The 56,703-nt window shown below is 70.0% G+C and carries 54 protein-coding genes, 1 tRNA gene and 2 pseudogenes (2 of these 57 running past the window's edge); 21 read left to right on the top strand and 36 right to left on the bottom strand.

What is annotated here, in order from left to right; translation table 11 throughout:
• A protein-coding gene (locus tag FHX53_RS05730) for a response regulator transcription factor (protein ID WP_182490385.1) crosses the window boundary here: on the top strand, nt 1-70 show its 3' end. Its footprint begins 596 nt before the window's first position; only the last 70 of its 666 coding nucleotides appear in the window; its start codon lies off the left edge, out of view; it ends in the stop codon at nt 68-70.
• 15 nt (nt 71-85) lie between these two features.
• On the opposite strand, the gene FHX53_RS05725 is transcribed toward FHX53_RS05730, so the two are convergent.
• Together FHX53_RS05725 and FHX53_RS05720 are read right to left on the bottom strand one after the other, a co-directional pair.
• Complete coding sequence (locus tag FHX53_RS05725; RefSeq protein WP_182490384.1) at nt 86-454, bottom strand: hypothetical protein; 369 nt, start codon at nt 452-454, stop codon at nt 86-88.
• Between the two features lie 134 nt (nt 455-588).
• Complete coding sequence (locus FHX53_RS05720) at nt 589-1,821, bottom strand: phosphotransferase family protein (protein WP_182490383.1); 1,233 nt, start codon at nt 1,819-1,821, stop codon at nt 589-591.
• A gap of 192 nt (nt 1,822-2,013) precedes the next feature.
• Here FHX53_RS05720 and FHX53_RS05715 point away from each other — a divergent pair, with 192 nt between their 5' ends.
• Entirely contained in the window at nt 2,014-2,268 is a 255-nt protein-coding gene (locus FHX53_RS05715; protein ID WP_182490382.1) for a hypothetical protein, read from the top strand.
• A gap of 16 nt (nt 2,269-2,284) precedes the next feature.
• Here the strand turns inward: FHX53_RS05715 and FHX53_RS05710 are convergent, their stop codons facing one another.
• Nucleotides 2,285-3,577 (bottom strand): glycoside hydrolase family 3 N-terminal domain-containing protein, encoded by a 1,293-nt coding sequence (locus FHX53_RS05710; protein WP_182490381.1) that lies wholly within the window; start codon nt 3,575-3,577, stop codon nt 2,285-2,287.
• Between the two features lie 33 nt (nt 3,578-3,610).
• On the opposite strand from FHX53_RS05710, the gene FHX53_RS05705 reads away from it, so the two are divergent.
• From FHX53_RS05705 to FHX53_RS05690, 4 genes are read left to right on the top strand one after another with little or no spacing between them, the layout of a single operon-like run.
• Nucleotides 3,611-4,444, top strand: a complete 834-nt coding sequence (locus tag FHX53_RS05705; RefSeq protein ID WP_182490380.1) for a UbiA family prenyltransferase — start codon at nt 3,611-3,613, stop codon at nt 4,442-4,444.
• Nucleotides 4,445-4,486: 42 nt separating this feature from the next.
• The gene (locus FHX53_RS14010) at nt 4,487-4,996 is read left to right on the top strand and encodes a cation:proton antiporter regulatory subunit (RefSeq protein WP_343050852.1); all 510 of its coding nucleotides are present in this window, start codon (nt 4,487-4,489) and stop codon (nt 4,994-4,996) included.
• Between the two features lie 2 nt (nt 4,997-4,998).
• Nucleotides 4,999-6,249 carry a cation:proton antiporter gene (locus FHX53_RS05695; protein WP_182490379.1) on the top strand — a complete coding sequence of 417 codons (1,251 nt, stop codon included), beginning with the start codon at nt 4,999-5,001 and terminating at the stop codon, nt 6,247-6,249.
• A 35-nt stretch (nt 6,250-6,284) separates the two neighbouring features.
• Nucleotides 6,285-6,650: a rhodanese-like domain-containing protein gene (locus FHX53_RS05690; protein WP_182490378.1), complete on the top strand. Its 366-nt coding sequence runs from the start codon at nt 6,285-6,287 to the stop codon at nt 6,648-6,650.
• An 8-nt stretch (nt 6,651-6,658) separates the two neighbouring features.
• On the opposite strand, the gene FHX53_RS05685 is transcribed toward FHX53_RS05690, so the two are convergent.
• From FHX53_RS05685 to rplU, 13 genes are all read right to left on the bottom strand, one after another.
• A complete protein-coding gene (locus FHX53_RS05685) occupies nt 6,659-7,723 on the bottom strand; it encodes an LLM class flavin-dependent oxidoreductase (protein WP_182490377.1) in 1,065 nt (354 codons plus the stop codon).
• Nucleotides 7,724-7,811: 88 nt separating this feature from the next.
• On the bottom strand, nt 7,812-8,483 hold the full coding sequence (gene pdxH, locus FHX53_RS05680; protein ID WP_182490376.1) for a pyridoxamine 5'-phosphate oxidase: 672 nt from the start codon (nt 8,481-8,483) through the stop codon (nt 7,812-7,814).
• Between the two features lie 73 nt (nt 8,484-8,556).
• A complete protein-coding gene (locus FHX53_RS05675; protein ID WP_182490597.1) occupies nt 8,557-9,915 on the bottom strand; it encodes a pyridoxal phosphate-dependent decarboxylase family protein in 1,359 nt (452 codons plus the stop codon).
• 210 nt (nt 9,916-10,125) lie between these two features.
• A tRNA-Ala gene (locus FHX53_RS05670) sits at nt 10,126-10,198 on the bottom strand.
• A gap of 128 nt (nt 10,199-10,326) precedes the next feature.
• Entirely contained in the window at nt 10,327-10,713 is a 387-nt protein-coding gene (gene rsfS, locus FHX53_RS05665; protein WP_182490375.1) for a ribosome silencing factor, read from the bottom strand.
• A 26-nt stretch (nt 10,714-10,739) separates the two neighbouring features.
• Entirely contained in the window at nt 10,740-12,128 is a 1,389-nt protein-coding gene (locus FHX53_RS05660; RefSeq protein WP_182490374.1) for a hypothetical protein, read from the bottom strand.
• Nucleotides 12,125-12,748, bottom strand: coding sequence for a nicotinate-nucleotide adenylyltransferase (nadD, locus tag FHX53_RS05655; RefSeq protein ID WP_182490596.1), 624 nt, complete (start codon nt 12,746-12,748; stop codon nt 12,125-12,127). Before nadD ends, FHX53_RS05660 begins: the two co-directional genes overlap by 4 nt.
• Nucleotides 12,749-12,761: 13 nt before the next feature.
• Entirely contained in the window at nt 12,762-12,965 is a 204-nt protein-coding gene (locus FHX53_RS05650) for a hypothetical protein (protein ID WP_182490373.1), read from the bottom strand.
• A 48-nt stretch (nt 12,966-13,013) separates the two neighbouring features.
• The gene (locus FHX53_RS05645) at nt 13,014-14,294 is read right to left on the bottom strand and encodes a glutamate-5-semialdehyde dehydrogenase (RefSeq protein WP_182490372.1); all 1,281 of its coding nucleotides are present in this window, start codon (nt 14,292-14,294) and stop codon (nt 13,014-13,016) included.
• Nucleotides 14,295-14,326: 32 nt separating this feature from the next.
• Nucleotides 14,327-15,115 carry a glutamate 5-kinase gene (gene proB / locus FHX53_RS05640; protein ID WP_182490371.1) on the bottom strand — a complete coding sequence of 263 codons (789 nt, stop codon included), beginning with the start codon at nt 15,113-15,115 and terminating at the stop codon, nt 14,327-14,329.
• Nucleotides 15,112-16,620, bottom strand: coding sequence for a GTPase ObgE (obgE, locus tag FHX53_RS05635; RefSeq protein WP_182490370.1), 1,509 nt, complete (start codon nt 16,618-16,620; stop codon nt 15,112-15,114). Before obgE ends, proB begins: the two co-directional genes overlap by 4 nt.
• A gap of 129 nt (nt 16,621-16,749) precedes the next feature.
• Nucleotides 16,750-17,004 (bottom strand): 50S ribosomal protein L27, encoded by a 255-nt coding sequence (rpmA, locus tag FHX53_RS05630; protein ID WP_182490369.1) that lies wholly within the window; start codon nt 17,002-17,004, stop codon nt 16,750-16,752.
• A 15-nt stretch (nt 17,005-17,019) separates the two neighbouring features.
• Nucleotides 17,020-17,328 (bottom strand): 50S ribosomal protein L21, encoded by a 309-nt coding sequence (rplU, locus tag FHX53_RS05625; protein WP_182490368.1) that lies wholly within the window; start codon nt 17,326-17,328, stop codon nt 17,020-17,022.
• 154 nt (nt 17,329-17,482) lie between these two features.
• Here rplU and FHX53_RS05620 point away from each other — a divergent pair, with 154 nt between their 5' ends.
• Nucleotides 17,483-17,755: a DUF4031 domain-containing protein gene (locus FHX53_RS05620; RefSeq protein ID WP_182490367.1), complete on the top strand. Its 273-nt coding sequence runs from the start codon at nt 17,483-17,485 to the stop codon at nt 17,753-17,755.
• Between the two features lie 10 nt (nt 17,756-17,765).
• Here FHX53_RS05620 and FHX53_RS05615 read toward each other — a convergent pair whose 3' ends face one another.
• Genes FHX53_RS05615 through FHX53_RS05600 form a run of 4 tightly spaced genes read right to left on the bottom strand, consistent with a single transcriptional unit; the run spans nt 17,766 to nt 23,911 of the window.
• Entirely contained in the window at nt 17,766-19,277 is a 1,512-nt protein-coding gene (locus FHX53_RS05615) for a hypothetical protein (protein WP_182490366.1), read from the bottom strand.
• Nucleotides 19,258-20,010, bottom strand: a complete 753-nt coding sequence (locus FHX53_RS05610; protein WP_182490365.1) for a TIGR03943 family putative permease subunit — start codon at nt 20,008-20,010, stop codon at nt 19,258-19,260. The genes FHX53_RS05615 and FHX53_RS05610 overlap by 20 nt, the downstream gene beginning before the upstream one ends.
• Nucleotides 20,000-21,043: a permease gene (locus FHX53_RS05605; RefSeq protein WP_182490364.1), complete on the bottom strand. Its 1,044-nt coding sequence runs from the start codon at nt 21,041-21,043 to the stop codon at nt 20,000-20,002. The genes FHX53_RS05610 and FHX53_RS05605 overlap by 11 nt, the downstream gene beginning before the upstream one ends.
• A gap of 6 nt (nt 21,044-21,049) precedes the next feature.
• Entirely contained in the window at nt 21,050-23,911 is a 2,862-nt protein-coding gene (locus tag FHX53_RS05600) for an Rne/Rng family ribonuclease (RefSeq protein WP_182490363.1), read from the bottom strand.
• A gap of 335 nt (nt 23,912-24,246) precedes the next feature.
• Between FHX53_RS05600 and FHX53_RS05595 the strand changes: the two genes are divergently transcribed.
• A complete protein-coding gene (locus tag FHX53_RS05595) occupies nt 24,247-24,873 on the top strand; it encodes a vitamin K epoxide reductase family protein (RefSeq protein ID WP_343050847.1) in 627 nt (208 codons plus the stop codon).
• Nucleotides 24,874-25,127: 254 nt separating this feature from the next.
• On the opposite strand, the gene ndk is transcribed toward FHX53_RS05595, so the two are convergent.
• From ndk to ileS, 4 genes are read right to left on the bottom strand one after another with little or no spacing between them, the layout of a single operon-like run.
• On the bottom strand, nt 25,128-25,550 hold the full coding sequence (gene ndk, locus FHX53_RS05590; protein WP_182490362.1) for a nucleoside-diphosphate kinase: 423 nt from the start codon (nt 25,548-25,550) through the stop codon (nt 25,128-25,130).
• A 44-nt stretch (nt 25,551-25,594) separates the two neighbouring features.
• Nucleotides 25,595-25,990: a DUF4233 domain-containing protein gene (locus FHX53_RS05585; RefSeq protein ID WP_182490361.1), complete on the bottom strand. Its 396-nt coding sequence runs from the start codon at nt 25,988-25,990 to the stop codon at nt 25,595-25,597.
• Nucleotides 25,987-27,369 carry a bifunctional folylpolyglutamate synthase/dihydrofolate synthase gene (locus FHX53_RS05580; protein WP_182490360.1) on the bottom strand — a complete coding sequence of 461 codons (1,383 nt, stop codon included), beginning with the start codon at nt 27,367-27,369 and terminating at the stop codon, nt 25,987-25,989. The genes FHX53_RS05585 and FHX53_RS05580 overlap by 4 nt, the downstream gene beginning before the upstream one ends.
• Nucleotides 27,366-30,641: an isoleucine--tRNA ligase gene (ileS, locus tag FHX53_RS05575; protein WP_182490359.1), complete on the bottom strand. Its 3,276-nt coding sequence runs from the start codon at nt 30,639-30,641 to the stop codon at nt 27,366-27,368. The genes FHX53_RS05580 and ileS overlap by 4 nt, the downstream gene beginning before the upstream one ends.
• A 345-nt stretch (nt 30,642-30,986) precedes the next feature.
• Between ileS and FHX53_RS05570 the strand changes: the two genes are divergently transcribed.
• Entirely contained in the window at nt 30,987-32,321 is a 1,335-nt protein-coding gene (locus FHX53_RS05570) for an MFS transporter (RefSeq protein ID WP_182490358.1), read from the top strand.
• A gap of 99 nt (nt 32,322-32,420) precedes the next feature.
• A complete protein-coding gene (locus tag FHX53_RS05565; protein ID WP_182490357.1) occupies nt 32,421-33,398 on the top strand; it encodes a hypothetical protein in 978 nt (325 codons plus the stop codon).
• Between the two features lie 92 nt (nt 33,399-33,490).
• On the opposite strand, the pseudogene FHX53_RS05560 reads toward FHX53_RS05565, so the two are convergent.
• From FHX53_RS05560 to FHX53_RS05550, 3 genes and pseudogenes are all read right to left on the bottom strand, one after another.
• Nucleotides 33,491-33,721 (bottom strand): annotated as a pseudogene (locus FHX53_RS05560) (integrase core domain-containing protein); the annotation flags it as partial.
• Between the two features lie 83 nt (nt 33,722-33,804).
• Nucleotides 33,805-34,964, bottom strand: a pseudogene (locus tag FHX53_RS05555) (IS3 family transposase).
• Nucleotides 34,965-35,340: 376 nt separating this feature from the next.
• Nucleotides 35,341-36,330, bottom strand: a complete 990-nt coding sequence (locus FHX53_RS05550) for a substrate-binding domain-containing protein (protein WP_182490356.1) — start codon at nt 36,328-36,330, stop codon at nt 35,341-35,343.
• A gap of 138 nt (nt 36,331-36,468) precedes the next feature.
• On the opposite strand from FHX53_RS05550, the gene FHX53_RS05545 reads away from it, so the two are divergent.
• Nucleotides 36,469-37,779 carry an ISL3 family transposase gene (locus FHX53_RS05545; RefSeq protein WP_182490355.1) on the top strand — a complete coding sequence of 437 codons (1,311 nt, stop codon included), beginning with the start codon at nt 36,469-36,471 and terminating at the stop codon, nt 37,777-37,779.
• On the opposite strand, the gene FHX53_RS05540 is transcribed toward FHX53_RS05545, so the two are convergent.
• Both FHX53_RS05540 and FHX53_RS05535 read right to left on the bottom strand, forming a co-directional pair.
• Nucleotides 37,767-38,936 carry an MFS transporter gene (locus tag FHX53_RS05540; RefSeq protein ID WP_182490354.1) on the bottom strand — a complete coding sequence of 390 codons (1,170 nt, stop codon included), beginning with the start codon at nt 38,934-38,936 and terminating at the stop codon, nt 37,767-37,769. The genes FHX53_RS05545 and FHX53_RS05540 overlap by 13 nt on opposite strands.
• Nucleotides 38,933-39,523: a hypothetical protein gene (locus FHX53_RS05535; RefSeq protein WP_182490353.1), complete on the bottom strand. Its 591-nt coding sequence runs from the start codon at nt 39,521-39,523 to the stop codon at nt 38,933-38,935. Before FHX53_RS05535 ends, FHX53_RS05540 begins: the two co-directional genes overlap by 4 nt.
• A gap of 195 nt (nt 39,524-39,718) precedes the next feature.
• On the opposite strand from FHX53_RS05535, the gene FHX53_RS05530 reads away from it, so the two are divergent.
• The 10 genes from FHX53_RS05530 to FHX53_RS05485 all read left to right on the top strand — a co-directional run bounded on the left by FHX53_RS05530 (nt 39,719) and on the right by FHX53_RS05485 (nt 48,790).
• Nucleotides 39,719-41,668, top strand: coding sequence for a hypothetical protein (locus FHX53_RS05530; protein ID WP_182490352.1), 1,950 nt, complete (start codon nt 39,719-39,721; stop codon nt 41,666-41,668).
• 260 nt (nt 41,669-41,928) lie between these two features.
• Complete coding sequence (locus tag FHX53_RS05525; RefSeq protein WP_182490351.1) at nt 41,929-43,323, top strand: ParB/RepB/Spo0J family partition protein; 1,395 nt, start codon at nt 41,929-41,931, stop codon at nt 43,321-43,323.
• A 61-nt stretch (nt 43,324-43,384) separates the two neighbouring features.
• Nucleotides 43,385-43,591 (top strand): hypothetical protein, encoded by a 207-nt coding sequence (locus tag FHX53_RS05520; RefSeq protein ID WP_182490350.1) that lies wholly within the window; start codon nt 43,385-43,387, stop codon nt 43,589-43,591.
• Nucleotides 43,592-43,993: 402 nt separating this feature from the next.
• Complete coding sequence (locus FHX53_RS05515; RefSeq protein WP_182490349.1) at nt 43,994-44,881, top strand: ArdC-like ssDNA-binding domain-containing protein; 888 nt, start codon at nt 43,994-43,996, stop codon at nt 44,879-44,881.
• Nucleotides 44,882-44,899: 18 nt separating this feature from the next.
• Entirely contained in the window at nt 44,900-45,100 is a 201-nt protein-coding gene (locus FHX53_RS05510) for a hypothetical protein (RefSeq protein ID WP_182490348.1), read from the top strand.
• A 268-nt stretch (nt 45,101-45,368) separates the two neighbouring features.
• Nucleotides 45,369-46,001 (top strand): AAA family ATPase, encoded by a 633-nt coding sequence (locus tag FHX53_RS05505; RefSeq protein ID WP_182490347.1) that lies wholly within the window; start codon nt 45,369-45,371, stop codon nt 45,999-46,001.
• Nucleotides 46,001-46,318 (top strand): hypothetical protein, encoded by a 318-nt coding sequence (locus FHX53_RS05500; RefSeq protein WP_182490346.1) that lies wholly within the window; start codon nt 46,001-46,003, stop codon nt 46,316-46,318. The genes FHX53_RS05505 and FHX53_RS05500 overlap by 1 nt, the downstream gene beginning before the upstream one ends.
• A 343-nt stretch (nt 46,319-46,661) precedes the next feature.
• On the top strand, nt 46,662-46,907 hold the full coding sequence (locus FHX53_RS05495; RefSeq protein WP_182490345.1) for a glutaredoxin domain-containing protein: 246 nt from the start codon (nt 46,662-46,664) through the stop codon (nt 46,905-46,907).
• Nucleotides 46,908-46,918: 11 nt separating this feature from the next.
• Complete coding sequence (locus tag FHX53_RS05490; RefSeq protein WP_182490344.1) at nt 46,919-47,683, top strand: DUF4440 domain-containing protein; 765 nt, start codon at nt 46,919-46,921, stop codon at nt 47,681-47,683.
• A gap of 102 nt (nt 47,684-47,785) precedes the next feature.
• Nucleotides 47,786-48,790 carry a GGDEF domain-containing protein gene (locus tag FHX53_RS05485; protein ID WP_182490343.1) on the top strand — a complete coding sequence of 335 codons (1,005 nt, stop codon included), beginning with the start codon at nt 47,786-47,788 and terminating at the stop codon, nt 48,788-48,790.
• 143 nt (nt 48,791-48,933) lie between these two features.
• Here the strand turns inward: FHX53_RS05485 and FHX53_RS05480 are convergent, their stop codons facing one another.
• From FHX53_RS05480 to FHX53_RS05450, 7 genes are all read right to left on the bottom strand, one after another.
• Nucleotides 48,934-50,121 carry an MFS transporter gene (locus tag FHX53_RS05480; protein ID WP_182490342.1) on the bottom strand — a complete coding sequence of 396 codons (1,188 nt, stop codon included), beginning with the start codon at nt 50,119-50,121 and terminating at the stop codon, nt 48,934-48,936.
• Nucleotides 50,118-51,098: an ornithine cyclodeaminase family protein gene (locus FHX53_RS05475; RefSeq protein ID WP_182490341.1), complete on the bottom strand. Its 981-nt coding sequence runs from the start codon at nt 51,096-51,098 to the stop codon at nt 50,118-50,120. Before FHX53_RS05475 ends, FHX53_RS05480 begins: the two co-directional genes overlap by 4 nt.
• Nucleotides 51,099-51,144: 46 nt before the next feature.
• Nucleotides 51,145-52,107, bottom strand: a complete 963-nt coding sequence (locus tag FHX53_RS05470) for a TAXI family TRAP transporter solute-binding subunit (protein ID WP_182490340.1) — start codon at nt 52,105-52,107, stop codon at nt 51,145-51,147.
• Nucleotides 52,104-53,078 carry an ornithine cyclodeaminase family protein gene (locus FHX53_RS05465; protein WP_182490339.1) on the bottom strand — a complete coding sequence of 325 codons (975 nt, stop codon included), beginning with the start codon at nt 53,076-53,078 and terminating at the stop codon, nt 52,104-52,106. The genes FHX53_RS05470 and FHX53_RS05465 overlap by 4 nt, the downstream gene beginning before the upstream one ends.
• A complete protein-coding gene (locus FHX53_RS05460; RefSeq protein ID WP_220476215.1) occupies nt 53,075-54,217 on the bottom strand; it encodes an ATP-binding cassette domain-containing protein in 1,143 nt (380 codons plus the stop codon). Before FHX53_RS05460 ends, FHX53_RS05465 begins: the two co-directional genes overlap by 4 nt.
• Nucleotides 54,218-54,234: 17 nt before the next feature.
• Nucleotides 54,235-55,956 carry an ABC transporter permease subunit gene (locus tag FHX53_RS05455; protein WP_182490338.1) on the bottom strand — a complete coding sequence of 574 codons (1,722 nt, stop codon included), beginning with the start codon at nt 55,954-55,956 and terminating at the stop codon, nt 54,235-54,237.
• A gap of 128 nt (nt 55,957-56,084) precedes the next feature.
• Nucleotides 56,085-56,703: the 3' portion of an ABC transporter substrate-binding protein gene (locus FHX53_RS05450; protein WP_182490337.1), read on the bottom strand. It continues 542 nt past the right edge of the window; the window shows 619 of its 1,161 coding nt (coding positions 543-1,161); its start codon lies beyond the right edge, outside the window; it ends in the stop codon at nt 56,085-56,087.

The raw sequence follows: 56,703 nt of genomic DNA, 5'->3' as shown, positions 1-56,703 counted from the left end.
CTACCTGCGGGGAAAAATCGGTGCCGACCGTATCGAGACGGTGCGCGGCATGGGGTATCGGCTCGTATGAGTCGCGGGCGAGGCGCTAGTCCTCGTCGGAGCCGTCCGGGCTGTCGGGGCCGTCCGGGCCGTCCGGGCTGTCGGGGCTGTCCGGGCTGTCGGGGCTGTCCGGGCTCAATACCGACTCCGCCGGGGCGACAGGCGCGGCCGGAACCGGCGCGGGCGCTGACGACGCGGTCGGGGCGGGGGCGCTGCCCGGCACCGTGACGCGATCATCTCGTGAGCCCGCGAAGAACTTCACGTCGCCCCGGAGATTCGAGATCGGGGCGACGTCGACGCTCTCGCTGGAGTTGGCGAGCGGCATCGCGGTCGCGGCGGTCATGGCGCTCCCGGCGAGCACGCCGAGGCCAAGCGCCGACGCGGCGCCGAGGGCGATCCAACCACTCTGTGACATGGCGATCCTCCCTGGGCGATCGGGCGCTCCGGCGGGTGCACGGCGGGGCGCGCGGGTCGCGCCCTCCTCCATGGTGCCAGGATGCGCGGCCAACGGCCCGGGGATGAGAGAACTCTCACCCGCGGGCACCGCGCTCACCAGACGGCGGAGGTCAGGGGCGCGTCGACGGCGGCGACCACGCGATGCGCGCGCTCGATGAGCACGGCGGCATCGTCGGATCCGGCGGCGGATCGAGCGAGGGCGTGCCCGAGGAGTTGCGTGGCCGCGATCGAGTGGGCCCGATCGGCGAACCCGGCCTCGGGCCACGCGAACCAGCGGCGGCGCCAGCCGTCGGCGAGCACCGAGGCGCGCGAGGCTCGGAGGGTCGCCCGGCTGCCGCCGTCGTGGACGACCGTGGCGATGAGGTGGGCGTAGAGCGCGGCGGCGTCATCCGCCGGGTCGCCCCAGCCGGAGGTGTCGATGTCGAGAACCCCCGTGATCGTCGTGGGTGCGCTCGGATCGACGAGGAGCTGGGCAAGGTGCAGGTCGCCGTGCACCGTGCGGCTCGGCGGCGGAGCGCCGCCCGCCCGGAAGCGCCGGGCGATCGCTCGGGAGGTCGTCTCGATGAGGCCGTCGTAGGCGGGCAGCTGCTCCACCAGGCGCTCCTCGTACCAGTCGAGCCGTCGGACGAGGGACGCGCGCGCGGGCGCGGTCGACGGGACGGCGGCGATGCGCTGCATGAGGCGGACGATCTCGTCGAGCAGGGCATCCGGCCCCGGGACGCGGTCGAGCACGGAGATGAGCTCCGACCCGGCGAGCGCCTCGAGGGCGACGAGCCCCTCCTCGCTCCAGCCGAGGACGGTCGGCACGGGGACGCCCTCGTGGCGCCAGTGGGCGTGCTTGGCCTGCAGCGGCTCGGCGGCGGGCGGGCGGACGACCTTGAGGAAGTAGGCGGTTCGCGCGGTGTCGACGCGCACGACCGCGCGCTTGCCGGGGCGGTATGCCGCGAGGCTCACGCGGAGATCCTCGACCGGCAGGCCGAGCCGGGCGAGGACGATCGACGCCGCCTCGGCGTACACGGCGGTGCGCAGCGCGGGCAGAGAGGGGTCGGCCGGGTAGACCCAGACATCGACACGCTCGCCCGTCTCGGGCTGCGTGAGGGTGAGGACCCCCGTGCGCGTCGTGTCGGGGGGCGAGGTCTCGACGAAAACGGTGTGGTCGGCCGTGCCGCCGGCCTCGTCGCGGAGAGTGACCCGGTACCCGTGCGTGAAACCCTGACCCGTCGGCTCGACCTGCAGCGCGTGCGCCTCGACGAGCGTCGCACCGAGCGAACCGGCGACGGCGTGCAGCACATCACGGTGCAGAACCTGGGACTCGGGGGCACTCATCGCTCTCATCATGGATGATCCCGACGCCGTGCGCGAACGCGCCGCGCGCTCTCGACCGCAACTCACCGCGCCTCCTCGCGCCCGGCGAGCCCGCGACATAGCATGGACGCGAGCGACCGAACCCGAAAAGAGGTCGTCTCTCTGGGCGCGTGCTTGCGCGCTCGAGTTCCTCATACCCGACGAGGAGCACCCATGTGGAGCCTGCTCGCGCGCAGCGGCGCGGCCGCGACGGCGCTGACGAGCGCCGCCCTTCGCACGCCTGCGACCGCGACCGCGAGCGAGAGCTTCCACCGCACGATCGGGCTCGCGCTCGCGGGCCTTGTGCTCGCGAGCGGCGCCGCGATCGGCACGCTCGCCCTCACGGTGGAGCCGCACAGCGCCGAGCGCGGCGTGAGCGAGCGCGGCGACGTGAAGACCGTGCGCGACTTCCAGTTGCCGACGCTCTGACCCCCGGCTGGCCCTCTCAGGCCGTGTCGCGCGCTCGCGGCGATTCGCCGAGGCATTTCGGCCCGCAGTCCCGGTACGGCCCCGATTCGCCGGACGCCGCGCGCCGCAGCGTGAGGACCCGGCGCAGGGAGTCGTCGACATCCGCCTCGTCGACGCGACCGGACGCGACGGCGGCGACCAGGGCATCCACGAGAGCGCCCGCCTCGAATCCGACCGTCGACGGATCGCCAGGGAGGACGTAGAGCAGAAGGTCGTTGCCCGCCGCGAGGGCGCGGACGCCGTTCTCGATCGGGTCGCGGTAGCGCGCGTCGCCGGAGCGCTGAAGCATAAGCAGATCATCGGTGACGATGACTCCGTCGAAGGCGAGTTCGTCGCGAAGGATGCGGATCCACGTCGGAGAGAGCGAGGCCGGCAGCGGACTGACGCTGTCGAAGCGCAGGTGGCCGGTCATCACGAGCGGCGCGCCGGCCTCGATGCCGGCCGCGAAGGGGACGGCGTGCGTGGCGCGCCACTCCGCCAGGGATGCCCCCGAGGTCGGGATGCTCACGTGCGAGTCGTCCGGGCTCGCTCCGTGGCCGGGAAAGTGCTTGAGAGTCGACAGCGCGCGCCCCTTCTCGCCGCGGACCGCGGCCGCGACGCGCTCGGCGGCGGCCTCGGGGGTGGCGCCGAGCGTGCGGGGGCCGATGAAGGAACCCGAGCCGATCTCGATGTCGGCCACGACGCCGAAGTTGACGAGCACACCCGCGCTCGCGACAAGGGCGGAGCGGTCGGCGAAGGCCTCCTCGACGGCCTGAGGATTGGCCCCCTGCAGCGCGCGGCCCGCCGGCCAGCCGTCCCCCGGGAGTCGGCGCACGATCCCCCCCTCCTGGTCGATGGCGGTGAGCAGCGGAAGACCGGTATCGGCTGAGAGCCCGCTCGTGAGCTCGAGGGTGGCGGCCGGGTCGCCCGCCATGTTGTCGCCCATGAGGATCACGCCTCCAAGCTCGTGAGCGTCGATGACAGCGCGGATCGCCGCGGCGTCGGTGCCGGGCACATGCACCATGACGAGCGCGGCGACCTTCTGCTCGGTCGTCATCGAGCCGATGCGCTGCGAGACATGGATCTCTGTCGGATCGGCGGCGGGCGGTGCCGAGACGCCGCGCGTGATCGCCGTCGGCTCCTCCGCCGGCTCGGGGACCGGCCCCAGGTCACAGGCGGCGAACGCCGTCAGCGTCGCGAGGCCGAGCGCGAGTGCGACGATGCCGCGATGGATGCCCGGGCGCGCGTCGGGCGCGCGTCCTGCGGCGAGCGTCGGCGGGGGTCGGCGCATCCCTCCAGAGTAGACCGCGCCTAGCATGACCCCATGGTCCTCCGGCTCCGCGCTCTCGTCGTCGCGGCACACGGCGGGCCCACCCTCGTCGTGTCGATCGTGACCCTCGCTCTCGGGCTCGCCTCCGGTCTCGAGCCGGCGCGATCGGGTCTGCTGGCGGTCACGATCCTGCTGCAGCAGCTGTCGATCGGCTGGTCGAACGACGCGATCGACGCCGCGCGCGACACCGTCGACGGGCGCGCCGATAAACCGATCGCCCGCGGCGACCTCGACGCGAGCCTCGTGCTCGGGCTCGCGATCGCCGCGGCGCTCGGCGCGGTCGCGCTGTCCCTCCTCCTCGGGCCGGGTGCGGCGATCGCGCACGCCGTGTTCCTCATCTCGGGCTGGGCGTACAACGTCGGACTCAAGCGCGGTCTGCTCGCGACCGCCTGCTACGCCGTCGGGTTCGGCGCGCTCCCGCTCATCGTGACGCTCGCCGGCCCCGACCCTCGCGGCGCGCAGTGGTGGGCGATCGCGACGGGCGCACTGCTCGGCATCGCCGCGCACTTCGCGAACGTGCTGCCCGACCTGGAGGACGACGCTCGGCACGGGATCCGGGCCCTCCCGCATCGGGTCGGCGCGCGGGCGTCGGGGCTCGTGGCGCTCGGCAGCCTGGCCGTCGCGGCGGTGCTCGGCGTCCTCGGACCCGGGATGCTGAGCCCGCTCAGCGTCGTCGGCGCCGCCGCGGGCCTCGTGCTGCTCGTGCTCGGCGCGATGGTCGTGGCGCGCGCGCCGCGGTCGCGGGCGCTGTTCCGGATCATCATGGGCGCGGCTCTCGCCGCCGTCGTGAGCCTGGCCGGGGCCGGAGCCCTCATCGCACTGCCCTGACCGGTCGCCGCCGAGTCGGCGGCGCCCGCATCCGCTGATACCGTGAGCGACGTGGGAGTGCGCATCGAGAAAGTGGACCTTCCCGGCATCGGGACCCGTCACGACATCGTGACCGAGAACGGCCGACGCATCGGCATCGTGTCGCACCGCTCGGGCGAACGGGAGCTCGCGGTTTTCGACGACATCGACCCGGATGCCTGCCGTGAGCGCGTGAGGCTCTCGGAGGACGAGGCGCTCGCCCTCGCCGACGTCCTCGGAGCCTCGGTCATGCTGGGGCAGCTCGCGGGGATCCGCGAGCAGGCCGCGGGCCTCTTCACCGAGCAGCTCCTCCTCCCCGCGTCCTCCCCCTTCGTCGGGGGCCGCCTGGGCGACACGCGCGCCCGCACGCTCACGAGCACCTCGATCGTCGCGATCGTGCGCGATGCCGAGATCATCCCCTCCCCCACGCCCACGACCGAGCTCCGCGCCGGCGACACCCTGATCGTCGTGGGCACCCGCCCGGGCCTGGAGTCGCTCGCGCGTCTGCTCGCCGACGGCTCGCTGCCAAGCTGACGATGCACGGGTCGACGCTCCTCCTCATCGAGGTCGGCGCCCTTCTGCTCGTCCTCGGCCTGCTCTCCCGTCTCGCAGACCGCTTCGGGGTCTCGCCCATCCCGCTCTTCCTCATCGTGGGCCTCCTCATCGGCGAGGGCGGGCTCATCCCGATCGAGGAGAGCGAGGAGTTCTTCGCGATCGGCAGCGAGATCGGCGTCATCCTCCTGCTGCTGATGCTGGGCCTGGAGTACACGGCGACCGAGCTCGTCGACAGCATGAAGCGCTCACGGCGGGCGGGCCTCATCGACGCGCTCCTCAACGCGGTGCCGGGCGCCGCCATGGCGCTCATCCTCGGCTGGGGGCCGGTGGCGGCGGTCGCGCTCGCCGGCATCACCTGGATCTCCTCCTCGGGCGTCGTCGCGAAGGTGCTGCGCGACCTCGGCCGTCTGTCGAACCGCGAGACGCCGACGATCCTCTCGATCCTCGTGATCGAGGATCTCGCGATGGCGTTCTACCTCCCCCTTCTCTCCGCTCTCGTCATCGGCGCAGGGCTCCTCGCGGGGGCGACGGCGCTCGTCATCGCCGTGCTCGTCGCGATCCTCATCCTGTACCTGGCGCTCCGGCATGGCCGGATCGTCTCCGCGCTGTTCTCGCCGCACCACGCCGAGTCGCTCGTGCTCGGGGTGCTCGGGCTGACGATGCTCGTGGCGGGCATCGCGCAGCAGGTCAACGTCTCAGCGGCGGTCGGCGCCTTCCTCGTCGGCATCGCGATCTCGGGGCAGGTCGCTCGCTCGGCCGAGACGGTGCTGTCTCCGCTGCGCGACCTCTTCGCGGCCGTCTTCTTCGTCTTCTTCGGGATCGCGACCGACCCTGCTGACATCGTGCCCGTGCTCGTCCCGGCGATCATTCTCGCGATCGTGACGATGGCCACGAAGGTCGCGTCGGGCTGGCTCGCGGCGCGCGAGGCGGGCATCGCACTGCCCGGTCGGTGGCGCACGGGGCTCACGCTCACTCCGCGAGGAGAGTTCTCCATCGTCATCGCCGGCCTCGCGGTCGCGGCCGGCATCGAGCCCCAGCTGGCGCCGCTCGCGACGGCGTACGTGCTTATCACGATCATCGGCGGGACGGTGCTCGCGCGCGTCCCCGACTCCGTGTGGTTCAAGCGGCAGATGCTCGCCCGCCGCCTCCCCGCTCGCCCGACGAACCCGAGCGCGGGTGGCGCGAGGGCCGACGGGAAACGCACCACTCATACCCCCGGGGGTATCTGGTAGCATCGAGCATCCTCTTGCTCGGAAGGAGCACCGCGATGCGCCGCATCCTCGTCAGTCTCGCCCTCGCCGTCGGGCTGTCGCTCGCTCTCGCCGCCTGCGCCCCCGCAACCGTGCCCATCGCTCTCGACGAGAGCACCGTCGTGATCGACGTGCGCTCGTCCGCGGAGTTCGCGAGCGGTCACCTCGAGGGCGCCATCAACATCGACGTGCAGTCGCCCGATTTCGATGCGCTCGTCCAGCAACTGGACCGCGAGGGCGCCTACGTCGTGTACTGCCGCAGCGGCAACCGCTCGGGCCAGGCGATCGACAGGATGCGCGGCCTCGGCTTCACCGACCTCGTGAACGCGGGCTCCGTCCAGTCGGCGGCCGAGTCGACCGCGCTCCCGGTCGTCACCGGCTGACATCGGGCTCAGCCGACGGGGACAGCCTCCGCGACGAGCTCGCGCACCATCGGGATGACCTGCGTGCCGTAGAGCTCGATCGCGCGCATGTTCGCCGAGTGCGGCACCGGCCCGGTCGTGTACTTCAGGTCGAAGCGCTCGATGCTGAGCCCCGCGACGGTCGCGGCGATCTTCCGCGCGACGGTCTCGGCGCCGCCGACGTAGAGCGAGCCGTGCTCGATCTCGGCGTCGTAGTGCTCGCGCGTCGTGGGTCCCCAACCGCGCTCGCGGCCGATGCGGCCGAAGGCGGTCTGGTAGTGCGGCCAGAACAGCTCGTGCGCCTCCTCGTCGGAGTCGGCGATGAAGCCAGGCGAGTGGACGCCGACGGGCAGGCGATCCTTGCCCATCTGGTCGAGCGCCCGGTGGTAAAGGTCGACGTAGGGCGCGAAGCGCTGCGGGTCGCCACCGATGATGGCGAGGATCATGGGCATTCCGTAGTGAGCGGTGCGCACGACCGACTCGGGGCTGCCGCCGACCCCGACCCAGGTGGGAATTCTCCCGCTCGCGGTCTTGGGGTACACCTCGATGCCGGTCAGGGGCGCGCGCGTGCGGCCGCTCCACGTGACCGGGCCCTCCTTGAGCACCTCGGCGAGCAGGTTGAGCTTCTCGTCGAAGAGCACCTGGTAGTCGGCGAGCTCGAAGCCGAACAGCGGGAACGACTCGGTGAACGAGCCGCGCCCGACGACGATCTCGGCGCGCCCGTTCGAGATCGCGTCGATCGTCGCGAAGCGCTGGAAGACGCGGATCGGGTCGTCGGAGCTCAGGACGGTCACGGCCGACGAGAGCCGGATGCGCTCGGTGCGCGCGGCGATGCCGGCGAGCACGATGTCGGGAGCCGAGACCGCGTAGTCGTCGCGGTGGTGCTCGCCGATCGCGAAGGCGTCGATGCCGACCTGATCGGCGAGGACGCCCTCCGCGACGACGTCGCGGATCACCTGGGGGTACGGGACGGGCTCGCCGGCTGCGTCGTGACTCACGTCGCCGAAGGTGTTCAGGCCGAACTGCAGGCGGGCCGGGTCGATGGTCGCGGTCATGGTCATCCGTCTCTCTCGCAGGACTGGCTGCGCCAGCGTATCGAAATATGCAAACGCATGGATGCCCGTCGGCATTCCCGCAGGCGACTCACGGCTGGATGCGCTCGAGCTCCCATCCTCCGCCCACCGCCACGCGGAACACGAGCCGATCGTGCAGCCGCGAGGTGCGCCCCTGCCAGAACTCCACGCGATGCGGGACGATCCGGAAGCCGCCCCACCGCTCGGGGCGCGGCACTGTCTCGTCGTCGCGGAAACGCTCCTCGGCGTCTCTCACCTTCTGCTCGAGCGCCTCCCGGGAGGAGATCGGCTGCGACTGGTCGCTCGACCACGCCGCGATCTGCGCGCCGCGAGGGCGTCGGGCGAAGTAGTCCTCGCTGGCCTCGCGCTCGACGGGGTGCGCCTCGCCGACGATGATCACCTGACGGTGCAGCGTGTACCAGGGGAATACGACGGAGACCGCCGGGTTCGCCAGCAGCGCGCGCCCCTTGCGCGAGGTGTGGTCGGTGTAGAACTCGAACCCGCGCTCGTCGACGCCGCGCAGCAGCACCGTGCGGATCGACGGATGCCCATCCGGATCGATCGTGCCGAGCACCATGGCGTTCGGCTCGTAGACCCCGCGCTCGGCCGCCTCCGCCATCCACGCGGTGAACTGCGCGATCGGATCGGTCGCGACGTCCTCCTCCTCGAGCCTCTCGGCACCGTAGTCGGTGTGGCGCCGGAGCGCGTCGTCGAGAGGACCGGGAACGGCGTCGTGGCTCATGGCCACAGCGTAGGACCCGGAGCCCGGGAGCTCGCCGAGGGATCCGGGCGGCGCAGCGCCGCCCCTTACTGGCTCAGCCCATCGTGTCGAGGATGGCGACGAGCTGCTCGAACGTCGTCGTCGGGTTGACGATCGCGAAGCGCGTGTTGGGGCGTCCTGCGTGCGAGCTCGCGACCACGAAGGCGTGCTGGTCGTCGAGAAGGCGGTCGCTCCAGGCTGCGTAATCACGGGCATCCCACCCGTCGCGCTCGAAGACCACGACGGAGAGCTGCGGCTCGCGCACGAGGCGCAGGTACGGCCTGCGGGCGATCTCATCGGCGATCTGCCGCGCGAGGTCGATCGAGATCTCGATTGCCTCGCGGTAGGCCTCAGCGCCAAAGGTCGCGAGCGAGAACCACAGCGGCAGGCCCCGCGCGCGGCGCGTGAGCTGGATCGCGTAGTCGGACGGGTTGTAGTCGGCGGCCTCGGTCAGGGTGTCGAGGTACTCGGCGTGCTGCGTGTGCGCGAGCCGCCCGTGGTCGGGGTCGCGGTAGATGAGAGCGCACGCGTCGAACGGGGCGAACAGCCACTTGTGGGGGTCGACGATGAGCGAGTCCGCGCGCTCGACGCCCGCGAAGCGGTGACGGGAGCCGGGCGCGAGCATCGCCGCGAGGCCGTAGGCGCCGTCGACGTGGAGCCAGAAGTCGTGCGCGTCCTTGAGCGCGGCGATCGAGTCGATGTCGTCCACGATGCCGAAGTTGGTCGACCCCGCGGTCGTGACGACCGCGATGACGGCGTCACCGTGCTCGACGAGCGCGGGCTCGACATCGGCGCCGCGCAGGGAGCCGGACTCGCCCGTGGCGACGATCGCGACGTCGATGTCCATGACGTGGGCTGCCGACACTATCGAGGAGTGCGCCTCCCCGCCGCACACGACGACCCAGCGATCGGGGCGGGCGCGGCCGGCCTCCGACAGCTGGCGCGCGCGCTGGTCGCGCGCGGCGACGAGCGCCGAGAGGTTGCCGACCGTGCCGCCCTGCACGAAGACGCCTCCGGCGCTCGCGGGGAGCCCGAACTCGCGGGCGAGGAAGCGCAGGACCTCGTTCTCGGCGAACACCGCGCCCGAGCCCTCGAGCCACGAGCCGCCGTACACGGCGGTCGCCGAGACGACGAGGTCGAAGGCGGTGGCGGCCTTCGTCGGCGCCGAGGGGATGAACGAGAGGTACTGGGGGTGGTCGGTCGTGATGCACGAGGGCGCGAGGACGTTCTCGAAGAGGGCGAGCGCGCGGCGCGCGCCGATTCCGCTCTCGCCGATGCTGCCGGAAGCGAGGCGCGCGAGCTCGGCGGGCGAGAAGGGCTTGTCGAGGGGCGTGTCGGTGCTGAGGAGTCGGCGGCGCGCGTAGTCGAGCACCATGTCGGCGATCTGCGTGGTCTCGTCGCTCACGATGTGCATGCGCTGAGCGGCGGAGGAGACCTCGATCGCGGAGGCGCCGGACTCGGAGACCGTCGGAGTGGAGGGGGCGGCGGGGAGCGAGGAGCTCACGGGGTGGTCCTTTCGGGCCGGGCTGGCGCGCAAGGCGCACGGCCTCCGGCGCGCCGCCCCGCCGATCGGGTCAGCAGGCGCCGAATACGACGAAACCCGGCCGAAACCGGGATCGTGTCGTGGACCTGAGGGGATTCGAACCCCTGACCCCCTGCATGCCATGCAGGTGCGCTACCAGCTGCGCCACAGGCCCATGACCACCGGTTCGACCCGGTGACAACTCGATCACTGTAGTACACCGGGTGCGCCTCGGCCAATTCGGGCGAGCCCCTCGGGAGCGTCGCGCGACGACCCGCCGCGCCGGCGGAATCGATGTCCTCGTCAGGGCGTGTCGGCGGCGCTCGCGTGCTCCGAGAGGTCGAGCGGGATCACCGGGCAGTCCTTCCAGAGTCGCTCGAGCGAGTAGAACAGCCGCTCCTCCTCGTGGAAGACGTGCACGATGACATCGCCGAAGTCGAGAAGGATCCAGCGGCCCTCCGCGCGGCCCTCGCGGCGGAGCGGCTTGGCCCCGGCCTCGATCATCTTCTCCTCCACCTCGGCGGCGATCGCCTGCACGTTGCGCTCGTTGCGCCCCGTCACGAGGACGAACGCGTCGGCGAGGGGCAGAGGGCCGGAGACGTCGAGCGCGACGATGTCGTCGCCCTGCTTGGCGTCGGCGGCGCGAGCGGCGACGCGAACGAGGTCGATGGCACGGTCAGTGGCGGTCACAGCATCCTTCGGGGAGTGGGAAGAGGTCAGAATAGACCGTTGGCGGCGGCGACCACGAAGATCGTCACCGCGGCGATTGCCATCACGACGGTCGAGACGATGAGCACGGTCGTCAGCATGGCGCCGCGCGGGCGAGGGCCGGAGATCACGTTGCGGGTCGCAGTGTGACTGCTCACGGCGTTGATCGCACTGACGGGGGTGGAGTCGGAGCTCACGAACTCGCGGTCGCCCGGGTCGACGAGGTCATCGATGTCGGGGCTGTCGTGCACGGACGGCACGGCGCCGGTCGAGGCGATGCTCGAGGGCACCTCGACCATGCCGGTGATGATGATCTCGCCGGTGCCGGGCACGGGACCGGCGAGGCTCCCGGCCGGCATCTCCGGTAGCACGAGGGCGTTCGTCGACATCGAGGCCGACCCCACCTGACGGCTGAACGTGTTCTCGAACGGGTCGTCGGCGGGCTCGTGGAAGCCGGCTGACCAGTGCGAGCCGGTCGACGCGGAGACGGCGGGCACCGCCACCTCGCTCGAGGCGGGCGGGCCCGGCTCGATGAGGGGCGCTGGGGCCGAGGCTCCGGTCGATGTCGGCTGCCAGAGGTGGAGAGGCGCGGCCTCCGGCTCGTCCTGCGATGTATTGGGCGCAGGATCCGGCTCGGCCGCGGAGGACTGTTTCGCGTGAGCCTCGCGAAGGGCGCGCAGCTCGCGGCGGGTCATCGTGTACTCGGGCATCACGAACGCCGCGGGCTCGACGGCGCTGGGCTCGACGGCGCTGGGCTCGGCGTCGCCGGGCTCGGCAGTCTCCGGCTGGCGCGGGGAGTCGGGCTCGCTGATCGCGGGCTCGGAATCGAGCGATGCGAACGCGGGGTCGACGGCGGGCGCCGACGCGATCGGCGCCGAGTGCCACGGCGCGGAACCTGAGGTCGAGGAGATGACCGGGGCGACGTGAGAGCTCGCGGGGCCCTGCTGGGTGCGGTAGTCGAGCGCCGCGTCCTCCGGCTGCGGGGCGGGCGTGAAGGATGCGCGTCCGCGCTCGGCGGGCGGCCGGAAGTCGCGCGAGCGGGTCTCCCGGCGAAGACCGGGGGCGGTGGGCGGAGCGAAGGGGGGTGCGAGCGGCACGGAGGGCGGCAGCGCGGGCGAGCCGTCGCTCGACGCGGGCGTGAGCGGCGTCACGGGCTCGTACCGCGGCACGCGCGGCCGAACCTCGGTGCGGTACTCAATCGCGTCGGCAGGGGCCGAGTGAACGGAGGCGAAGCTCGACGAGCGCTCGGCTGCGCTCCCCTGGTCGCCTGCCGGCGAGGGCTGCACCGCGGACTCCCCGATCGCCTGGGCCTCGCTGTACCCGGCAGTGCTCTGCGCGTCCTGCTGCGCGCGACGGGTGGCCCGGCGGCTGAGCGGCGGTTCGTTCGAGGTGGTCATGAGGAGCTTCTCCGGTACAGGCGGTGCTTGGCGATGTACTGGACGACGCCATCGGGAACCAAGTACCACACGGGCGATCCCCGCTCCACGCGTTCGCGGCAGTCCGTCGACGAGATCGCCAGGGCCGGAATCTCGACCAAGCTTACGTCGCCCTCGGGGAGCCCGCGCGCACTCAGGGGGTGCCCCGGTCTGCTCACGGCGACGAAGTGGGCGAGCCTCCAGAGCTCGGCGACGTCCTTCCAGTCGAGGATCTGCGCGATGGCGTCGGCGCCCGAGATGAAGAACAGCTCGGCGTCGGGGAAGCGCTCGCGCATGTCGCGCAGCGTGTCGATCGTGTACGTCGGGCCGCCGCGATCGATGTCGACGCGGCTGACGCTGAAGCGCGGGTTGGAGGCCGTCGCGATGACCGTCATGAGGTAGCGGTGCTCGCTGCCCGTGGCATCCGGCTTCAGATACGGCTGGCCGGTCGGGACGAATACGACCTCGTCGAGGTGGAAGTGATCGGCGACCTCGCTCGCGGCGACGAGGTGGCCGTGGTGGATCGGGTCGAACGTTCCGCCCATGATGCCGATCCGCGCCCGCGCGGGCGCGGACGGCGGGGAGGCGACGGAGGCGGAGATCGCGCGGGCCGGTCTAGTGGTGGCCGCCGTCGTGGCCGGCGTCGTGCCCGCCTCGCGCGGGGCCCTTGCCCGAGTGCCGGTTGGCGACGTCGCGGTACGCGAAGGTCACGAGGCCCATCATCAGGAACGCGAGCGCGGCGACGCCGGCGATCACGAGCGGCGGAGCGATGAGCGGGGCGAGCTCCTCCGAGGCGATGAGGAGGCTGGTGAACGACATGCGGGTTCTCCTGACGAGGTCGATGCGGCGGGTCGAGTCTATCGCGGGCTAGCCGCGAACCTGCCCGTCGCCGCGCACGATCCACTTGGTGCTCGTGAGCTCCGGAAGGCCCATCGGTCCGCGTGCGTGGAGCTTCTGCGTCGAGATGCCGACCTCGGCGCCGAAGCCGAACTCGCCGCCGTCGCTGAACCGCGTCGAGGCGTTCACCATGACGACGGCCGAGTCGACCTCGGCGAGGAAGCGCTCCGCGTTCGCCATGTCGGCGGTGATGATCGACTCGGTGTGCTGCGTCGAGAAGCGGCGGATGTGCTCGAGGGCCCCGTCGAGGTCGTCGACGACAGCGACCGACAGCTTCAGAGCCATGTGCTCAGTCGCGAAGTCGTCGTCGGTGGCGGGCTCGAGACCTGCATCGACCGCGCGGGCGCGCTCGTCGCCGCGCACCGTGACGCCGGATGCCCGGAGAGCCGCCAGCACGGGGGGAAGCAGGCGGGCGGCCGCGTCGCGGTGCACGAGCACCGTCTCGACCGCGTTGCAGACGCTCGGCCTTTGCACCTTCGCGTTGTGCACGATCTCGACGGCCATGGACTCGTCGGCGCTCGCATCCAGCACGATGTGGACGACGCCGGCGCCCGTCTCTATGACGGGCACGGTCGACTCGCGCACGACGGTCTGGATGAGGTCGGCGCTGCCGCGCGGGATGAGCACGTCGACGTAGCCGCGCGCGCGCATGAGCTCGGTCGCGCCGGCGCGGCCGAAGGGGTCGATGGTCTGCGCGGCCGCCGCGGGGAGGCCGACGGATTCGAGCGCCGCGCGGATGAGCGCGACGAGCTCGCGGTTGGTGCTCTCGGCTGCGCTGCCTCCGCGGAGGACGGCGGCGTTGCCGCTCTTGAGCGCGAGGGCTGCGATGTCGATCGTGACATTGGGCCGGGCCTCGTAGATCGCGCCGACTACGCCGAAGGGCACCCGCACCTGGCTCAGCCGCACGCCGTTGGGAAGGGTCGATCCGCGCACGACGGTGCCGACGGGGTCGGGCAGCGCGATGACGTCGCGCACGGAGCGCGCGAGACCGGCGATGCGCGCCTCGTCGAGGCGGAGGCGATCGAGGAGGCCCACGGAGAGGCCGTTCTCGCGGCCGTTGGCGAGGTCGAGCTCGTTCGCGGCGAGCACGCGGTCGACACCGCGCTCGAGCTCGCGGGCGATGGCCTCGAGCGCGGCGTTCTTGACGTTCGCGGTGAGCGTCGCGAGGGCGCGCGATGCCTCCTTCGCGGCGCCGAGGACGTCGATCAGAGAAAGTGCAGCGGTCGTGGAGACGCCGGCGGGAACGGTCATCCCTCCAGTGTAAAGGCGGGCTCCGAGCGCGATCAGTCGCGCGGGGCGGCCTCGAACCACGTGCCGACCGGCTCACCGCGGAGGGCGGCGTCGACGCTGCCCGTGGAGGTCAGGACGACGGGGATCCCGTGCGCGACGGCATGCCTCGCGGCGGCGATCTTGGTGCCCGCTCCCCCGGTGCCGACGCCGGCCGAGCCGATGTCGCCGAGCTCGACGTCGGCGAGGTCGTCGTCGTGCTCGACGCGCTCGATGCGCGCGGCCCCCGGCTCGTGGGGCGGGCGCGTGTAGAGCGCGTCGACGTCGCTCAGCAGCACGAGCAGGTCGGCGTGCACGAGCTCGCTCACGAGCGCGGCGAGGCGATCGTTGTCGCCGAAGCGGATCTCCTGAGTCGCCACCGTGTCGTTCTCGTTGACGATCGGCAGCACCCGCAGGCCGAGCAGTCGCTCCATCGCGCGCTGCGCATTCGAGCGCGGCGTGGAATGCTCGAGGTCGGTGGCCGTGAGCAGGATCTGCCCGGCGGTGAGGCCGTAGCGCGACAGGCTCTCCTGGTAGCGCACCATGAGCACGTTCTGCCCGACGGCGGCCGCGGCCTGCTGCGTGGCCAGATCCGTGGGCCGGGCATCCAGCGACAGGAAGGGGATGCCCGTGGCGATCGCGCCCGACGACACCAGCACGACCTCCGCACCGCGCGCGTGCAGCGCCGCGAGCGCGTCGACGAGCGGGCCGATCTGCGCGGCGTTCTCGCCGCTGATCGACGAGGATCCGACCTTCACCACGACCCGGTGGGCGCTCACGACCTCCGGCCGCACGCCTGGCGTCACTCGTCCTCCCCTGAGTAGATGCCGGCCTCGCGCTCGCGCTCGAGCTCGGCGCGCGCCTCCGTCTTGGCGTCCATGCGCTCCTTGTAGCTCTGGCGTCGCTGGCTCGTCGTGGGGCGGTTGAGCGCGTCGAGGCGCGCATCCGTCCCGCGCGGGGCCGTCATGAGCTCGGCGGCGCTCGTGAGCGTGGGCTCCCAGTCGAAGACCATGCCGTCGCGGCCGCCGATGACGACGGTCGCGCCGGCGACGGCGCCCTTGGCGAAGAGCTCGCGCTCGACGCCCAGCTTGGCGAGCCGGTCGGCGAGGTAGCCGACGGCCTCGTCGTTCGTGAAGTCGGTCTGCTGCACCCAGCGCTCGGGCTTCGCGCCGCGGACGCGGTAGATCGTGCCCTCGTGAGTGCCCTCGGCCGTGACGGTGAAGTCGACGGCGTCGACGGCGCGCGGGCGGATGACGATGCGCTCGCGCGTCGCGCTCTCGGCGATGCGCGCGGCCCGATCGCGCTCGACGAGCTCGGCGAGCGCGAAGGTCAGCTGGCGCAGGCCCTCACGGCTCACGGCGCTGATCTCGAACACGCGGTAGCCGCGCGCCTCGAGCTCGGGCCGCACCATGTCGGCGAGGTCGCGGCCCTCGGGCACGTCGACCTTGTTGAGGGCGACGAGCTGCGGGCGCTCGAGCAGCGGCATCTGACCCTTCGGCACCGGGTACTGGGCGAGCTCGCCGAGGATGACGTCGAGGTCGCTCAGGGGGTCGCGGCCGGGTTCGAGCGTCGCGCAGTCGAGAACGTGCAGCAGGGCGCTGCAGCGCTCGACGTGGCGGAGGAACTCGAGCCCGAGACCCTTGCCCTCGCTCGCGCCCTCGATGAGGCCGGGCACGTCGGCGACGGTGAAGCGGCTCTCGCCCGACTCGACGACGCCGAGGTTGGGGTGCAGGGTCGTGAAGGGGTAGTCGGCGATCTTCGGCTTCGCCGCCGAGATGGCCGCGATGAGGCTCGATTTGCCCGCGCTCGGGAAGCCGACGAGCGCGACGTCGGCGACCGTCTTGAGCTCGAGGAGGATGTCGCCCTCCCAGCCGAGCGTGCCGAGCAGCGCGAAACCGGGGGCCTTCCGCTTGGTCGTCGCGAGCGACGCGTTGCCGAGGCCGCCCTGGCCGCCCGGGGCGATGACGATACTCATCCCGGGCTCGGCGAGGTCGGCGAGCTCGACGCCCTCGGCGTCGCGCACGACCGTGCCGATGGGCACGGGAAGGATCAGGTCGCCGCCCGAGAAGCCCGAGCGGTTGTCGCCCATGCCGGGCCCGCCGTTGTCGCTCGTGCGGTGCGGCCGCCGGTGGTACGGCAGCAGGGTGGTTTCCTGGGCGTCGGCGACGAGGACGATGTCTCCGCCGTCGCCTCCGTTGCCGCCGTCGGGGCCCGCGAGCGGCTTGAACTTCTCGCGGCGCACCGAGACGCACCCGTGCCCGCCGTGGCCGGCGCGGACGTGGAGGGTCACGCGGTCGACGAAGGTCGCCATAGCTGTTCCCTCCTGTGGATCATGAGCGGGGCATCCGCCCGCGGGGCGAATGGGCCCTGAACGACGAATGGACGGGCCGAAGCCCGCCCATTCGCTGACGTTGCGGTCGTGAGACCGAGACCTGAAGGCTCAGGCGTTCGCGACGATGTTGACGACCTTGCGGCCGCCCTTGCGGCCGAACTCGACGGCGCCGGCCGACAGCGCGAAGAGCGTGTCGTCACCGCCGCGGCCGACGTTCGCGCCGGGGTGGAAGTGGGTGCCGCGCTGGCGGACGATGATCTCGCCGGCCTTGACGACCTGGCCGCCGAAGCGCTTCACGCCCAGGTACTGGGGGTTGGAGTCACGGCCGTTGCGGGTGGACGAAGCGCCCTTCTTGTGTGCCATTCTTCGCGACCCTTCTTACTTGATGCCGGTGATCTTGACGCGGGTCAGGTCGGCGCGGAAACCCTGGCGCTTCTTGTACCCGGTCTTGTTCTTGAACTTCTGAATGACGATCTTCGGACCGCGAAGGTCGCTGAGGATTTCGGCAGTCACGGTGATCTTCGCGAGCTTCTTCGCGTCGGTCGTGACCGTGTCACCGTCGACGTGCAGAACGGGGGTGAGCTGGATGGTGCCATCCTCGCCCGCCTTGACTCGATCGAGGACGACGATCGTGCCGACCTCGACCTTCTCCTGCCGCCCACCGGCGCGCACAACTGCGTAGACCACGTTTCACCCTTACTTCGGAATGGAAGAAAACTCCTGGCGCCTCGCGCGGGCTCGGCCCAGCGCACACCAACGGTCGAGCATACCTGATCGCAGGATGCCGGTCAAAAGAACCGGCGCGCCTCGAACCGCGTGCACCCAGCCTACAATCACCCGCATGGCCGTGCTGATCGACGAGCCCGTCTGGCCCGCCCACGGCCGGCTCTGGGGGCACCTCGTGAGCGACGTCTCGCTCGAGGAGTTGCACGCGTTCGCGCGCACCGCGGGCATTCCCGAGCGGGGCTTCGACCACGACCACTACGACTACCCGGAGGAGCGCTATGACGCGCTCGTCGCGCAGGGCGCTGTGCCGGTGACCGGCAAGGAGCTCGTCGCCCGACTGAGCGCCGCGGGCCTTCGCGTCAGCCAGAAGGCCAAGCGAAGTCTGTAGCCGCTCGCCGCTAGCCGGTCGTCCAGACCGGCGCGAATCCCTCGAGCGTGCGGAGGAGCCGACCGGACTCGACGTCGATGATCGCGAGCGTGATGCTCGTCGGCCGCGCCTCGATCGGTCGGCCGTCGCTCACCGCCGCCTCGACGTCGGGGGTCACCTCGACGACGACGTACTGATCGTTGGGCGACAGCAGGACCGGCCCGAGGCTGCCGCGGTTCTCGATCGTGCGGGCCAGCAGGCGGGCGACTCCCCCGCCGTCGTCGGCGACGAGCACCGTGGCGAAGGCTCCGGTCGCAGCGTCGGCGACGGCCACCTTCTGGACGCGGAGCCCCGACGCCGTCAGCGCCGCCTCCCCGCCGAAAGCGACCTCGCCCTCGACGAGAGAGGGATTGATGCGCTCCTCCTCCCCCGTCGCGAGATCGAGTGCGACGCCTCCGAAGCTGTCGGCGGCGCTCACGCGCGTTCCGTCGCTCGAGATGCCGTGGACGGTCGGGTACGCGCCGATCGGCAGCACCGTCTCGGGCGCCGCGGGGTCGACCTGCACGAGCGTCTCGTCGACGGTGTGGACGAGCAGACCCCCCGCCGGCAGGAACCACGCACCGAGCGCCGTGAGCGGCTCGCCGTCCAGGCCGGCGAGCGGCTGGAGGGCGCGGTCGCCTCCGATGTCGAGGAGCGCGAGCGACCGCGGCGCGACGGCGCCCTCCGTCGCCGCCGCGGACGCCTCCCCGCCAGACTCCCCCTCGACGGCCGCCGACGCCGGCGAGAGCACGAGCGCAATCGTCGTACCCGCGCGCGGCGCGATCAGGCGATCGACGCGGACGCCGTCGGGAAGCGCCAGGCGCTCGATGCGGCCGCTGCGGGCATCCACCGACTCCAGGACGCTCCCGCCCGCCCCGTCATCGCGCGCGACGACGATGACGCGCTCGATCGGCGCCATGTGCTGGATGCCCTGCGCCGCATGCACGACCTCGCCGCGACCCGCACCGTCGATGTCGGCGCGGAGGATTTCGTCGACCCCGCTGTCGTCGCGGTCGAGGTACAGCACGCTCGCCGGGGACGTCGTGAAGCGGTGCTCGAACGTGCTCGTGTTCGGGCGGGAGGGGGCGCCGACGCCCTCGACGCGCACCGTGTACTCGGTTCCGTAGCGCAGGCGCTCCTCGAACTGCACGACGATGAGCTCGCCCTGCACAGACACGCTCGTCGTTGCGGCCGGCTCGACCGTCACGACGCTCGCGTCGAGAGCGTCGACCGGCTGGTTGGCGAAGAGCCGCAGCTGCTGGCCGGTCTGCTCGGTGACGCGCGCGGGGTCGACCTGCGCTGAGGAGAGCTTGGGGCCCTGGAGAGTGCCGAGCGCGAGGAATATCAGCCCGAGACCGACGAGGATCCCGACGAGGGCGGCGAAGGCGCGCGCGAAGCGGCGCTGGTCGCGCTCCTCGCGAAGACGGCGGCCGTGGTCGGCGGCGCGGGCGACGCCGGGGAACCGCTCCTCGACGCGAGTGTGCTCAGAAGAGGTAGGGCTCACTCGGCTGCTCCACCGCCTCGATCGCGTCGGGCAGCACGACGAGCGGCTGCAGGCTCGACTCGCTCGGGTTCGCCCCGAACTCGCCGGACACCCTCACCCACGAGTCGACCGGTAACTCGGCCTGCCAGCCCGGCTGATGCACGGGCACCCCGAGCGGCTGCGCGTCGACGGCGCAGCACGTGATGACGAACCGCGAGATGTAGAAGACGTTCTCGGGGTCATCCGGGTCGGGCGCGACGAAGCCGATGAGGTCGGTGACGGGCTTGTCGGCGAAGAATCCGAGATCGCTCGTCTGGCGGAGGATGCCCGACCACTCGCGAACGGTGAAGCGGGCGACGGTCGCGTCGTCCGCATCGGCCGCGTCATCGAGAGCGTCGAGGTCGGCCGCGGTCGCGTTGATCTGCCTCTGCTGCGCGGTGGCGGTGCTGAGCGTCGCGGGGGGGATGACGAGCATCCCGATCACGAAGGCACCGGCGATCGCCGCCGCGGTCAGGCCGAGCGCGCGTTCGCCGCGCGAGACAGGCGCCTCGTCATCGCGTCGCCGGCGCGACGCGGCCGAGGCGACCGCCGCGACGACGAGCACGAGCGCGATCGCGGCCATGGTGACCGTGAAGAGGATGTAGCGCGGGTGGATGTAGAGCACGAGCTGACCCGAGGCTGCGAGCCACACGGCGACGGCCGAGGTGGCGCCGATCAGAGCGACGCCGCGCCAGCGCTGGACGCTAGACCACAAAGTTCACCACCAGTCCGAGGACGGCGCTCAGCAGGCCGACGACGAGCGTGACCCGCAGCAGCGTGCGGGTGGAGTACGTCGTGCGCATGAGCGCGAGCATCTTGATGTCGATGATCGGGCCGAAGACGAGGAAGGCGACGATCGATCCGGGGAGGAAGGTCGAGGCGAAGGGGAGGATGAAGAACGCGTCGACGTTCGAGCAGATCGAGATCACGAACGCGAGCGCCATCATCGCCAGCACGCTGAAGAGCGGGTCGCTGCCGAGAGCGACGAGGACGTCGCGAGGCACGATGACCTGGATTCCGCCGGCGATGAGGGCGCCGATCACGAGGGCCGGCATGAGGATGCTCGATTCGCGCACGAACAGGTCGACCGTCTGCTCGGCGCGCGTGCCGTGCCGGTGCCCGTCGTCGATGCGGCACTCCTCGGCGAACCGGCCGGCGAGAAGGGACTCCGGCTCGGGGTGCAGTGAGAACAGCCAGCCGAGCACGTTCGCGATGAGGAAGCCGCCGAGCAGACGGGCGACGAGGATGCCGTCGTCGAAGCCGAACGCGGCATGGGTCGTGAGGATCGTGACGGGGTTGAGGATCGGCGCGGCGACGAGGAAGACCATCGACTCGGGGATCGTGAACCCCCGGCGCACGAGCCCGCGCGCGAGCGGCACGTTGCCGCACTCGCACACGGGCAGGAACATGCCGAAGAGCGAGATGACCGCGCGGCGACCCCACGGGTTCATCGGCAGGATGCGCAGCATCCACGCCTCGGGGATCCAGACCTGGACGAGGATCGACAGTGCGATGCCGAGGACGATGAACGGCAGCGACTCGATGACGACGCTCGTGGAGAGCGTGAGGAGATCCTGGGCCGCGTCGGGAAGGCCGGACGGACCCGACTCGGCCGTCGTCGCGCGCAGCGCGATGAGGGCGATGATCCCGACGATTCCTAGTCCGGCGGCGACGAGATGCCGGGCGCCCCAGCGGCGGGAGTCCCGGTGGTCCTCCCGCCGCTGCGGCGTCTCGAGTCGAACGGTCATGAATCGCTAGGCGTCGCTCGCGGCGTCCAGACCGGCGGTGGAGATAGTGCCGGACGTCGCGCGGCGCGAGCCGCGCTTGCGGGTGCCGGGAGCCGGGGGCTCGGGGAGCGCCTCGAGCACAGAGCCGAGCAGCTGCTCGGCGGCGCGCGGGTCGATGCGCTGGCGCGAGCGCACCGCGGGCGGCTCGGGGAGGTCGAGCACGGGCACGTCGAACGGGGCGGGGCCGGCGGTGGTCGTGGGCGCGGAGGACGCGGGCTCGCTCGTCGACGCGGATGCGGCGGCCGTGGCCCCTGCTCCGCCGCGGGCTCGGCGTCCGCCGCGCGAGCGGCCGGAGCGGGCGGGCGCCTCGGGGGCGCTCGGCGCGCTGGTCGCGCTGCCGGTTCCGGCGATCGAGCTCTCGGTGGCCGGCTGCGCGGTCGCAGCCGTCGCGTCGCTCGACTCGGCGGCGGGCGCCGAGCTCGCGACGTCGGGCGCCGGCTCGTGGTGGACGGTCTTCGCGGCGATCGTCGCGAGCGCCTTCGAGACGTCCTCGGTGATCGCGTGCGTGCCCGTGTGCCCGTTCGACTTGGGTGCGCCGCCGTTGCCGTTCCGCTGGCCGCCACGGTCGTTCCGGTCGCCGCCGGAGCGGTCGCCGCCCGAGCGGTCGGCCCCGGAGCGTCCGCCTCGGCGGTTGCCGCCCTGATCGGGGCCGCCCTGCGAGGAGCGGTGCTTGACGACCGGGTCGTGGTGGATGATCAGGCCGCGACCCGCGCACACGTCGCACTGCTCGCTGAAGGTCTCCAGCAGGCCAAGGCCCAGGCGCTTGCGCGTCATCTGCACGAGGCCGAGGCTCGTGACCTCGGCGACCTGGTGCTTGGTGCGGTCGCGGCTGAGGCACTCGACGAGGCGGCGCAGCACGAGGTCGCGGTTCGATTCGAGCACCATGTCGATGAAGTCGACGACGATGATGCCGCCGATGTCGCGCAGCCGCAGCTGGCGCACGATCTCCTCCGCTGCCTCGAGGTTGTTCTTCGTGACGGTCTCCTCGAGGTTGCCGCCCGAGCCGACGAACTTGCCGGTGTTGACGTCGACGACCGTCATCGCCTCGGTGCGGTCGATGACGAGCGAGCCGCCCGAGGGCAGCCAGACCTTGCGCTCGAGGGCCTTCTCGATCTGCTCCGAGATGCGGTACTCGTCGAAGGGGTCGTGGTCGCCCTCGTGCTTCTGCACGCGATCGAGGAGATCGGGCGCGACCGACCGGAGGTAGGCCTCGATGGTCTGCTGGGCATCCTGACCGTGGATGACCATGGCGCGGAAGTCCTCGTTGAAGACGTCGCGCACGATCTTGACGAGCAGGTCGGGCTCGCTGTGGAGCATCATCGGCGCCTGCGCGTTGGGGTTCGCGACCTGCTTCGAGATCTCCGCCCACTGCGCGGTGAGGCGGTTGACGTCGAGGGTCAGCTGCTCCTCCGTCGCGCCCTCGGCGGCCGTGCGCACGATGACGCCGACGTTGTCGGGCAGGACCTCCTTGAGAATCCTCTTCAGGCGCGCCCGCTCGGTGTCGGGCAGCTTGCGGCTGATGCCGTTCATCGACCCGTTGGGCACGTAGACGAGGTAGCGGCCGGGGAGGCTCACCTGGCTCGTGAGGCGAGCGCCCTTGTGGCCGATCGGGTCCTTCGTGACCTGGACGAGGATGCGGTCGCCGGGCTTGAGCGCGAGCTCGATGCGCCGCGGCTGGTTCTTCTCCCCCTCGGCCTGCGCGGCCTCCCAGTCGACCTCGCCCGAGTAGAGCACGGCGTTGCGGCCGCGGCCGATGTCGACGAAGGCGGCCTCCATGCTCGGCAGCACGTTCTGCACGCGGCCGAGGTAGACGTTGCCGATGATGCTGGATTCCTGCGAGCGCGCGACGTAGTGCTCGACGAGCACGCCGTCCTCGAGGACGCCGATCTGGATGCGGCCGTCCTTCGAGCGGACGACCATCGTGCGGTCGACGCTCTCGCGGCGCGCGAGGAACTCGGCCTCGGTGATGACGGGGCGGCGGCGACCGGCGTCGCGGCCGTCGCGGCGGCGCTGCTTCTTCGCCTCGAGGCGCGTGGAGCCCTTGATGCGCTGCGGCTCGGTGATGAGCTCGGCGGGGCGGCGCTCGCGACGATCGCGGCGGTCGGTGCGCTCGGTGCGGTCGCTGCGGTCGTAGCGGTCCGATCGCTCGGGGCGGTCCTCGCGCTCGGCGGGGGCCTGGTCGCCGTCGACGGATGCTCCGCCGCGGCCGCGACGCGCGCGCGAGCGGCGACGGCTCGTGCTCGAGCCCTCCTCGGGCTCGTCGTCGTCCTCGCGCTCGCGCACCGGGCCGGTGCCGGGACGCGGGGCGAGGTACTCCGCAGGAGGCGCGTAGAACAGCAGCGACGTCGTGCTCGCGGGCTTGAGCACCGGGAACGGGGTCGCCGGGGTCTCGGGCTCGGTTGCGGCCTCGGGCTGCTCAGCGGCCTCAAGCTCAGCGGCCTCAGGCTCAGCGGCCTCGGCCTCGTCAGTGACCTCAGGCTCAGCGGCCTCGGCCTCGTCAGCGGCCTCAGGCTCAGCGGCCGCGGCCTCCTCGGGCGCCTCGGGCGACGCGGGCTCGGCATCGCCGTCGGCGGTCGGCGCCTCGACCTCGGGCGACGCGCTCTCGGGCGCCTCGACCTCCACGGTCTCCGTGACAGCGGTCTCCGTGACAGCGGTCTCCGTGACAGCGGTCTCCGTGACAGCGGTCGCCTTCACGGCGTCGTCCGCGACGGGAGCGCTCGCGGCGCTCTCGCGGGCGCTCTGCGTGCCTCCCTGACCCTTTCGGGCCATGCGCGGCTTGAACAGCCGGGTGCGCTTCTTCGGGTTCGTCTCGTTGTCGTCACTCACCATCGCTGGTGCACTCCTCGACCGTCCGGGCCGCGCCTGGACGGGAACTCTCCGGCAGCGGGCGCGTCGCCCCCGCTGCGAAACTCTTCGGTTGTCGGACCGCAGCCCCCCGGTTCGGGTCGGGCGCTGGCCCGCGCACTGTCACTGCGCATACTCGGAACTGGCTATCCGACGCTCGCGACTCGGTGTCACGAGGATGGTCCGGTGTGCCCGGAAAGCTTGTCTCTGGTGCGTCGCGAGCGCGGCTGGCGACGACTGCTCCTCATTATCGCACGGCGCGCGCCGCAGGAGGACCTTCGACCCGGGCGCCCGCGCGCCGCGTGCGGGAGGATCGAGGCGTGACCGCGCTCGACACGACCCCTCTCGGCACCTCCGCGCCCGCGCGCCGCCCCTGGATCATGGGCGTCTTCCTGCTCGTCGCGGGCGCGGTCGGCTGGTGGGGCGCGATGGCCCTCATCACCGAGCGGGTCGCGAAGCTCATCGACCCGCAGCACGTGCTCAACTGCGACATCAATCCGCTCGTGTCGTGCGGCAGCGTCATGGAGAGCTGGCAGGCGTCCCTCCTCGGCTTCCCGAACCCGCTGCTGGGCGTCGCCGGGTTCGTCGCGCCCATCGCGGTCGGGGTCGCCCTGCTCGCCGGCGCGGAGTTCGCGCGCTGGTTCTGGGCGCTCCTCCTCGCGGGCGTCACGGCCGCGTGGCTGTTCGTCACGTGGCTCTTCGTGCAGTCGGTGTACGAGATCGGCGCGCTCTGCCCGTGGTGCATGCTCGTCTGGGCAGCGGTCATCCCGATGTTCTGGGGTCTGCTGGCGTGGCTGCTCGCGACGGGTCGACTCACGGGCGGCGCCGGGAGCCGGTTCGGCGAGGCCGTGCTGCCCTTCACCTGGGCGGTCGTCGTCGTCAACTACGCGGCGATCGCGCTCGCGATCATCGTGCAGTTCCCGACCCTCCTGCCGAGCCTGCTCTAGCGCCGCCGACCCGGAAGGCGAGCACGCGGTCACCCTCCCGCAGCGCCCGCACGGGCCTCGAAGCGACGCCGAAAGAACGTGCGGATCGGCGCAGAGCGTGCGTTGCGACGCACGGTCGACACCGAAGTGCACGTTCTCGAGGCTCCGCGGCAGTCTGTGACCGCTCAGTCGAAGCAGAGGGCGAGCTCGCGCGCGGCTCAGCAGACCCGAGGGCGAGCTCGCGCGGCGACGCGTGCGGCCGCGACCGCGACCGCTCAGTCGAACCAGAGGGCGAGCTCGCGCGCGGCCGACTCGGGCGAGTCGGAGCCGTGCACGAGGTTCTGCTGCACGCGCAGGCCCCAGTCGCGGCCGAGGTCGCCGCGGATCGTGCCGGGCGCGGCGGTCGTCGGGTCGGTCGTGCCGGCGAGCGAGCGGAAGCCCTCGATGACGCGGTGGCCGGCGACGCGCGCGACGACGACGGGGCCCGACTCCATGAACTCGACGAGCGGCTCGTAGAACGGCTTGCCCTCGTGCTCGGCGTAGTGCGCGGCGAGCAGGTCGCGGTCGGCCTGCATCATCCGCAGGTCGACGAGCTGGTAGCCCTTCGCCTCGATGCGGCGCAGGATCTCCCCCGTGAGGTTGCGGGCGACGGCATCGGGCTTGAGCAGGACGAGGGTCTCTTCGACGGACGTGGTCATGGTGGCCTCCCGGCGGGTCAGGTGTGATGAATGGGGCGTGAGGGTCAGGATGCTCGGCCGACGCCGTTCGCGGCGTCGAGCTGGCGGCCCTTGATGACGGCCCAGATCCAGAATCCCACGAAGATCGCGGCGGCGACGCCCGCGAGCACCTCGAGGAAGACGGTCGCAAGCAGCAGCAGCTGCAGAGCGTGGCCGAACCACTGCCCCCACGGGTGGCGCACGAGGCGCACCGCGATGAGCAGCAAAACGATGAGGACGGCTCCCCCGCCGAACGCGGCGACGGGGTCGACGACGCGCAGACCGTAGATCACGAGGGCGCCGAAGATCACGACGACGGCCTCCATGACGAGCACGACGTTCAGGAGCGATTCGGTCGCGGTGCGCGCGCGGCGCGGGCGGCCCGACGACCCATCGGCGGCGGGGGCGGCGGTGCCGCTCACAGCGCCCACCCCTCCTCACGCGCGATGCGCATCGCCTGACCGACGAGCGTGATCGACCCGGTGACGAGCACGGCGTCGGTGGGGCCGGCCTCGCCTCGGGCCTCCTCGAGCGCGACCGACAGCTCCGGCTCGATGCTCACGCGGTCGGGGCCGGCGATGTGCATGACGAGCTCGGCGAGCTCGTCGGAGCCGAGCGCGCGGTCGGATTCGGATTGCGTGACGATGAATCGGTCGACGACGGGGTCGAGCGCCTCGATGATGCCGCGCGCGTCCTTGTCGGTGAGGATCCCGACGATCGCCGTGACCTTCTCGAACGCGAAGGAGCCCAGCAGCGCCTTCGCGAGCGCCTCGGCGCTGTGCGGATTGTGGGCGGCGTCGACGAGGACGCTCGGCTCGATGCCGATGAGCTGCAGCCGGCCGGGGCTCGTGACGGTCGCGAAGCCCTGGTGGAGGACGTCCATCGCGAGCTCCTGCTCGCCGCCGCCGAGGAACGACTCGACCGCCGCGATCGCGAGCGCGGCGTTGCGCGCCTGGTGCTCGCCGAAGAGGGGGAGGAAGAGATCGCGGTACTCCCCCGCCCTGCCCCGCACGTCGATGACCTGCCCGCCGACCGCGAGCCGGGCATCCAGCAGCGCGAAATCGACCCCCTCGGCGGCCACCGGCGCCTCGTCGTGCTCGGCTGCGCGCAGGATCTCGTCCATCGCCTCGGGCTTCTGCAGGGCGGTCACGACGTGCGCGGCGGGCTTGATGATGCCGGCCTTCGTGCGCGCGATCTCGGCGACCGTGCGCCCGAGCCGGCTCTCGTGGTCGAGCGCGATCGGCGTGAGCACGGCGACGTCGCCATCGGCGACGTTGGTCGAATCCCACTCGCCTCCCATGCCGACCTCGAGCACGACGACGTCGACGGGCGCATCGGCGAAGCACGCGAACGCGAGCACCGTGAGCGCCTCGAAGTAGGTGAGGGGCTCCTCGCCGTTGGCGGCGAGCTCGGCGTCGACCATGAGCAGGTAGGGCTGGATGTCGGCCCAGTTGTCGGCGAACGCGCGGTCGCTGATCGGCGCGCCGTCGATCATGATGCGCTCGGTGACCCGCACGAGGTGCGGGCTCGTCATGAGGCCGGCGCGCAGCCCGTACGCGCGCAGGATGCTCTCGATGATGCGGCTCGTCGACGTCTTACCGTTCGTGCCGGTGATGTGGATGACCCCGTACGAGCGCTGCGGGTCGCCGAGCAGCTCGACGGCGCGGCGCGTGGGCTCGAGGCGCGGCTGCGGGCTGCCCTCGCCGATGCGCGCGAGCAGCTCGGCGAAGACGGCGTCGGCGGCCTCCCGGTCGGCGAGCTCCTGCTCGCTCGGCTCGCGGCGGTCCTGTGCGTCGGTCATGCTCGCTCCACCTCGATCGTCACGGATGCCCCGGCCCCGACCGGCGCGGTCGCCCCCTCGCCAGCCTCCCCGACGGTCAACGAGGTGGCAAGCGTCTCGCCGCCGATGAGCTCCCGGTGCGCCTCGATCGCGGCGCGGGTCGCGGCATCGCTCGAGCCGAGCGCCAGCGCGATGCGGTCGCTCACGTCGAGCCCCGCGTCCTTGCGGGCCTGCTGCACGGCGCGGATGACGTCGCGCGCGACGCCCTCGGCCTCGAGCTCGGGCGTCACGGTCGTGTCGAGCAGCACGAAGCCCGAGCCCGGCAGGAACACGACGGCCGCGGCCGGGTCCTCGAGCTCGAGCTCGAGCGTGAACTCGCCGGGTTCGAGCGCGATGCCGCCGACGATCACGCCGTCGCCCGCGACCTGCCAGTCGCCCGCCTTCGCGGCGCCGATCGCCTGCTGCACCTGCTTGCCGATGCGCGGGCCCGCGGCGCGCGCGTTGACGGCGAGGCGGCGCGTGATGCCGTACGCGGCGACGAGCGAGTCGTCGAACTCGACGAGCTCGACGGCCTTGACGTTGAGCTCGTCGCGGAGGATATCGGAGAACGCAGAGAGCGCCCCGGCGTCGGGGGTGACGACGGTGAGCGTCGACAGCGGCAGGCGCACGCGCAGGCTCTGCACCTTGCGCAGCGCGAGACCCGAGCTCGCGATCGCGCGCACGCGGTCCATGGCGGTGACGAGCGCGGGGTCGGCGGGGAAGGCATCCGCCGCGGGCCAGTCGGCGAGGTGCACGCTCTCGCCTCCCGTCAGGCCGCGCCAGACCTCCTCGCTCACGAGCGGCGCGAGCGGCGCCGCGACGCGCGCGAGCGTCTCGAGCACCGTGTAGAGCGTGTCGATCGCGTCGCGGTCGTCGCCGGCCCAGAAGCGCTCGCGGCTGCGCCGCACGTACCAGTTGGTGAGCACGTCGGCGAAGTCGCGCAGCGCGGCGGCGGCGAGCGGGCTGTCGAGGCCCTCGAGCTCGGTCGTCACGGTCTCGACGAGGTCGCGCGTCTTCGCGAGCAGGTACCGGTCGAGCACGTTCGTCGAGTCGGTGCGCCAGCGGGCATCCGCCACCCCAGCCGCGTTCGCGTAAAGGGTGAAGAAGTAGTAGGTGCTCCAGAGCGGCAGCAGGAACTCGCGCACGCCCGCGCGGATGCCCTCCTCGGTGACGATGAGGTTGCCGCCGCGGATGACCGAGCTGGACATCTCGAACCAGCGGATCGCATCCGAGCCGTCGCGATCGAATGTCTCGAACACGTCGGGATAATTGCGGAGGCTCTTCGAGGCCTTCTGTCCGTCGTTGCCGAGGACGATGCCGTGGCTGATGACGTTCTTGAATGCCGGCCGGTCGAAGAGCGCCGTCGCGAGCACGTGCATCGTGTAGAACCAGCCGCGGGTCTGCCCGATGTACTCGACGATGAAGTCGCTCGGGTTGTGGTTCTCGAACCAGTCGGCGTTCTCGAACGGGTAGTGCACCTGCGCGAACGGCATCGAGCCGGAGTCGAACCACACGTCGAAGACGTCCTCGATGCGGCGCATCGTCGAGCGGCCCGTGGGGTCGTCGGGGTTCGGGCGCGTGAGCTCGTCGATGAACGGCCGGTGCAGGTCGACCTCGCCCGCGGCGTTGCGCGGCAGGGCGCCGAAGTCCGCCTCGAGCTCGGCGAGCGAGCCGTAGACGTCGACGCGCGGGTGGTTGGGGTCGTCGCTCTTCCACACCGGGATGGGGCTGCCCCAGAAGCGGTTGCGGCTGATCGACCAGTCGCGCGCGCCCTCGAGCCACTTGCCGAACTGCCCGTGCTTGACGTTGTCGGGCACCCAGCGGATCCCCTCGTTGAGCTCGAGCATCCGATCGCGGATCTCGGTCACGCGCACGAACCAGCTCGAGACGGCCTTGTAGATGAGCGGGTTGCGGCACCGCCAGCAGTGCGGGTAGCTGTGCTCGTAGCTGCGCACCTGCAGCAGTCGACCCTGCTCGCGCAGCATGCTCGTGAGGGTCCTGTTCGCCTCGAACACCTGCAGGCCCGCGACCTCGGGCACCTGCTGAAGAAACTTCCCGCCGTCGTCGACCGAGATGATGATGGGGATGCCCGCGGCGGCGCAGATCGCCTGGTCGTCCTCTCCGTACGCGGGGGCCTGGTGCACGATGCCGGTGCCCTCGCCCGTGGCGACGTACTCGGCGACGAGGATCTGCCAGGCGTGCTGCATGCCCCACGTCTCGAGGTCGGCGTAGTAGTCCCAGAGGCGGTCGTAGTGGACGCCGCCGAGCTCGCGGCCGAGCATCCTCCGCGTGATCGCGGCGTGCGCGTCGGCCGCGGTCTCGTAGCCGAGCTCCTTGACGTAGGCGCCCAGGGTGTCGTTCGCGAGCAGGTACTGGCTCTCGCCGGCGACCGCGTCGCGCGCGGCGCCGTCTCGAACACCCGCGGCCTCCCGGTCATCCGCCGCCCCGTGGGGGCCCGCCGGCAGCACGACGTACTCGACCTCGGGGCCGACGGCGAGCGCCGCGTTCGTCGGGAGGGTCCACGGCGTCGTCGTCCAGGCGAGCGCCTTGACGCCCGTGAGGCCGAGCGCCTCGGCCTTCGAGCCGACGAGCGGGAAGGTGACCGTCACCGACTGGTCCTGACGCATCTGGTAGACGTCGTCGTCCATGCGCAGCTCGTGGTTCGAGAGCGGCGTCTCGTCGCGCCAGCAGTACGGCAGCACGCGGTACCCCTCGTGGGCGAGACCCTTCTCGTGCAGGGTCTTGAACGCCCACAGCACGCTCTCCATGAACGAGATGTCGAGCGTCTTGTAGTCGTTGTCGAAGTCGACCCAGCGCGCCTGGCGCGTAACGTATGTCTCCCACTCGGAAGTGTAGCGCAGCACGCTCTCGCGGGCCTTGGCGTTGAACGCCTCGATTCCCATCTCCTCGATCTGCGCCTTCTCGGTGATGCCGAGCTGCTTCATCGCCTCGAGCTCGGCGGGCAGGCCGTGGGTGTCCCACCCGAACCGGCGGTGCACCTGCTTGCCGCGCATGGTCTGGAAGCGCGGGAAGACGTCCTTCGCGTAGCCGGTCAGCAGGTGGCCGAAGTGCGGCAGACCGTTGGCGAACGGCGGGCCGTCGTAGAAGACCCACTCGTCGCAGCCCTCGCGGTTCGCGATCGAGCGACGGAACGTGTCGGTCGACGCCCAGTAGTCGAGCACCTCGCGCTCGAGCTCGGGGAAGCGCGGGGAGGCGACGACGCCCTGGTCGTCGCGGTGGAGGGGGTAGCCCATGGTGTCTCCGGTGTCTGCAGCGCACTCACCGCGAGGACGACGGGGCTCGTCGAGCCCGCCGCGGTACCACCCCGCTTGCCGGTGCTCTCCGTTCCGCCGTGCTGGCGGGCGGATGCTCCGGCCCCTCTTCTGCGGCTGTGACGGGCCTGCCCCGCTCAGGTCTAGTTGCCGGGTCGCTCGAGCACGAGCATCCCGCTGTTCTTCCGAGGGCTCCCCGGTGATGGCCGGATCGACGCCTGTGCGTCCATGGTACCGAACGCCCGAGGGCCGGCCGCCGGGAATACGCCCGGGCGTCACTACGCTGCTGTGCTTGTGACTACTGATACGCATGGCCAAGCGCCCACCATGCTCCACCCCGCCCCTTCCGATCCCCGCATCGCGCGTCGCGCGCGCTGGGCATCCCTCGTCGGCACGTCTCTCGAGTCGTACGACTTCTATCTCTTCGCCTACTTCTCGGCCTTCTTCGCCGGCCCGCTCTTCTTCGAGCCGCTCGGCCCGGTCGGCGCGAACCTCGCCGCCCTCGCGACGATCGGGGTCGCGTTCGTGATCCGCCCGATCGGCGCGATCATCTTCGGCCACCTCGGCGACCGCATCGGACGCCGCACCGTCCTCATCGTGACGATCACGATGATGGGCGTCGCGACCGCGCTCATCGGCGTGCTGCCGACCTTCGGCCAGGCCGGCTGGATCGGCGCCGTGCTGCTCGTGCTGCTGCGCGTGCTGCAGGGCGTCTCGCTCGGCGGCGAGTGGGGCGGCGCGATCCTCATCGCGACCGAGCACGAGAGCAAGGCCAAGCGCGCGTTCGCCGCCGCGATGCCGCAGCTCGGCTCCCCCGTCGGCTCGATCCTCGCGGCCGTCGCGTTCCTGTGGCTCACGCTCTCGCTCACGACCGAGGAGATCGGCGAGTGGGCCTGGCGCATCCCGTTCCTGACGGCGATCCCGCTGCTCGCGATCTCGCTCTACCTGCGCCTCGCGATCACCGAGACGCCCGTCTTCGAAGCGGTCAAGGGAGCGGGCCGTGCGCCGCGCATCCCCCTCGCCGCGCTGCTGCGGGCGCAGCCGGTCACGGTCGTCGTCGCCGTGGGCGTCGCGCTCCTCGGAATCGGCTCGTACTCGCTCATGAACACGTACACGATCAACTACGGCGCGGCGGTGCTCGGCTTCGACTACTACGAGCTGCTCATCGCCACGACGATCGGCGGGCTGCTGCAGCTCGTGACGATCCCGCTGTTCGGGGCGTGGGCGACGCGCATCGGATCGGGCCTCGTGATCGCGATCGGCGCGCTCGGCACGCTCCTCGTGTCGTTCCCGATCTACTTCTTCCTGCAGGACGCCTCCTTCGGCTTCCTCGTCGGCATGATGGTGATCGGCGGCATCCTGCCGACGATGAGCTGGGCGGCGCTCGGCGGCATCTTCACCGAGCTCTTCGACGAGCGGTACCGGTACTCGGCGCTCGGGTTCGCCTACGCGCTCGCGGCGGTCGTCTCCGGCTTCGTGCCCAGCCTGACCGGGGCGCTCGGCGCGGCCACCGGAAACGCCTGGTGGCACCCGGCGATCGTGCTCGCGGGCATGTCGCTCATCACGCTCGTCTCCTCGCTCGTGGCGATCCGCATCCGCGTCGATCGCGATGAGGATGCGCCCGCCGTGACGGCTCCGGAGGTCGTCGGCGCCGAGCGCTGACCGGCGCTCGCCGCACTCCCTCCTCCCGCGACCGCCCCCGCGCGCGCCCTACACTGGCCGCGACGGGGGCGGTCTCCGTCTCAGGGGACGGGGGCGACCATGACCGACGAGCGAACGCCGAACGAGGATCCGACCGAGCCGCTGCGGCCGGTGAGCGGAGCGGATGCGCGCGGCGCTGAGGGCGGGGCGGGTGCGGCGGGCGATGCTCCGACGGAGGCCTACGATGCGCTCGGCGACGGGGACCCCGGCGATGCCGGCGACGCACCGACCGAGGCCTACGACGCGGTCGATGCAGGGGATGCCCCGACGCGCGCCTTCACCCGACCGCTCGACCAGCCCGGCGGCGTGCCGCCGGTCGCGCCGACTCCCCCGCCGCCGACCGCGCCGACCGAGATGCTCCGCCCGGCCGGAGTCGGCGCCGCCGCCGGCATCGGAGCCGGCGCCGCCGCGGGTGCGGCCGCCGGCGGCTTCCCGCGCTCGAGCGCGCCCATCGGGGGCGGCCCGGCTGCGGGCCCCGCCCCGGCGAGCGCCGCGACGGGACCGCGCCGACTGAGCGGCGGGGCGATCGCGCTCATCGCGCTCGCGGTCATCCTGCTCATCGCGCTCGTCGTGCTGATCTTCGCCCTCCTGAACCGCGACGACGCGCCCGCGCCTGCGGCGTCGGACACGCCGAGCGCGAGCTCCTCGCCGTCGGAGACCCCGTCCCCCTCGCCCACGCCGAGCGAGACCGAGGAGCCGTCGCCCTCGCCGACGCCGACCGAGACGAGCGCCGCCCCCGAGCCCGCCCCGGCGCCGACGTTCACGGTCTTCCAGGCGGAGAACACCGCGAACTGCCCCGACGAGAGCGGATCGGTTCCGCTGTTCTGGAGCTGGAGCATCGACGGCGCGACGACCGCATGGTTCGGCGTCGGCACCGACGACGCGCGCGCCGAGCCGTTCGAGGAGGTCCCGACGACGGCGACCTACGAGTTCGCGTACCAATGCTCGGAGGAGAGCCAGCTCTACACGGTCACAGCCGAGAACGCCGACGGCCTCGTGACGCACCAGACCGTCGAGGTCGTGCGCCTGCTGCCGTAGAGGTTCCCGGGCCCGCCGTTCAGAGTCGACGACGTGCAGGAGCCCCGCGGCGTGGAAGACCGCGGGGCTCCTGGCCTTCCGGTGGGGCGGGGCTAGTTGTGATGTCCAGGCAGGTTACTGAGCCTGCTGAGGGGTGGGGCTCCGATCGCGGAGTGTCGCCGATGGTGATTGTAGAAGTGAATACAGCCAGGCAGCGCCTCGCGTCGTTGCGTCTCTGACGATGAGAACTTTACGTAAGCCCACCCGTCGGCCAGGGTGCGGTGGAACCGCTCGATCTTGCCATTGGTTTGCGGCCGATAAGCGCGAGTGCGTTTGTGGACGATGCTGAGTTCGCTGCAGGCATCGCCCCATGCGAAGTGGAATCCCGCATAGTGGGGACTGCTGAAGGTTCTGGTGACTCTTCTTCTTAGGCCGCGGACGCGGCCCGTGTGGTCATGATCGCCTCGAACTCCACCGGCGTCAAACGCCCCAAGACTCGCTGCCGTCGACGGCGGTGATAGGTCCGCTCAATCCAGGTCACGATCGCCAGCCGCAACTCTTGCCTCGTGGCCCAGCGGCGGCTGTTGAGCACGTTCTTCTGCAGCAGCGCGAAGAACGACTCCATCGCCGCGTTGTCACCCGCCGCCCCGACCCGCCCCATCGAACCGACCAATCCGTAACGGTCAAGCTCCGCCTGAAAACGCCTCGAGCGGAACTGACTGCCGAGGTCAGAGTGAACGACCGTGCCAGCAGGGTTGCGCCGTTGGATCGCCATCCTCAGAGCCGCCACGGCGAGCTCTGAGGTCATCCGGTCAGCGATGGAGTATCCGACGATGCGGTTGGAGAACACGTCCTTCATCGCGCAGAGATAGAGCTTCCCTTAGCCGGTCGGATGCTCGGTGATGTCGGTCAGCCAAAGCCGGTCGGGGCGATCGGCAGTGAACTCGCGCAGCACGAGATCGTCGCGCACCGGAGGGCCGACCAGGCGATTCTTGCCGCGCTTCCTGCGCACGAACGCGCTGGTGATGCCCATCTGCGAACACAGCCGCCACACCCGTCGCTTCGACGCGGTGAAGCCCGCCTCAGCGAGCTCATCGGCGATGAACCGATACCCGAACGCCGGATCGTCGACGTGAATATCGATCGCGGCGTTGATCAGCTGCGCCTGATCCCAGTCTCTTTGCGTGACGGGATCGGCGAGCCACCGGTAATAGGGCTGCTTGGCGAACTTCAACACCCGACACGTCACCGCGACGGCGATGCCGTCGGCGGCGAGTTCACTCACGAGCGGGTAGAGCCTCTTGGGCCCGATAGGTTCGCCTGCGACAGATACGCCGCCGCGCGGCGCAGGATCTCGTTCTCCTGCTCCAGCAACTTCCCCCGGCGACGCAGCTCACGGTTCTCGACCGCTTCGCCGGTGCTCACCCCCGGCCGGCGGCCGGCGTCGACTTCGGCGATCTTGACCCACCGTTGGACGCAGGATTCAGAGATCCCGAAGTCTTTCGCGATCTGCGCGAACGATGACTCTCGGCGCAGTGCGATCGCCACGACGTCGTCCCGGAACTCCTTCGGAAACGCTTTTGGCATGGTGCTCAACCTTCCAGCAGCGACTCTCGTCGCCACAGGTCAGGAGTCACCTAAACCTTCAGCAGTCCCGATTGGACGTGCTCGCCCGCTCCCGCATGCACGTTCTACCCGACATGGGCAGCGAGGTGGTCCGCCGACACCTCACAGGTCTCAGCGCAGAGATTAGGAGTATCAGCCGGTACACCACTTCCAGGGACTTGACCCCGTCGCCTGCGGGCGAGTGCAAATCTTCGCCGAGAAAAGCACCGCACAGTGACTTAAGAGGCTGGCCCACTTCGGGCGTTTCGGCACGGTAGGGAGCTGTGTTGGGTCGCCACCTCCCGCGCGAGAACTGCCGACGACGGTGCGCCTCGGCTCGCGAGGATAGCCCGCTTTCTCAGATGACGAACGAGCTGCGGGTGCTTGGGGCGAAGATCTCTTGAGGCGCCCAGCGGCGGTTCGCGAGCCCCTGCTCGTGCGAGTACCGTAGGAAGGCGTCGAGGACGTGGCGGTTGCGATCGATGCCGTAAGGCCAGTAGTCGTCGCCCATGGCCTCGAGCGTCTCCTCGAGGTGGTCGGCGAGCCAAGGCAGCATAACCTTCAGTGAACTGCGGTACGCGAGGGCATCGACAGCGAGCGAGCGCGCCTGCTCGCACGCCTTCATGAGGGAGCGCGCGACCCAAGGGTGCGCTTGAAGGATCTCCGCCCGCACGACCATGAGGTGCATGATCGGGAAGATGCGGGTGCGCTTGAAGTAGTCCTTCTCGACACTCTTGTAGTCGGGGAACAACCGCACGACGTCGGGATCGTTGCCGAAGCATGAGGGCTCGTGCGCGCTGAAGATGCCGTCGATCGAGCCGCTGACCAGCAGCTCGGACAGTGTCTCTTCCGGGCCGATCTGCGACAGGCGCACGTTCGCCGGCATGTCGTACTGCACCTTCTCGTGCCGACCGGGCGAGTCGACACCACCTGAGACGTACTCGATGTCGCCCAGACCGATACCGTACTCGTCAGCGAGGATGCCTCGTTGCCAGACCCCGGCGGTGATTTGGTATTCGGGGATGCCGATCCGCCTGCCCGTCAACTGGCTGGGCTCGGTGATGCCCGACCGGCGGTTAACGAACATGCTCTGGTGCCGGAAGTAGCGGGAGGGGAAGACCGGAATCGCCGCGAACGGTGGCTTCTCGTCGTTCAGGGTGAGCACGTACGTCGACAGGCTCATCTCACTGACGTCGAACTCGCGGTACTTTGCCTGCCGGTAGAATACCTCCTCGACCGGCATAGCGAGGAAGTTGAGGTCGATGCCTTCGACGCGCACGCGGCCGTCCCACATGGCGACGAAGCGATCGTAGTCGACCCCCGCCATGGTCAGTTCGAGGTTGCTCATGATGTCTCTCTTTCTGGCTCCGCATTGGAGGCTCTTCGCAGTTGACGGTGTAGACGTCCGGGCCGCGTCGCTGTCGGGATAGGGGTCGAGGTCTTCCAGGATGGAAGTTCCTACGCTCACCGTCCGAAAGACCTCGACGTGCTCAACGCTACCTTCGACGCGCCCGATCTCACCACGTTCTGCCGACTGGACGAGCTCGGCCTCGAGGCCGTCGGGCAGCGGCTCGAACCCGACCGCGCGGTGCTCTTCTGCCGGGTCGTGGAAGTCGATGACTGGTGCCGCGCCTGCGGCTGCCAGGGCGTGCCGCGGGACACGGTCACGCGCAGGTTGGCGCATGCCCCGTTCGGGCACCGACCCACCACGTTGCTGGTCCGCGTCCGCCGCTACCGCTGCTCCGGTTGCGGCCGCATCTGGCGGCAGGACACGTCCGCGGCGGCGGAGCCTCGGGCGAAGATCTCCCGCACGGGGCTGCGCTGGGCGCTGGCCGCGCTGGTGCTCGACCACCTGACCGTCTCCCGCGTCGCGGCCGGGCTGGGGGTCGCCTGGCACACCGCCAACACGGCCGTGCTCGAGGAGGGCAGGCGGCGCCTGCTCGATGATCCGAGCCGCTTCGACGGCGTGGCAGTGCTGGGCGTGGACGAGCACGTCTGGCGCCACACGCGTCACGGCGACCGCTACGTGACCGTCATCATCGACCTCACCCCGATCCGCGACGGCACGGGGCCAGCAAGGCTGCTGGACATGGTCGAGGGCCGCTCGAAGCAGGCGTTCCAGCAGTGGCTCGCCGCCAGGCCCCAGTCCTGGCGAGACGGCGTTGAAGTGGTCGCGATGGACGGGTTCTCCGGCTTCAAGACCGCCACCGTCGAGGAGCTGCCCGAGGCGGTCGCCGTGATGGATCCGTTCCACGTTGTCCGACTCGCCGGGAACGCGCTCGACAGCTGCCGGCGGCGGATTCAGCAGCAGCTCCACGGCCACCGCGGACGCAAGGGCGATCCGCTCTACGCCGCCCGCCGCACCCTCCACACCGGCGCGGCGTTCCACACGCCGCGGCAGCAGCAACGACTCGACGCGCTCTTCGCCGACGAGCGGCATCTCGCGGTCGAGGTCACCTGGGGCATCTATCAGCGCATGGTCGCCGCCTACCGCGAACCGGACCGGGCCGCGGGCAAGCAGCTGATGATCGAGCTGATCGAGACGGTCAGCGTCGGCGTCCCGGCGGCGCTGCGCGAGGTGATCACGCTCGGGCGGACGCTGAAGCAGCGCGCCGCCGACGTGCTCGCGTACTTCGACCGGCCCGGCACCAGCAACGGGCCGACGGAGGCGATCAACGGCCGCCTCGAGCATCTCCGCGGCTCCGCCCTCGGCTTCCGCAACCTGACCAACTACATCGCGAGATCACTGCTCGAAGCCGGCGGCTTCAGGCCACTGCTACACCCTCAATTGCGATGAGCCGCATTGGACCCGAGTTTCGGCTCCGGATCCGCGCCGCCGAGGAACGACAGCACGCTGGACAGGAGCCCCACGACGACGAAGGCGATCGAGATCGGTGCGACGGCGACGACTCCAGCAGCGATGAGGGGCGTCAGCACGAGGGCGGCCGCACGGTAGGTGCCGCTCGTGGCGATCGAGTCACCGCGCTCCTCCGCGTGAACTGCGTCTGCGACGGCTGCGGTGCTAATCGTCTGCAGCGCTCCGGCTCCCAGTCCCGAGATCGCGAGGCACACTCCGGCGAGGATCGGATCGCCAGCCATGAGCCCGAGAGCAGCGACGCTGAGACCGGTGGCGAGACCGCTGACCAGCAGGACCACGCGCGGTCGGAGCGGCCGGATGAGACCAATGCCCGAGCCGCCGGCGACGGCAGCGAGGTTGGCGACGGTCGCGAGGGTTCCGACAATGACGGGCGAGATCCCTGCAACCGCGAGGATGACGGGCACGTAGGAACCCAGAATACCCCGCCACGACCCGGCGATGGTGCCCATGCAGATACCGGCACGGATTTCTGGCCGCCGCCACATCCTCGTGTTGGAGGAGTGCGCCGGCGGCGCAAACGGCGGCAGGCGAACGAGCAGGATGGCGAAGACCGTCGCGATTGCCGACCCGATTGCGCCGGTTATCAGCGTCCACTGGCCCTGGAACTGAATCAGGATACCTGCGGCTAACGGTCCGGCGAGCGCGCCGATGCCCGCAGCGAGGTTGAATCGCGCGAGCCCACCCACCGACCTCTCCGCGACGCGGACGACATGCGTCTGGGAGGCGGTCCAGAAGTACGCACGTGCTGCGCCCTGGAGCAGTTGCGAAATGACGAATACGGCGAACAGACTCGAGACTGTGATCAGGAGGCAGGACGCGGTGAGCAGCACGCCGGCCGCGATCACGAGCCACTTATCGGACACCTTGCGCAAGAGTGCGCCGATCCAGAGCCGGGAGACGAGCTGGGCGGCCCCTGAGATCGCCACGAGTACGCCGATGTCAGCGATCCGATAGCCGTACGATACCGCGAGGAGCGGGATTGTGACGCCGAGGAGGCCCAGCGTGAATGAGAAGGTCAGCCCGGAGGCGCTCGTCAGTGACTCGTCAAGCCGCCGTTTGGATTTGCCCGAACTCATGCGAAGCGGACGCGCTGCCCACGACCGCTCTCGACCGCTCGATCGTAGATATACGCCGCAAGTGCGATGTCTCCGTAGCCTCCGGAAGATTCCCGGAACACGCGCACGCCGCTCCGCGCGGGCTCGGCCGCATCGATTAGTTGGGCAAGTTCGATTACCGCGTCCCACGGCAGGCGACCGGAGGCATCGAGGTCCACGAGCGAACTGCTGAGACGTCCGTGCCAGACGTCGCCGAACCCGCGCTCGTGGTCCTTCGAGGCTACAACGACCGTCGAGGCACCGAGATAAAGGTCGTCATCGAATTCGGATGGCACACCCATCCCTGCGACGAGGCAATCCCCCGGCACGTCCGCGAGAGACAGGACGGGGGTGGTGGAGTCGGTCGACACGAAGACGATGTCCGTAGCGTCCAGAGCCTCAGCGAGATCGTGCGAGCCCGTGACCGGCACGTCGAGGACTCCGTTCGCCGTCGCGACAAAAGCGGCCAAGCGTTCCTTATTACGACCGTAGACGCGGATGTTGTTGATCGGTCGCGCTATCGCCGCGGCCTCCAGGAGGCCCATCGCGTTGCGACCGGTACCGATCAATGTGATGCTCCGCCATCACGGCGGGCCCCTCAAGTTTCGTAGCTCCGAGTCGGCCAGTCGCCAAACTTACGACTCCGAGCTAATCAGCCCCATCCAAGCCGGCAGGCCCCGGAGGTTCTGTCGTTCCCTGGAAGGAATGCATTCATAGTAGCTCAACGCGCCCGTTTTCGGGCGGCAATCGTTACAGATTCCCGCGTGTCGGAGCCTGACCTGGCATCCGCGTGGGTGCTCACGCGCGCTCTCAGCCCCCGGGAACACGTGCGCGCCGCCGCACAGCTCGCATCCGGCGAGGTCCTGAACGAGTACGACCACGAGTGCTCGGTGAACGAGCTGCCGCCCCGTACACCCTGGGCGATGTACCTCTCTGGCGACCGTCAGCGCTACGACTACCTCTGCTTCGACTTCGACAGCTCCCGCGGCAACGCCCCCTATGACGCCGGCCGACTCTCCCACTGGCTCGACGAGCTGAACGTCGCACACCTGATCTGCGCATCCGGCCCCACCGGCGGCCGCCACGTCTGGATCGGCATGGCCGAATCCGTCGATGCCGCCCTCGTTCGAGATCTCGCGCTCCTCGCAACCCAGCTGCTGCCCTCCCTCGACCCCACTCCCCTGACCAACCCCGCCACCGGCTGTGTGCGGCCTCCCGGAGCCCCCCACCGCCTCGGCGGTGTATCCGTGGCCCAAGGGCCGCTCACAGCCCTCACCAGCTGCACCGTCGCCCTCGACGCGATCACCGACCTCACCGCGTTCCTCGTCGACGCCGGCGCCGAGCTGCCGTCGCCCACGATGGGCCTGCTGCGCGGCATGGCCGTCGACGATGATGGCCACCCCTACATCGCCGGCCCCAGACGGCCCCTCACGCCCCGCGTGGACGCGATGCTGAACGGCGCCCCCGGCGAGGACACGTCCTACACCCTCGCCGCCGTCCTCGCCGGCTGCGCGCACTCTCGCTGGCGATACGCGGACGTCCTGGCCGTCGTCGACGCGCCCGCGTTCGAGCACGTCCGCACGCTGCGCGGCAGGAACGGCCGCGATCGCATCCCCCGCACCGAGCGCGGCCGCATCCGCGCCCTGGACGCCGCCTGGAACAACGCCGTCCGCTACGTCGCGGCTCACCCGCTCAACGGCACCGGCGACGACACCAACTACCTCGCCCGCGCGAATACCGCCCTCACGGCCGTAGAACGCGCTCAGGAGCGCGCAGACGCCATGCCGGGCCTCTGGGGCGCGGACCGGGCATCATCGGCTGCACGCCGCAGCACTGGGACGCACAGCACCCGTGCCGTCCTCGACGCCCTCTGCCTCTACATCGCCCAGTCCGCACAGCTGGTCGTAGAAGCCGACGTGCGGCGCCTCTCGGCCGACACAGGCTACGGCCGAACCACCGTCCACACCGCGCTCCAGGCGCTCACACGCCCCGTCGTCGACGCCGACCCGGAGTCCGCATGGATCGTCCGCGTCGGAGACGTCGACGCCCCCCACGGGCAGCGCTACCGACTCTCCGAGCGGTTCTCCACAGACTCGGAGGACCGTAACCGGACACAAGTGCCTGCACGCCCCTCCCCCACCCGCCACCCGCTCAACGCCGGCTACTGGACCACGCGACTAACCGCTGATCTCCGCCCGCTCACGCACGATACGTTCGCCGCTCCGCGCAGCCTGGGCCGCACCGCGGGTCTCGTGTTCAAGCACCTCCCGGAGGTGGCCTCCACGACAGTTGAGGACCTGGTGCACCGGACCGGCTTAGACGCCGGACGCATCCGGGTCGCGCTACACCGGCTCCGGTTCCATCGTCTGGCCCGCCGTGGCGGTGCCGGATGGAGTCGAGGCGACACCACGGCGCTCGACGCGGCCGCCGACGCCCTCGACGTCGCCGGCTACCTGGAGGCCCGCCGAGCCCGCTACGGCGCCGAGCGCGGTCGGTGGGAGTGGTGGAACGCCGAGCTGACCTGGATGCGGAAACCGAACAAGAAGCGCCGAGGCCGTCGAGCCCCATCCGGTATCGCCCTGTTCGCCCAGAACGATCGTCCCGACTACTCGCGGTACCCGCGAGGCCCTGATGGCCGTGCCGACCACAAAGAAGCGCTCCGGCTCGTCGACGCCGGCATCCTCTCCCCCGCCACAGCTCTCGCCGCGGCGTAGAACCGCGCTCGAGCGCGATCGGCGCACGAGCTGCACCGATGAACGGAGCCGCTACGCGGCCAGAGCTTGTCTGTTGTCCGTCTGCCTGGCCGCCGAATCGTAGTTCGCTCCACGGCTGCCGTGCCGGGCTTTCGCGGCATATCCTCCCTCGCTGCGCTCAGTCCGGTATTCCACGACCCGGCACTCTCGCCGCTGCGCTCTCAAACGATCCTCTTGCCAGACAGGCGAACAAAACAGTTGATCGGGAGAGAGAACAGATCATGGCTGACACCACCATCCACACCGGAACCGTCGAGCACATCGACCCGCAGAGCCTCGTCATCGAGGCCAACGTCAGGCCCAGCGCACCACTGACGGCCGCGTTCGTGCAGAGCGTCCGAGAACACGGGGTACTCACCCCCGTGCTGGCGCGCCGAGACGCACAAGGGAACATCCTCGTGCGAGCCGGACAGCGACGCACCCTCGCCGCCCGAGAAGCAGGCGTGAGCACGATCCCCGTCTACATCGTCGACGCGGACGAGGCCACCGCGGAACGCATCATCCAGCAGATGGTCGAGAACGACCAGCGTGAAGCCCTCACCGACGGCGACCGAGCCGCCGCGTTCCAGCAACTCGCGTTCGAGGGGATGAGCGTCACCGCGATCGCCAAGCGCACCGGCACCAAGGCCAAAGAGGTCAAGATCGCCCTCGCCGTGGCCGAGAACGCCACAGCCGTCTCCGCGATCCACGAGCACACGCTGACCCTCGACCAGGCTGCCGTCCTCATCGAATTCGACGACGACCCCGAGGCCCGAGCGCAGCTGATCGACGTGGCTACCCACGACCCCGCACAGTTTGCCCACACCGCGCAGCGCGCCAGGGACGACCGGGCACGCGCGAAGGTCAAGGCCGACACCGAGGCGGACCTGACAGCCCGCGGCTTCGAAGTGCCGGACCGCGACCGCGGCTACTACGAAACCGACTACACGCGGCTCAGCGAACTCGTCACCCCGGAAGGCGACCAAGCCACCGTCGAGCACATCGAGAACGCCGAGGGCCGGGCCGCGTTCGTCCGGGTCTACATCACCGGCAAAGCCGACGTGACCTACTACCTCCGCGACCCGAAAGCCGCAGGATTCCGCAAGGCCACCGGCTCCGGCAGCAACAGCGGGCCGATGACCGACGAGCAGAAGGCTGAACGCCGAACACTGATCGCCAACAACAAGGCCTGGGCATCCGCGGAGGTCGTGCGCCGTGAATGGCTCACCACGTTCCTGTCCCGCAAGACGCTGCCCAAAGACGCCGCCGCGGTGATCGCCACCGGCCTCACCCTGCACCGGCAGGCCGTGAGCCTGGCCACCCGCGACGGCAACACCCTCGCGCACGAACTCCTGAGCATCGAGCGAGGCGGCTACTGGGAGGCCGACAAGCTCGCCGCCCTCGTCGAGCACACCCCCGGCAAAGCGCAGCACGTCGCGCTGGCCGTCGTGCTCGGAGCCGTGGAGAACATCACCAGCAAGCAGACCTGGCGGCACCCCTCCCCCACCGACCGGACCTACTTCACCCAACTCGCCGCATGGGGCTACGGGCTGAGCGAGGTCGAGCAGATCGTCACCAGCGCCGACGACCCGACCGCCGACTACGCCGAGGACTACGACGGCGACGACGAGGAGTAACCCGACGGAGGGGGCCGACCCGGCCCCTCCCCCAACTCCCCCGGAGACACGCATGCTCACTATGACCACACCCGAAGGCGACACCTTCACCGCCGACACCGACGTCCGGCTCGCGTCCCTCTGGGCCGACGCGCAGCTCGGCGCGAGCTGGGACGACGGTCTGCCCCCGTTCGACCAGCACGACGTAATGAACGACATGATCGACGAGATTCACGCGATGCAGGACGGCGAAATCCCCGGCTACACCGTCACCGAATCCCACCCATAGCGGACGTCGACGGCCCCCGCTCCGCGATCGCCGGCGAGGGGGCCGTCCCCCTCGCGCTCCCCCGCCGATGAATGCACACTGATATCACAATGCAGGCACGATGCCAGCACCCAATCAGCACACGGAAACGGACCGGCCACAGGCCGGGCAGCACGGCCCCTGACGGGCCCCATTTTCTTGCCGTGAAGCCTTCGGCAGCATACGGTCGGCCGACCTCCGCGCAAGCGGCTCCGCCGCCGGCTCCGCCGACAACTTCGGCACGCGGTCGCTGCGCTCCCTCCCATCGCGCCGAACTTCTCTTCCCCGCCGCCCTGACGGGTTGCACTCCACCCGGCACTCCCTAGCGGCGACAAGTCGCCTTCACGGCAAGAAAACGTGAGGGGTTGATGGAAGGAGAGAGCCATGACCCGCAAAGTCACCACCCGCAAGAGCACCGAGGAACGCCGAGCCGAGGCCGAGGCGTTGCACGAGACGATCGCCGAGCAGATCGAAGCGCTGCGCGACTCCGAGACGTGGACGCGGTTCCTCGCGTTCGCTCAGGCGTTCCACCGCTACAGCCTGGGAAACCTGCTGCTGATCTTCGCGCAGAGCCCCGAGGCGACCCACGTCGCCGGATACCGGACGTGGCAGAGCCTGAACCGCCAGGTGCGCAAGGGTGAGCGTGGAATCCGCATCTTCGGCGGCCGCGACATCCGTGAAACGGTCGAGAACGAGCAGACCGGCGAAGAAGAAGAACAGCGCCGCGTGCGGTTCTTCCCCGTGTCCGTGTTCGACATGAGCCAGACCGACCTCATCGACCCCGAAGCAGGCGACCCCAGCAACATCGCGCACCAGCTCACCGGTGACGACCCCGCGGGCATCCTCGACGCCGTGGTCGACTACCTCACCGGCACGGGATGGACCGTCGAGCGCGAGAGTATCCCCGGAGCCGCCAACGGCTACACCACCACCGACGACAGCCGCCGCGTTGTCATCGACGCCGACCTCTCCCCCGCCCAGGCCGCAAAGACCGCACTGCACGAGGCGGCACACGTCATCCTGCACGCCGACGAAGATCACGCCGAGTACGTCGAGCACCGCGGGATCAAAGAAACCGAGGCCGAGAGCGTCGCCTACATCGTCGCCGGAATTCTCGGCCTGGACACCAGCGCCTACAGCGTCGGCTACGTCGCCGGATGGAGCAAATGCGACGCCGACACCGTCAAAGCCACCGCCGCGAACGTGCTGCGCACCGCGCACGCCCTGGCCGACGCGATCACCACCGACTCCCCCGCGCCCGTCGCGGCCTGAGAACGAGAGGACACACCCATGAGCCAGAGCATCCAGGTCATCGAGAACCGCGTCAGCAAGAGCGACGCCGACACCGTGGCCAAGAGTCGTCAGATCGGATACCGGGCGCAGGAACTCGCGGACTACGCCCGCGCAGGCTACGACCTGGCCCACACCGCCACCATCGACGGACCCGAGTACGTCACGTTCGTCGACACGCTGACCCGCGCCACCTACTGACAGCCCCCGGAGGGGCGGCATCGGCCGCCCCTCCGGCAACCCCGCGGCCTCCCTCCGGTCGGCCGGCGAGGGGTGGTCCCCTCGCGCTCCCCACTGATATCACTCTGAAATGGCTAGGTAATATCACTACGGTTTCACCTTGCAATCACACCGATAGCGTGCCACTCTGATATCAGAACAGTTTCAGGATGCTACTAGTTTGCAATTGCTATCAGTTTGCAACCGTTTTGATACCGAATTGCTACCACATTGAAAGTAGAGTGCAAGCATGATCATTCTCGTCGGAAGCCAGAAGGGCGGTCCCGGCAAGACGACCATCGCCGTCAACCTCGCCGTGGAGTACGCCCGACGCGGTGATGACGTCTGCCTCGTCGACGCCGACCCACAACGCTCGGCGGCCAGGTGGCACGCCGACCGCGAAGAGCAAGGCCACGAGCCCGCGATCGCGTGCGTCGAGAAGATCGGCAGCATCCACCAGACCCTGCAAGACCTCGCCACTCGCTATGACGTCGTGATCGTCGACGTCGCCGGCAAGGACAGCAAGGAGATGCGCACCGGAATGACGGCCGCCGACAAGCTCGTCGTCGTCGTCCGTCCCAGCCAGCTCGACCTCGACACGCTCGGCCACATGACCGAAGTCATCGACCAGGCCCTCGACTTCAACCCCGAGCTGGACGTGCGCGGACTGATCACACAGGCGCCGTCCAACCCGAACATCACCGAGCGCACCGACGCGGGGGAGTACCTGGCTGACTACCCCCGTATTCGACCCTTGGAGACGGTCATCTACGAGCGCAAGGCATACCGCGACGTGGTGGGTGAAGGGCTCGGCGTGGTCGAGTGGAGCAACCCGAAGGCCAAGGCAGAGATTCAGGAACTCGCAGCGGAGTTGGTGGCGTAATGGCAATCAAGAAGCGACCCCAGGCAGACCCGGCAGCGATCGAGGCGTTCGGCGCCGCCGCCGACACCTCCGCGGAGGCGCCGGCGCCGGTTGCGGCCGTCCCCGCGCCGCCCCGCGAGACGGTACCGGCGCGCACCGCGGCGCCGGGGGAGTGGCCAGCCGACGTGGCCAAGACGCTGCTGATCCGCTGGCCCGACGCCACCCTCCCGGCCGAACTGGCCGAGGTCGCAGGGCTAGAGGATCGCAGCCAGCACAAGACCGCGCTGCGCGCCCTGCAACGTGGCCTCGAAGTCCTCCGAGCCGAGCACCGCGCGTAAGCCAGGCCCGACATGACGTGCTATCGCAGTGATATCACTCTGAAAGTGCGTTGAGCGCAGACCGCCATGCACGCCCGCACGCAGAGCCAGGCGCACCGGCACGGAGGCCGGCCCGCGAGGGGAGCCGCTACGCGGCACAGCGACTCTCACGCATTCTTTGACCTGTCCGGCTGTCGAGGATACGACGGCTCCGCTCCGGGCCAACGGCTTTCGCGGCATATCCTCCCTCGCTGCGCTCAGTCCGGTATTCCACGGTCCGTTGCTCCCTCCGCTCCGCTCGTCGTTAATCCCTCGATTGCCGGAAGGCAAAGAAAAACGGTTGGTAGGGAGAGGGGCAAGAGCAATGGCTGAGCAGATCACGGTGTACACCACTGGCACGTCATGCGCCCGCTGCACACTCACCAAGAAGGTGCTGACGACCAAGGGCATCGAGTTCGTAGAGGTCAACATCCGAGAGAACGAGGACGCACGCAACTACGTCGTCGAGGACCTGGGATACACCGAAGCACCCGTCGTCGTCATCACTGACGAGGACCACTGGAGCGGCTTCCGCCCCGACCACATCGACCGCATCGGAAGTAACCGATAAGGAGAGACACCATGTCCACCCGCACCATCACCGGAAACCTGGCCGCCGACCCCGAGGTCGTGCAGGCCGGCAGTATCCAGATCACCAAGCTGCGCGTCATCGAGAACACGGGGGAGTACCGACAGGGCAAGTGGCAGGCCCACGACACCCCGACAACCCACTTCATCGAAGCCCGGTTCGAGCTGGGCGAGAACGCGGCCGCATCCCTGCACAAGGGAGACGCCGTGATCGTCACCGGACGCGAGCACACGTCGAGCTGGGGAGACGACGCCAACAAGCAATACGGCCGAGTCATCGACGCCGACAGCATCGGCGCAGACCTCGCTCGAGCGACGGTTGCCCGATCGGGCCCCCTTGTACGGTGGGACGGAGCACTGCCCGCACCAACCGAAGGAACCGTCATGAGCACCGTCGAAGACACCATCCGCGAACTCGATGCCCGTCGTGTGAGGGCGCTGCTGGAGGGCGACGCCGAGACGATGGCCGGCCTGCTGCACCCGGACTTCGCGTACGTGCACCCGAACGGGCGCCGCGAGGAGCGCGATGCCTACATCGAGAGCGCAGGGCGCAAGAACCGCACCCGGGCGGAGCACATCGTCGACCAGGTGATCACCAGCGACTCGGCGGCGTTCATCGCGGGCCGGTACCTGGCGGAGCTCGACACCCCCAACGGGGTGAAAACGGTCGACGTCATCGGCGGGTACACCTGGTTCCTGCTCGACGGCGAGTGGAAGCTCGTGGCCGCGCGCCTGTCGTCGACCCCGAAGGCGGAGTAGCGGGAGGGGCGACTGCGTGTCCCCCACCTCCGCAGTAGGGCGAAACAGAACGTTGACGTTGCACGGCAAACTTCAGCCACCTGTCCCCCATATACTGGGCGAATGCTTCAGCCGCCCCGGCAGATGTCCACCCGACCGCTGATGCAGGTTCGTCACTTCGGGATGCCGGGGCCGGTCTGGACGCTGCTGCTCGTTCTCGTCGCCGGTCTCGTGCTCCTCACCGCCGGTCTTGTGTTTCCGCTGCATTCGGGGCACAGCGTTCCTTTGAAGCTTGCCGCTATCGTCACCGCCGCCTGCCTTGCCGCGGCCCTCCTAGTTCTGGGGGAACGCACGCCAGCGTGGCTGCTGTGGTCGATAGTTTTTGTGCAGGTTGCGTTCACTGCCACCCTCATCAGCGCTGCCCCCACCGACGGGGGTGCGGTTTCGCTCATGGTGGGGATGCTCTCTGCCGCCGTCTATGCGGGCTTCTGGGGACGGCGGCGGATGGCGGCCGCCGTGGCCGCGGCGGTTGTTGTCGGCGGCAGCCTGGCTGTCCTAGTCGGCGGCTTCAGTAATGTGCTCCCGTCGGCGTGGGCGGCGATTGCGGTACTGGCTGTCGGTATCACGGTCGTCTTGCAGGTCCTGGTGTCGGCGCTTGAGCAGCAGGCACTCCTCGATCCCCTCACCGGTGTGATGAACCGGCGCGGGTTGCAAACCTATCTGAGCCTGCGCCGCACCAACCGCAGGCCGCTGTCGCACCGGAGCATCGCGGTGATTGACGTCGACGACTTCAAGCAGATCAACGATGACCTCGGTCATGCGGAGGGCGACCGGGTGTTGCGCGAGCTCGCCCAGAACTGGGTGCGTGGCTTACGCCACGATGATCTGGTGGTGCGGCTGGGCGGCGACGAGTTTGTGCTTGTGCTTTCGAGGGTCGAACCGGATGCGACGCGTGAGCTGCTTGCAAGACTGCAGCGGGAGAGCACGGTCCCCTGGTCGTATGGCGTGTCGTCATGGCCCGAGGGCGCCGACTTCGACGTGTGTCTCGACGAGGCCGATCAGCGGCTCCTCGAGACGAAGCGGGCCCGCGGTGCCGGCCGCATCCCGGAGGGCACCACCGCTTCGTAGCGGGAGTTCCATCACGTCGGTCACCCGGAGCGCATTGGCGCCCTCCGCCCCGATGAGATACTGCACACGCCCTCGAAGTTGGGCAAGATGAACGGTCGCGTCTGAGCGAGGGACAGTTCTGCGCCGGGAGCGCACCTCGAGGTCTAGGCTGGCTCACCCTGCTGGTCCACGGGATGCCGCGCCTCGCTGTCGGAGTCCGGCTGGCCCAGGAACGACGGCACGACAAAGAGCACGCCCACCAGCGCGATGGCCACGGGCACCGGCGCAACGACGATCGCCGCGGCGGCGACGAGCGGGGTGAGCAGGAGGGCAGCGGCGCGGTACGCGCCGGATGCCGCGATCGCGTCGCCGCGTTCCTCCGGGTGCACGGAGTCGGCGACGGCGGCGGTTCCCACGGTCTGCAGGATGCCGGCTGCCACCCCGGAGACGACGAGTCCCGAGCCCGCGAGCCAAGGGTCGAAGGAGAGCAGACCGGTCACCGCGACGCCGGCCCCCGCCGCGACTCCCCCGCCGGCGAGGGTGATGCGAAAGCGAATCCGTTTGCAGAACCCGATCGCGGAGCTCCCGACCATGGCGGCGATGTTCGCGATCGTGATCAGGAGGCCGACGACGACGGGCGACATCCCCCCAAACACCAACACCACGGGGATGTAGGAGTTCAGGATCGACCGCCACCCCCCGGCGACGACGCCCATCCAGATGCCCGTGCGGATTTCGCGCCGACGCCACATCCGCGCCGCGCCGGGTCGCGGTGGCGGCGCGAAGGGCGGGAGGGAGACGAGCAGCGCGGCAAGCACCGCCGAGGCGAGCGCGGCCGCGGCGCCCGCGAACATCGCGGAGTCGTCCCCGAACGTCAGCAGGACGCCCGCCACGAGGGGCCCGAGGAGCGCTCCGACACCGGCGGAGAAGTTCAGCCGCGCGATCGCACCGACTGCGCGCGGCGCGACCCGCACGGCGTGGGTTTGCAGCCCGGTCCAGAAATACGCGCGGCCCGCGCCCTGCATGATCTGCGCGACGGTGAACACGAGGAGCTCGGTCGAGTACGTCAGCAGCAGGCAGGCGACCGTCATGGCAAGCCCGGCGATGACGACAAGGAGCTTGTCGGGGACCACCCGCAGAAGCCTGCCCAGCCACAGTCGGGCGACGAGTTGGGCCAGTCCTGCGACGCCCACGAGGACACCGATCTCGATGGCGGAGTACCCCGCGGCCACCGCGAGGAGCGGGATGCCCACGCCGATCACGCCGAGCGTGAACGAGAACGCGAACGACACGCCGCCGCTGAGCGCCTCGTCGACAGTATGTCGACGAGGCTCGTCAGTTCGGGCGATCACGAGAACCGGACTCGGTGACCCCGACCGCGGCTGAGCGCCTGCTCATAGACGTACGACGCCAGGGCGATGTCGCCGTAGCCGCCCGCCGACTCCCGAAACACCCGCACGCCGGTCCGCGGCGGCGCCGCGGCGTCGACGAGATCGCTCAGCTGCGTGACCGAGCCCCAGGGCAACCGTCCGTCGGCGTCGAGGTCGACGAGCGTGCTGCGCAGCGTTCCGTGCCACACCTCGTCGAAGCCCTTCTCGTGCGCCTTGGATGACACGACGACGCTGTCGGCCTCCAGATAGAGGTCGTCAGGGAACTCGGAGGGCACCCCCATGCCGGCCACCAGCACGTCGGGCCCGACATCCGCACGCTCGATGACGGGCACCGTGGAGTTGGTCGACACGATGACGACCTGTGCGCCGTCTAGGGCCTGCGTCAGATCCGCGAAGCCCGTGACCTCTGCGGTCAGTGCCTTCTTGGCCAGTGCGACGAACTCGTCCCGGCGCTGGTCGTTCCTGCCGAACACGCGCACCTCGGTCACCGGCCTCACGAGCGCCGCCGCCTCGAGCAGGCCAAGCGCGTTTCGCCCGGTCCCGATCAGGGTGACGATGCCGGCGCTCGGGCCGGCCAAGACATCGACGGCCACACCGATGACGGCGGCGGTGCGGAGCGTGCCGAAGGGGTACGCCATGACGCTCAGCAGGTCGGCGCGCTCCGTCTCGAAGAGCAGCGCGGCGCCCGAGGGGCCGGCGAGGTCATGCGCACCCGTCACGCGCACACCCGTGCGCCGCGAGTCCAGGAGCGCGCCGCGAACGGTTCGCAGCGATGCCCGCTCGCGGAGATCGAGGTGGGTCGGCGGTTGCTCCACGGCGGCGCCGCGGGCCTGCTCGCGGAGCGCCTCGCGGGTCACGTCGATCGCGGCCGGAAGGTCGATCAGATCGGAGACATCGTCTCGCGAAAGCACGAGGGTCTCGCCGTCGGATTGCGCCATTATTCTCCTTGTCGTGAAATCGGCGAACGGCTCGCCGCGGTCCGGGTTACTCCAGGAAGCCGTGCTCCCGATAGTAGGTTCGCGCGCCGGCGTGGACGGGGAGTTCCGTCCGGGCGATGGTGTGCATGTCGATCGGGGCGGTCATCCCGTCGAATCGATCGCTGAAGCGGGCGGAGATCTGCTCGTGTCGCTCGTGGATCGCGGCGGCCGTGAGGTAGCCGAGTTCCTCGTTCATGTCGGTGCGGCAGATCAGCGCCCAGCCGGTGAAGTCGACCGCCGGCACGTCAACGTGCACGCCCTGCAGCCGGTCCGCCGCGATAGTGCCGGCATCCATCCCGTACTCAACCAGGCCGTCGAGGATGTCGCGGTCCAGGGGGAGGAACCTCATGTCGTACTGGGTGGTGATCTTGTGCCACCGACGCGTCATGATCGCCTCATCGAACACCGCATCGAACGAGGGGTCGACGGGCACGGCGCTCGGCGAATTCTGGCTGCGGGGGCGGTCGCGCAGTATCTTGCCCCCCCACGACTCGATGTCGTCGAGGGTGATGCCGTAGCGCTCAAGCACGGCCTCGACGACCCAGCCGGCGGGGTGATTCATCTCGCGCGACGGCGTGGAGAGGCGCAGCGGATACTTCTGCTCCCGCACCTCGTGGAGGCTGCGCAGGCCGGTCTCGCGACGCACCGCGAACGCCAGGCGGTCGTCGTGCGGGAACACCGCCAGCACGGACAACGGCAGCGGTTCGGCGAACGGGCCGCGGCCCTCGATCGCCATCCGTGCGTACCAGAGCGGCGTCGTGAAACCCATATGGAACTCTCCGTCCGCCACCCGCTGCGGAGCCTGCATCGCCATGGCGCCCGGGTCTCCCGTAACCGCGGAGACGAGCGAACCGGCAGGCAACTTGCTGAAGTAGCCGCTCAGTCCCATCGCGATCAAACTGCCGATGTTGGTCCAGTTCTGGCCGCCGCCGAGAATGCGTACCTCAAGCGGGCCATCGAGCCGCTTCATGCGGAGAAATCCATGCTCATGCCGAGTCCCATCCTCGTGCCCTCCTCGTGAAACACCGCGGCCGCTGCCACGTCCCACATTGCGAGCGGCCCGCTGCCCACGAAGACCGTGACATCGTCCGCCTCGGTTCGGCGAGATCCCGTGCCGCCCACCAGGTCCGAGAGCTCGGCATCCACCCAGCCATCGGGGATCGGGTCACTCCATGGCGGATCGAGCTCGCGCTGCGCCATTCGGGAGCCAAGCACGATCCGCGACCGGCGGAAGGTGGTCATGGGGACCTCGTTGCGCGCAAGCACGCTGATGTGGGTGCCCGGCCGGATCGCTTCGTCGCTGACGACCGGCCGGTCGGCGTTCGTGCCGATCACGACGACATCCGCCTGAGCGGCGGCGATGTCCGCGCTGTCTACCGCGACCACGTCGACGCCGAGGGTGTCGGCCATCTCGGAGGCGAACGCGGAGCGCCGTTCCTCGTTGGGGCTGTAGATGAGCACCTTCGAGAGGTTCGGGAGGGAGCGGCTCGTCATCACGAGGCCGCCCATCGCCATCGTGCTGCTGCCAATGCACGCGACCACCTCTGACTCGGGCCGCGCGAGCATGCGGGTGGCGAGGCCGGCCGGGGCGCCGGAGCGGTAGCTGTGCAGCAGCTCGTCGTCGACGATGGCCAGGAGTTCGGAGGTGACGTGGTCGAAAAGCACCAGCACCCCGGCGCCGGCTTTGCCCTGTTGCGTGATGGCCATGAGCCGGGTTCCCATGCGGGCGGTGCGCGGCAGTAGCGCCGACATGGAGAACAGCCCCGGCGGCCGTCGCGCTTCAGTCTGGGGCCGGAGGTAGATGCGCGCGTGCTGGGCGGCGACCCCGTCGTGGAGCTGCGAGTACGCGTCCTCGATGCGCTCGATCAGCAGGTCGAGCGCGCGGCCGCCGTCGGCCCAGGCGATCTCGGAGACGTCGCTCCGGCTGAGCAGCAGCGTCATGGCTGCTCGCTCACGCCGGCGCTCGCCGGGAATCCCGTGACCGCGCTGTCGTCGCGGATGCCCACCGAGACGGCCTCCCCGGCCACGAGGCCCGGGCTCCGGTCGATGACGACGCGCAGCGGGGTTCCGTCGACGGCGACCATGACATCCCAGTGCGAGCCCTGGTAGGTGAGCGACGAGAGGAACGCGGATGACGCACCCGGGTCCGCCCTCGAGATGAGCAGGTCTTCCGGACGCACGAACACCTCGACGTCCTCTCCGATGGCCGATGGGGCCACCATGCGCGCGTCGATATCGCCGATGACGGTGGCGAGGACAGCTCGCCGCCCATCGACGGCCCGCACCACTCCAGGAATGCAGTTCACCGAGCCGACGAACCGTGCTGAGAACGGGTCGGCGGGCTCGCGATACAGGCTCACCGGCGACGCGGTTTCGACGATGTGGCCGGAGCTCATGACCGAGATGTGATCGGAGAGGCCGAGGGCCTCGGACTGGTCGTGCGTGACGAAGACGGTCGTCAGACCGGTGCGCTCCTGCACGTCGCGAATCCAGTCGCGCATCCGCTCCCTCAGCTTCACGTCGAGGTTGCTGAGGGGCTCATCGAGCAACAGCACGTCGGGCTCACGCACGATGGCGCGCGCGAGCACCGCGCGCTGCTGTTGGCCGCCGGAGAGCGCCGTTCCCGCGCGCTGAGCGAACTCGCTCAGCCCGACCGCCTCGAGCGCCTCGAGCGTGCGCCGCTTGATCTCGGAGCGCGCGATGCGCGGTCGGGAGACCCGGAGCGGAAATGCCACGTTCTCAAACACCGACATGTGGGGCCAGATCGCGTACGACTGAAACACCATGCCGATGCGCCGCTGATTCGCGGGCAACCAGATGCGCTTCTCCGACGAGTAGACGATGGTGCCGCCGATGCGGATCTCGCCGGAGGTCGGTCGTTCCAGCCCGGCAAGCATTCGCAGGGTGGTGGTCTTGCCGCAGCCGCTCGGCCCGAGCAGCGTTCGAAGCTCGCCGCCGCCAATCGTGAAGCTGATGTTGTCGACCGCCATCGCGCCCGACCCTGCGACGTACTCCTTGCAGAGGTTGGTGACCTCGATCATTGCGTCGGTGGACCCGGGGCTGCTGAGCGTTTCGGTCACGGGGGCTGTGTTGACGGTCACTTGCGTGCCTTTCTTGTGTCGCGGTGCGGGTTCATGCGAAGGCCAAGCCGCATCGCCACCGACACCAGCACCAGGGCGAGCGCGGCGATGATCACGCCGAGCACCGCGCCCGACTCCATCGCACCGCCGTTGGCATACTCGAACATGAGGATGGGAAGGTTCTTCGTTCCAGGCGGCGCAAGGAACACGACCGAACCGACGTCGCGAAGGGTCGTCACGAACGTCAGCATGAAGACCGTGACGAGCATCGGGGCTATCAGCGGCAGCGTGATCTTGAAGAAGACCTGCCGGAACCGTGCGCCGGAAACCTGGCCACCCTCCTCGAGTTCGGGCGCAACCTGCATGATCGCGGTGCGCAACATCTGGGTGCCGAGCGGCATCTCCTTGATGATCAACACGATGATGAGCGGGGCAAGAGTGCCGTAGAGCAGGTTCGGCCCGGGCACCGTGAGGAAGATGCGCAGGACTGCGATGCTCATCAGCACGCCGGGGATCGCCCACGGCATCCAGACGAGGATGTTCAGGATCGCCTTGCCGCGCATGCGAGAGCGAACCAGCAGCCAAGCGAGCAGCGCGAAAAGGAGGGTGCCCAGCGTGCTGGCGACGATTCCGATGACCATCGAGTTCCCGGCGGCCGAAAGGAAGTCGGGGTTGGCGAGCACCCGCTCCCAGTGGGAGGTCGTCCAGGGGGAGCTGATGAAGAAGAACCCGAAGATCTTGTTGAACGAGCCGACCAGCAGGGTCAGGATCGGCAGGAAGACCCCGACGCTGATGAAGGTGATGATGAGGGCCGACGCGACGTAGAGCGAGCGCGTGCGCAGCTTGCGATTCATCCTGAGGCCGCGCCCGGTGAGGGTGGCCTGGGCCTGCATCTTGTGCAGCACGATCTGGTAGACGATGGCCGCCACCAGGAGCACGATCAGGAACAGCGTGCCGATGGCCATGGCGTCCATGTAGGCGGGCGGGTCGAGTCGCACGAGTTCGAAGATCCGGTTGGCATACACGCCGATACCGACCGGGGTCCCAAGAATCTGTTCCACCTCGAACACCTCGAGACTCTTGATGAGTCCCGCGATGAATGCGGTGAAGACGGCCGGCGCGAGGAGCGGCAGCGTGACCTTGCGCAGCGTGGTGCCGACCCGGGCGCCCGACGACTCCGCCGCCTCTTCGAACGAGGCGTCGAACTGCTCGAACGCCGGCGAAAGCAGGATGACCATGATGGGAATCGTGCTCATCGTCAGGTGCACCCAGAGGATCCCGATCACCGAGTTGATCGCGAACGGCCCCTCCTCCACCCAGGGCAGCATCATCTGCACCACCGAGTTCAGCAGCCCGTAGTCCTCATTCGCGAGGAGCACCCAGCCGATGGTGACGGGAAGCGCGGGCAGGAAGAACGCGACCCAGAGCGACGTCTCGATGAACTTGCGCCCGGGGAGGTCGGTTCGCACCAGCAGCCAGGCGATGCCAAATGCGATCACGAGCGCGATGGGGATGCGCACCGCGAAGACGAAGGAATACCAGATCGACTCCAGGGTGGCGCTCGACGCAAAGAGTCGACTCCAGCCCTCGAGGGAGAAGCTGAATCCCTGCCCCAGGCTCTGCGAGTTGAAGCTTCCGATGATCACATAGATCACCGGCGTGACCGTGAGCGCGCCGACCAGCAGGCAAACGAGCACTCCCAGCAGGATCGACTTCTTGTCGGCTCTCTGTCGTCCCACCCGTGGGGGGCGGGTTACAGCGGGTGCGGCTGGGTTGAACACGTGTTCAGGGCCTTTCGTCTGAGGATCTAGTGGTGCAGCAGTGTGTCGGGCGCGATTCGCGCCCGACACACTGGCGAGGGTTTGCGCTACTCGAGCATCGTGCGAAGCTCGGCCGCGACTTCGTTCCGAACCACCGTGTACCAGTGCTCCTCGTAGGTGTCGATGTACTCGCGGTCCTCTTCCGGCTTGACGTAGTCCGGGATCTTCGAGAGGTCCACATCGTTGCGCGTCGTGACCTCGAGCATGGCGTCGCCGTATGCCTGCTGTCCGGCGGTGCTGGCGAACCAGTTGATGAACACCTGGGCGGCGTTCGGGTGCGGCGTGAGGGAGCCGTTCGCGTTCAGCGGCTGCTTCAGCACCCCGGACCCGCCCGTGTACTGGCCGATCCCCTCGCGCGGCATGACGCCGGTGACGGGGAGCCCTTCGCGGGCGAACCGCTCAAGCTCGGCCTGGGTTCCGCCGAGCGCGATGTCGTAGGTGCCGCGCGCGACCCATTCGATCAGCTGGCGCCGATCGGTGGTCGGGACCAGTTCCTGGCCGACGTAGAGGTCCTCGACGAACTCTTCACCCAGGGCGTCGTAGAAGAAGGCGGAGACCGCCTGGCCGGGGCCGCTCAGCGGGTCATAGGTCGCGATCTTGCCCTTGTACTTGGGGTCGAGCAGGTCATCCCAGCTGTCGAACTCTTCGGCGTCGAAGGTGTCGCTG

The sequence above is a fragment of the Microcella alkalica genome, assembly GCF_014137945.1.
GTDB classification, from domain to species: Bacteria; Actinomycetota; Actinomycetes; order Actinomycetales; family Microbacteriaceae; genus Microcella; species Microcella alkalica.
Note: the sequence above shows the minus strand (reverse complement) of the source record. Positions and strands in the feature narration are given on the sequence as shown.

Coding starts and splice junctions, on each gene's coding strand:
- FHX53_RS05725 (WP_182490384.1), bottom strand. CDS start 454: ATGTCACAGAGTGGTTGGATCGCCCTCGGCGCCGCGTCGGCGCTTGGC.
- FHX53_RS05720 (WP_182490383.1), bottom strand. CDS start 1,821: ATGAGTGCCCCCGAGTCCCAGGTTCTGCACCGTGATGTGCTGCACGCC.
- FHX53_RS05715 (WP_182490382.1), top strand. CDS start 2,014: ATGTGGAGCCTGCTCGCGCGCAGCGGCGCGGCCGCGACGGCGCTGACG.
- FHX53_RS05710 (WP_182490381.1), bottom strand. CDS start 3,577: ATGCGCCGACCCCCGCCGACGCTCGCCGCAGGACGCGCGCCCGACGCG.
- FHX53_RS05705 (WP_182490380.1), top strand. CDS start 3,611: ATGGTCCTCCGGCTCCGCGCTCTCGTCGTCGCGGCACACGGCGGGCCC.
- FHX53_RS05695 (WP_182490379.1), top strand. CDS start 4,999: ATGCACGGGTCGACGCTCCTCCTCATCGAGGTCGGCGCCCTTCTGCTC.
- FHX53_RS05690 (WP_182490378.1), top strand. CDS start 6,285: ATGCGCCGCATCCTCGTCAGTCTCGCCCTCGCCGTCGGGCTGTCGCTC.
- FHX53_RS05685 (WP_182490377.1), bottom strand. CDS start 7,723: ATGACCGCGACCATCGACCCGGCCCGCCTGCAGTTCGGCCTGAACACC.
- pdxH (WP_182490376.1), bottom strand. CDS start 8,483: ATGAGCCACGACGCCGTTCCCGGTCCTCTCGACGACGCGCTCCGGCGC.
- FHX53_RS05675 (WP_182490597.1), bottom strand. CDS start 9,915: ATGCACATCGTGAGCGACGAGACCACGCAGATCGCCGACATGGTGCTC.
- FHX53_RS05660 (WP_182490374.1), bottom strand. CDS start 12,128: ATGACCACCTCGAACGAACCGCCGCTCAGCCGCCGGGCCACCCGTCGC.
- FHX53_RS05650 (WP_182490373.1), bottom strand. CDS start 12,965: ATGTCGTTCACCAGCCTCCTCATCGCCTCGGAGGAGCTCGCCCCGCTC.
- FHX53_RS05645 (WP_182490372.1), bottom strand. CDS start 14,294: ATGACCGTTCCCGCCGGCGTCTCCACGACCGCTGCACTTTCTCTGATC.
- obgE (WP_182490370.1), bottom strand. CDS start 16,620: ATGGCGACCTTCGTCGACCGCGTGACCCTCCACGTCCGCGCCGGCCAC.
- rpmA (WP_182490369.1), bottom strand. CDS start 17,004: ATGGCACACAAGAAGGGCGCTTCGTCCACCCGCAACGGCCGTGACTCC.
- FHX53_RS05620 (WP_182490367.1), top strand. CDS start 17,483: ATGGCCGTGCTGATCGACGAGCCCGTCTGGCCCGCCCACGGCCGGCTC.
- FHX53_RS05605 (WP_182490364.1), bottom strand. CDS start 21,043: ATGACCGTTCGACTCGAGACGCCGCAGCGGCGGGAGGACCACCGGGAC.
- FHX53_RS05600 (WP_182490363.1), bottom strand. CDS start 23,911: ATGGTGAGTGACGACAACGAGACGAACCCGAAGAAGCGCACCCGGCTG.
- ndk (WP_182490362.1), bottom strand. CDS start 25,550: ATGACCACGTCCGTCGAAGAGACCCTCGTCCTGCTCAAGCCCGATGCC.
- FHX53_RS05580 (WP_182490360.1), bottom strand. CDS start 27,369: ATGACCGACGCACAGGACCGCCGCGAGCCGAGCGAGCAGGAGCTCGCC.
- ileS (WP_182490359.1), bottom strand. CDS start 30,641: ATGGGCTACCCCCTCCACCGCGACGACCAGGGCGTCGTCGCCTCCCCG.
- FHX53_RS05570 (WP_182490358.1), top strand. CDS start 30,987: ATGCTCCACCCCGCCCCTTCCGATCCCCGCATCGCGCGTCGCGCGCGC.
- FHX53_RS05565 (WP_182490357.1), top strand. CDS start 32,421: ATGACCGACGAGCGAACGCCGAACGAGGATCCGACCGAGCCGCTGCGG.
- FHX53_RS05550 (WP_182490356.1), bottom strand. CDS start 36,330: ATGAGCAACCTCGAACTGACCATGGCGGGGGTCGACTACGATCGCTTC.
- FHX53_RS05540 (WP_182490354.1), bottom strand. CDS start 38,936: ATGAGTTCGGGCAAATCCAAACGGCGGCTTGACGAGTCACTGACGAGC.
- FHX53_RS05525 (WP_182490351.1), top strand. CDS start 41,929: ATGGCTGACACCACCATCCACACCGGAACCGTCGAGCACATCGACCCG.
- FHX53_RS05520 (WP_182490350.1), top strand. CDS start 43,385: ATGACCACACCCGAAGGCGACACCTTCACCGCCGACACCGACGTCCGG.
- FHX53_RS05515 (WP_182490349.1), top strand. CDS start 43,994: ATGACCCGCAAAGTCACCACCCGCAAGAGCACCGAGGAACGCCGAGCC.
- FHX53_RS05510 (WP_182490348.1), top strand. CDS start 44,900: ATGAGCCAGAGCATCCAGGTCATCGAGAACCGCGTCAGCAAGAGCGAC.
- FHX53_RS05505 (WP_182490347.1), top strand. CDS start 45,369: ATGATCATTCTCGTCGGAAGCCAGAAGGGCGGTCCCGGCAAGACGACC.
- FHX53_RS05500 (WP_182490346.1), top strand. CDS start 46,001: ATGGCAATCAAGAAGCGACCCCAGGCAGACCCGGCAGCGATCGAGGCG.
- FHX53_RS05495 (WP_182490345.1), top strand. CDS start 46,662: ATGGCTGAGCAGATCACGGTGTACACCACTGGCACGTCATGCGCCCGC.
- FHX53_RS05490 (WP_182490344.1), top strand. CDS start 46,919: ATGTCCACCCGCACCATCACCGGAAACCTGGCCGCCGACCCCGAGGTC.
- FHX53_RS05485 (WP_182490343.1), top strand. CDS start 47,786: ATGCTTCAGCCGCCCCGGCAGATGTCCACCCGACCGCTGATGCAGGTT.
- FHX53_RS05475 (WP_182490341.1), bottom strand. CDS start 51,098: ATGGCGCAATCCGACGGCGAGACCCTCGTGCTTTCGCGAGACGATGTC.
- FHX53_RS05470 (WP_182490340.1), bottom strand. CDS start 52,107: ATGAAGCGGCTCGATGGCCCGCTTGAGGTACGCATTCTCGGCGGCGGC.
- FHX53_RS05465 (WP_182490339.1), bottom strand. CDS start 53,078: ATGACGCTGCTGCTCAGCCGGAGCGACGTCTCCGAGATCGCCTGGGCC.